Here is a 57671-nt window from a genome sequence, read left to right as displayed (position 1 = left end):
TTATTTTTTTCTTTTCGCCTGCCTTTCTATATCCTGATTCTAGGCGGAGTTATATACCTTGCCTCAAATTTATACTTTATTCCTAAAGCAGATTTTCAAAAAAGAGAATGGGCTTATTATCAAATTGCGACCTCTTTAAAACTACTCATTGCCGTCATCTTGCTGCTTAAATTTCTATCTTAATCACAGATCCAGCTAACAACAAAACCCCCAAGCAAATTCGTAAATTTTGCTTGGGGGTTCTTCTTATTCTTCTTCGGTTCCTTCTGTTTGTTCTGCTTCTTCGATTGTTTCGATTTCTTCCTCTTCTTCTGGATCGACGGTTGCCATCGTCACAACTTTGGCATCATCTTCCATCTTCATCAAACGTACGCCCAAAGTAGCACGTCCGGTTTGAGAAATCGTATCGACACTAAAGCGAATGATGACCCCTTTATTGGTGATCAGCATGATATCTTCTTCACCAGTAACAGTGGTCAAACCTGCCAATGGACCATTTTTCTCGGTAATATTAGCTGTCTTGATTCCTTTACCACCACGGCCTTTGACTGGATAATCAGAACCTTTTGTTCGTTTCCCATAGCCGTTTTCCGTAATGACTAGGACTTCATCGTCTTCTCTAATGACTGAAGCACCGACAACATAGTCTTCTTCTCTTAGACGAATACCTCGTACACCGGCCGCCGTTCTTCCCATGAAACGAACCGCTTCTTCTTTAAAGGTCACGGAGTAACCTTTATGGGTCCCGATGATAATGATATCGTCGCCTTTCGTTGACAAGACATTGACCAGCTCATCGCCGTCTTTTAGACCAATCGCAATTAATCCGTTGCTGCGAATATTTGAAAAAGCAGTGACTGAAGTCCGTTTCACGACACCTAGTTTGGTCGTAAAGAACAAATAGTCGCCTTCGACTGGTTTTTCAGAAATAGAGATGATCGTTTGGATCCGTTCATTGGAATCGATCCCCAATAGATTGATCACCGGAATCCCTTTGGCTGTCCGTCCATATTCAGGAATCTCATAGCCTTTGGCACGGTAAACCTTGCCGGCATTCGTAAAGAACAACAGGGTATCATGGGTGGAGCAAGAAACCAGTGTTTTCACGAAGTCTTCATCGTGAACCCCCATCCCTTGAACACCACGACCACCACGACGCTGCGTGCGGAATTCATTGTTCGCCAAGCGTTTGATGTAGCCATTGTTAGTCAGCGTGATCACGATCTCTTCTTCTTCTATCAAATCTTCGTCTTCCAAACTCAAGACTTCCCCAACCAGCAATTCTGTCCGACGTTTGTCGCCAAAACGTTGGCCAACTTCATGTAATTCAGTTTGAATGATCTCAGTCACACGTTCTGGACGTGCCAAGATATCAGTCAAATCAGCAATCAGTTTTAAGAGTTCTTGGTATTCATTTTCGATCTTGTCGCGTTCCAAGCCGGTCAAACGACGCAAACGCATGTCTAGAATCGCCTGAGCCTGACGATCAGACAATTCAAAACGTTCGATCATTGTTGCTTTCGCTTCTGCATCAGTACTTGAACCACGGATGATCGCAATGATCTCATCAATGTGATCCAAAGCAATTCGCAAGCCTTCCAAAATATGGGCACGAGCTTCGGCTTTTTCTTTTTCAAAGACCGTTCGGCGAGTGATGACTTCTTTTTGATGTTCAATATAATTTTCTAGGATTCGTTTCAGGCTTAGGATCTTCGGAACGCCTTTTTCGATCGCTAGCATATTGAAACCAAAGGAAGACTGCAAGGCGGTCATTTTATAAAGATTATTCAAAATCACTGAAGCACTGACATCACGGCGCACATCGATCACGATCCGCATTCCTTCACGAGAAGATTCGTCTCGCAGATCGGTGATTCCTTCGATTCGTTTGTCCCGATGTAGTTCAGAAATACGCTCGATCAGTTTGGCTTTGTTGACCATGTATGGCAGTTCGGTCACTAAAATACGTTCTTTCCCATTCGGCATCTCAGTGATCTCAACTTTTCCGCGAACAGTGATTGAACCTTTACCAGTCTCATAAGCGCGACGAATTCCTGATTTCCCCATAACCAGACCACCTGTTGGGAAATCCGGTCCAGGAAGAACCTCCATCAATTCATTCGTCGTAACTTCTGCATTATCCATCAAAAGATCAATGGCTGCTATCACTTCATTCAAGTTATGCGGTGGGATATTCGTTGCCATCCCGACTGCGATCCCGGTCGTTCCATTCACTAACAGGTTAGGAAAACGAGCCGGCAATACTTGTGGTTCACGTTCGGTATCGTCGTAGTTGCTGACGAAATCGACGGTGTTCTTATTAATGTCACGTAGCATCTCAACAGCCAATTTGCTCATTCGTGCTTCGGTATAACGCATCGCTGCGGCGCCGTCACCATCGACTGAACCAAAGTTTCCGTGACCATCGACTAGCATATAACGATAGCTGAAGGGTTGTGCCATCCGAACCATCGATTCATAGATCGCACTGTCACCGTGGGGATGGTATTTACCCATTACATCCCCAACGATACGCGCGGATTTCTTGTGGGGCTTATCAGGTGTCACACCTAGTTCGTTCATTCCATAAAGAATTCGACGGTGAACGGGCTTCAATCCATCGCGAACATCTGGCAATGCTCTTGCAACAATAACACTCATGGCATAATCAATAAATGACTCACGCATTTCACTGGACAGATTGACGTCATGAATATTTTTCTTTTGATCTTCCAAAGTTTTTCCTCCTTGTTCATATTAAGGAATTCATTTTTTGTTAAAAATGAGTTCTATCTTCACGCCGTATATCATTCCACTAGTTTAAAGTTCCTAGTGCTACTTCGATTGAAGGTACTCAACTTTTCAAAAAACGAAAAGTTGAGGTTGATTCTCTCTACGCATACCTTTCCGCTAGCTTAGAGTTCCTAGTAAGCGGAACTGGTAAAGTGGAACTGACATCCTTGTTCATATTAAGGAATTCATTTTTTTACTAAAAATGAATTTTATTTTCAAGCGATTAGTTAAATATCAAGATTTTTCACGTAATGAGCATTTTCTTCGATGAAGGCACGTCTTGGTTCTACGCGATCGCCCATCAGCATCTCAAAGATTTGATCGGCTTCGATCGCATCATCGACACTAACTCGCAGCATCATCCGATTGTCCGGATCCATCGTGGTTTCCCACAGTTGATGATCATCCATTTCCCCTAGACCTTTGTAACGCTGAACAGTTGGTTTTGGCGTCGCTGGAAGAGAAGCCACGACACGGTTCAATTCATCCTCTGCATTTTTACCCGGTTGGATATAGTGAATGTTTTTCCCTTGTTTCACACCATACAATGGCGGCTGTGCGATATAGACATAGCCAGCTTCCACGATCGGACGCATGTAGCGATAGAACAAGGTCAGCAGTAAGGTTCGAATGTGGGCTCCATCGACATCGGCATCGGTCATGATCACCAATTTGTGGTAACGAGCCTTAGATACATCAAAATCAGCACCAAAGCCTGTCCCCATTGCTGTAAACAATGAACGAATCTCTTCATTGGCCAAAATTTTATCCATGCTAGCTTTTTCCACGTTCAGGATTTTCCCACGGATCGGTAGAATCGCCTGAAATTCACGGCTACGACCTTGCTTGGCTGAACCGCCGGCAGAATCCCCTTCGACGATGAACAATTCGCATTTTTCGGGATCGTTACTTGAACAGTCTGCCAATTTCCCTGGTAGATTACTGATCTCTAAGGCTCCTTTACGACGGGTAACTTCCCGTGCGCGTTTGGCAGCCATACGTGCTTTCGAAGCCAGTAAGCCTTTTTCAATGATTTGACGACCGACGGATGGATTCTCCATCAGGAATTTAGAAAAGTGCTCCGAGAACAAACGATCAGTAACTGTTCGGACTTCGGAGTTTCCTAGTTTGGTTTTTGTTTGCCCTTCAAATTGTGGATCGGGATGTTTGATAGAGATCACGGCGGTCAAGCCTTCACGCACGTCTTCCCCTGTCAAATTCTCGTCGCTGTCTTTCATCAGTTTTTGTTTGCGAGCATAATCATTGATCACACGTGTCAAAGCGGTTTTGAAACCAAATTCGTGTGTCCCACCTTCATAAGTGTGGATGTTGTTGGCAAAGCTCAAGATATTGGCATGATAACCATCTGTATACTGCATAGAAACTTCAACAACGATATCCTGCTGTTCCCCTTCAAGAAAGATCGGTTCTGGGAATAGGACCGCTTTGTTGGCATTTAAATGCTCGACATAGCTCTTGATCCCACCTTCATAATGGTATTCTCGGATGACTGATTCTTCCGGACGGCGGTCTTCGATCGAAATATGTAGACCTTTATTCAAGAAAGCTAATTCGCGAATACGTGTCGCCAATTTATCAAAATTAAATTCAACTGTTTCAGTAAAGATCTCTGGATCAGGAATAAAATGGACTTCGGTTCCGTGAATATCTGTTTCACCGATCACAGTCAAATCATCAACGACTTTTCCTCGTTGGTACTCTTGATAGTAGATTTTGCCGTTTTTATGGACTTTGACATCCAATGACGTTGACAAGGCATTAACTACCGAAGAACCTACCCCATGGAGTCCCCCGGAGACTTTGTAGCCGCCGCCGCCGAATTTTCCTCCGGCATGCAGGATCGTAAAGACGGTTTCTACTGCGGGGCGTCCAGTTTTGGCCTGGATATCGACAGGAATTCCCCGGCCATCATCAGTGACTGTCACACTGTTGTCTTTTTCAACGATGACTTGAATACTTGTAGCAAATCCAGCCAGCGCTTCATCGATCGAATTATCGACGATCTCCCATACTAAATGATGCAGACCTTCTGAGCTGGTCGAGCCAATATACATCCCTGGACGTTTTCTGACTGCTTCTAAACCTTCCAGCACCTGGATCTGGCTGGCATCATATTCTTTTGCGCGTTCGCTTAACATTTTTTCTTCTTCTGTCACTCCGCACTCTCTCCTTCTACTTGACCTTGTCGAACATAAAAGATTTGTGGTTCAACAGTCATTTTATCTTTGACGTGTTCCAACGTCGTCGTTGTTAGAAATGTTTGTACTTTTCCTTCGATTGTTTCCAGTAAATGCATTTGTCTGCCATCATCCAGTTCACTCATGACATCGTCTAAAAGCAGGACAGGATACTCACCGGTCTCTTCCTTTATCAGATCAATCTCTGCCAATTTGACACTCAACGCAGTGGTTCGCTGCTGTCCCTGTGAACCGAACGTCTGGACATTTTTTTGATTGATCAAAAAAATCAATTCGTCTCGGTGCGGTCCTGCTAGTGTTACTTGACGAAATCGCTCTTTTTGCTTCACTTTTTCTAAAGCAGCGGTGAAGGCTGTCTGTACAGCTGTCAGATCTGCCCATTCACCGTCAGGAACACTTGAATCGTATTCGATTGTTAAAAGCTCTTTGGATTGGCTGATTTTCTGATGCAACTGATTCGCCCAATATTCCAGACGCTTGATAAATGTTTGACGAGCCAGCAAGACTTTGCTGCCAAATTCGATCAGCTGTTCGGTCAAGATCGTCAAATACAATTCATCGGTCTGCTTTTTTTCAGCCAGCTGCTTCAAATACTGATTTCGTTGTTTGAGGATTTTTTGGTATTGGACCAAATCGTATAAATAGACCGGATTGATCTGACCGATCTCCATATCCAAAAATTTTCGCCGTAGCTGAGGACTGCCCTTGACTAGCGACAAATCTTCCGGAGCAAACAAAATGACATTCAATTGACCAATATAACTACTCAATTTCTTTTGCTCGATATGATTGACTTTGGTTTTGCGGCCTCTTTTGGTCAAAAAAAGCTCTAAAGGAACTGTCGCATGCTGCTTGATGACCGTTCCTCGAACCGAGGCTTGACTACTGTCCCACTGGATCAACTCTTGTTCATTGGTTGTCCGATGGCTGCGAGTCATCGCTAGAACAAAGATACTCTCTAATATATTCGTTTTTCCCTGGGCATTTTCGCCTAAGAAAATCACTAAATTTTTGTCAAAAGTCAACGAGAGCGTCTCATAATTGCGAAAATTTTGAAGCTGAAGATCATTCAGACGCATTTTTTGCGCCCTTCTTTGCCATAAAAAAAGTACCTGCTTCAGGTATCTCGATCATCATGCCTTCATAAAGCTTACGACCTCGGCGATTTTCCGGCTCTCCATCGACAAAAATCGTATGTTCAGCTAAGTACCATTTAGCCTGTCCGCCACTACTGATCACATTGACTTCTTTCAATACTTGACCAAGTGTCATATATTCCGTTTCTAAAACGATTTTCTCTTTCATTTTTTCCCTCAATTCTGCGTTCAGACATTTGTTTATATTATACTCCTTTTATAGGAATAAAACAAATTCCTCTTCATATTTTTGAGTCTCAGAAGTTTTGCTTCGTTTTGACGTTTTCCACCAAAAATAAAAAGAAGGGCTTAAAAATGATTTTAAGCCCTTCTTTGTTTAAATGTCTTTTCAGTTAAATCTTTCAATTGTTTTCATAAAGAATGAAAATCAAGATCAATTTGTACGAACAGGAGTGATCAGCTGAATGAAAGCAGCTTCTCCTTCTGTCGGCTCCAACGTAAAGGGACGAATTGCCGAAATAAAGCGAATATTGATCGTTGTATCTCCAAAGGCACGTAAAGCAGCCTTCATATAATCCGGATTAAAGGAAATATCTAATGGATCACCGGAAACCTTCTCGTAATTCAAGACTTCTTCAACTTTCCCGATCTCTGGCGAATTTCCGTACAAGACAACACCTTCTTCGGCAATATGCAAACGTACAATGTTGTTGCGTCCTTCATGAGAAAGCAAGGAAGCACGTTCGATCGCTGATAAAAAGGCTGGCACAGTAAATTCGATCTCAGTATTGAAGCTTGTCGGGATCAAACGGTTGGTGTCTGGGTAGGTCCCTTCTAGTAAACGAGAATAGAATTTCATTGTTTTGGTTTCAAATAAAACTTGATTGTCCATAATACTGATTTGAACGAGCTCTTCTTCGTCTGCTAGTGAACGAGACAATTCGGTCAAGCTTTTTCCAGGGATCACGATGTTGAATTTTTCATCGCCACTTTCCAAAGGGATCACGCGCTGACTCAAGCGGTGAGAGTCTGTCGCAACTGCCAGTAATTTTTCATTTTCTAAAATAAAATGAACTCCGGTCAGAATTGGGCGACTTTCATGCTGTGATACCGCAAAAACTGTTTCACTGATTAGTTTGTTCAAGACATGAACAGGAATTTTTATCTGATTTTGACTATCCACAATTGGTAAATGTGGATAACTATCGGCATCTAAACCGTTCACGGTAAAGTTCGCTTTTCCTGATGTGATAACTACTTGATTATTTTCAATCACTTCCATTGTGAAATAATCTTCAGGTAAACGACGGATGATTTCTCCGAAGAAACGTGCTTGTAAAACAACTGCTCCAGTTTTTTCGATTGTCATTTGAGCTTTTTCATTGTCGATACTCAAAAATGTTTCGATGGAGATATCGGCATTGCTCCCAGTCAGCATCAAACCATTGGTTGTTAGATTAATTTTGACACCTGTCAAAATAGGCATCGTCGTTTTTGAAGAGATCGCCCGTTGGACAGTCTGTAATTCTTGGGTAAAGGTTGAACGATTTAACGTTACTTTCATGATAAGAGCTCCTTTATAAATTAATTTTAAGAAAGAAAAGATAGTCGTAGTAGTAGGTCAGTGAATAATGTGGAAAACTAGAATAAAAGCTGATCGTAGTAAGTTATCCACCTGTGTATAAGTTGTGGATAACTTTTCGACTTTGTCCACATCAACTCAAAAGCAAACCTTTGATCTCAGAGATCTCGTTTTGAATAATGGCATCGTGCTTGAGTAGCTGCTGGATCTTTTCATGGGCATGGATGACGGTCGTGTGATCTTTGCCTCCAAATTCAGCCCCGATCTTCGGCAGAGAATTGTCGGTCATTTCTCTTGCTAGGTACATGGCGATTTGTCGAGGAACAACGATGCTTTTGACCCGTTTTTTTCCTTTAAGATCTTTTAGTTGAATATGATAGTACTTTGCGACTTCCTCTTGGATCTGCATGATCGATACTTGACTCAGAGGATGACTGGATTTCAGAGCTTTCAGAGCTTCTGCTGCCAAGCTAGTTGTGATATCAGAGCTTTGGATCGCTGCAAAAGCTTGGACCCGAACCAGTGCCCCTTCTAGCTCACGAATATTTGAATCGATCTGACCGGCGATATAGCTCAATGTATCATCAGGGATCTCAAGATTTTCCGCTTCGGCTTTCTTCCTAAGAATCGCGGTTCGTGTTTCCAGATCCGGTGGTGTGATGTCGACAGACAGTCCCCAGGCAAAGCGGGAAACTAGTCGTTGCGGCAAGGTCGGAATCTCGTTTGGCAAACGATCACTGGTCAAGACGATCTGTTTGTTGTTGCGGTAAAGCTCTTCAAAGGTATTAAAGAACTCTTCCTGTGTCCCTTCCTTATTGACTAAGAATTGGATGTCATCGACCAACAATAGGTCGACGGTTCGATACTCATTGCGGAATTCTTCCATTTTATTTTTCTGGATAGAATTGATGAAGTCGTTGGTGAAATTCTCACTGCTGACATATTTGATCTTGGCATGTGGCCGTTTGAGCAGCATTTGATGTCCGATCGCATGCATCAAGTGAGTCTTTCCTAAACCGACGCCTCCATAGAAGAACAGCGGATTGTAGATTGATCCGGGATCTTCAGCAACCACTAAAGCCGCGGCATGCGCCATTTGGTTGCCTTTCCCGATAACGAAGGTGTCAAAGGTATATTTTGAATTTAGCATCGATTTGTTTGCAACAGGTGCAGCAGGCTCATCGGTCTTCTTTTCGGTAGCCTTTTGTTTGTAGCTTTCGGCTTCTTCAGGCGTCACAAAAATGGGAAGAATTTCTTCGCCACTCATCATAAAGAAGGTTTCAAGAATTTTTCCCGCTAAATTTTTTTCCCAATAGTTTTTTTGAACAGTGGTTGGGACTTCGATCACTAATTGATTATCTTGAAAGGAAAGAGGTGTAGCCGGTTCGATCCATGTATTGTAGCTCACTGGATTCATTTCTTTTCTGTAACTCTCTTGCAGTTCTTTCCATATAGCATCCAGAGATGGCATAGCGAACCCTCCTATAAAAAATTGTAGATAAAAATAGATAGTACTAATTTATCACGGATCTTGCAAGTTTTCCACAGATATAAACGAAAATACGAAAAAAAAGTGGATTTTTCCACACTGTGTACAAAAACTAAAAAAGAAATCCACAGGAGGGAAAAAGGACTATCCACAGAAAACAAAAATCTGTGGAAAAGAAAAAAATAAAAAAGTTATTCACAAGTCGGTTCAGAATGTAAGTACTGGTACAAAAGGAAAGATAATTGTTTATCCACAGACTTTTTCTCGGGTGTGAATAACTTTTTCAGGGCCTGTTTAGATGTGTATAACTGAAAAACAAGTCGAAACTAAGTGGAAAACTAAAAAAGTCAGTTAACAGATCAATACCCAGCGGTTTTGCTAAATTGTGGATAAGCAATTAAACTTATTCTGCAGTGGAAAAGTTTGATTCTTTCCTATGGTATACTAAAATCAATGAAACAATGTTGAACTTCTTATGCAGCAATTTACGGGAAGGAGCAAACAAAATGGGAGATGTTGAAACAGGCGAAAAGTCGAAAAAAACCAAAAAGAAAAGGTTTTGGCCAAAAGTAGTTTTAGGGGGTCCTGCTGCTACTGATCGCAGCTATTGCCTTGGGAATTTGGAATGAAAAGTACAATACTGGTCCTTCAGGTCAGACAGCAACGCAGGGAGAAGCGCTTCGTGTCGGTCACATCACTTATAAAATCGATGCTATAGAGATAACGAAAACCGTTGAAATCAATGGCAACGAGCGAACGGTCAATGAAGGAGGCTCTTTTTTCATCATTGATCTGACCCTGCGCAATCATCGCTTTTTCCGGTCAGTGTTTTATCAGTCGGATTTTCAATTGTATGCCAATGGAAGCTATTATCAGTTGCCTGATGAAGAATTAGATTTTATGCAGCCTGAAAAAATCGTTGATGAACTTGCGTTACAAAAAGGGAGAGAGCCTATCAAATGGGGCAACGAGTTGGACAGACGTGAGACAAAAGCAATGACGACGGTACTCTTTTTGCCCGCGGAAGCCGTTGAGGGGGACGAGTTTGCGCTCTCTATCGCTAGAAGATTCAAACGCAAAGATCTAGAGGGGATGTTTCTGTTGGATGAAGTCGTATCACCACAGTAATCGAGTATGAAAAGCTGGCAAGAAGCAAATCTCTCGTAAGGTATTTTCACTTTTTTATTGACAAATGGCGTAACTACTGGTTATACTATCAAAGTATGTCGTAAAGTATCGATAACAGAACTCTTGTTGGAGGTGGAATAAATGAAAAGAACGTATCAACCAAATAAACGTAAACGCCAAAAAGTTCACGGATTCCGTAAACGTATGAGCACAAAAAATGGACGTCGTGTATTAGCTAGCCGTCGTCGTAAAGGCAGAAAGGTTCTTTCTGCATAAGCCACTGAACCTCAGTGGTTTTTTTTTGTCCATTTTTAGCAAAAAACAAAAAGATTCCACTCATTTTTCAGCTATTTTTACTTTAAAAGATGAATCCCCTTCATAAATTATGGTATTATTGTTGAGTGAGTATCTAAGTAGAAGGAAATGATGAAAAGGACATGAGAAAGGCGTATCGAGTCAAAAAAGAAAAAGAATTCCAAAAAGTTTTTCAAGAAGGACAATCGTTTGCTAACCGCAAGTTTGTCGTTTATTTACTACCAAACGACCAACCACATTTTAGGGTAGGGATCTCTGTTGGGAAAAAAATTGGCAATGCTGTGACCCGAAATGCTGTCAAACGAAAGATACGTGCAAGTATTTTCGCTATGAAGGATCAGATCGATCCGCAGCTGGACTTTATAGTTATCGCCAGACCATCCGTTTCAGATTTACCTTCCCAGGAAGTGTACTCGAACTTACTGCATGTATTCAAACTTGCAAAAATAATCAGCTAAGGGAAAGGAAATCGTTCAGTGAAAAAAAGAAAGCGTCTCCTATTAACACTAGGATTAGTTTCATTCGTGGTACTTTTGTCTGCCTGTGGGGCAACAGGAGAAGTATCAGCTAGCAGTACAGGTATCTGGGATCGATACATCGTCTATTATTTTGGAGAGGCCATTAAATGGTTGTCTGTCGGTGGTTCTCGAGGAATCGGGATTATTCTGTTTACCGTGATCACTCGGATCATTTTGTTCCCATTGATGAATTTCCAGACAAAAAGTATGCGTAAAACGCAGGAAATTCAACCAAAAATAAAAGAATTACAAGAAACCTATTCTTCAAGAGACACGGCTACTCAGCAAAAACTTCGTGAAGAACAACAAAAACTCTACGCAGAGCATGGGGTTAATCCTTATGCAGGATGTTTGCCATTAGTGGTACAAATGCCGATCCTGATGGCGATCTGGCAAGCGATCTCTCGTGTACCAGAACTAAGAGAAGGTAGCTTCTTATGGTTAGACGTTATAGGAAATCCAGATCCTTACTATATTTTACCGATTTTGGCAGCCGTATTCACTTTTGCCAGTACCTACTTATCAAGCATGAGCCAAGTCGAATCGAATGCTAGCTTGAAAATCATGAATTACGCGATGCCGTTGATGATTTTAGTCATGGGGATCAATTTACCAAGTGCCCTTTCTCTATACTGGGTGATCTCGAATGCGTTCCAAGTAGCACAAACGATGATCATCAACAATCCGTTCCAAATTCGTCGGGAACGTGAAGAAGCCGCTCGTAAAGTACGCGAACGCGAACGTGCGCTACGCAAAGTCAAACAACCTAAGAAAAAACGTAAAAAATAACGAAAGGAGTTTCTATGATGCCAATCTATGAAGGTCAAACAGTAGAAGAAGCATTGGCCGCTGGTCTGGCCGCCCTTGCTTTAACAAAAGAACAAGTAACGATCAATGTTTTAGAGGAAGGGAAGAAAGGTTTCTTCGGAATCGGGAAAAAGAATGCTCGTGTTTCTTTGGAACCGGTCGTTACAGAAGAAGTGATCATTGAAGAAGTCGTTGAAACAGCTCCTGTAGTCGAGATCGAAGAGGAGGTCGTTGCGGAAGTACCGGCTGAAGCAGTAGAAGAGACATCAACTGCCTTAGAAAATTTGGGGGATGAGGAGGCACTGACGCAGTTGGCGCTTTACCTAACCAATATTTCTAAAGAACTGAATGCTCCTGCGATGGTCAAAACCTCTCGTGAGCACGGAACGACAGTCTTTCAGCTAGAAACCCAAAAACAGGGGATCTTGATCGGAAAACATGGAAAAACCCTGAATGCTTTACAGTATTTAGCACAGGTCTTCATCCATCGCGCGGCCAAAAACAAATTGTCCGTTGTCGTCAATGTTGGTAATTACCGTGAGAAACGTCAGGCGATCTTGAAGCGTTTAGCAGAGCGCACCGCAGAGAAAGTCGATCGTACCGGTCGACCAGTATTTTTGGAACCAATGCCTGCCTTTGAGCGCAAGCAGATCCACTCTGCATTGAGTAAAAAAGACTATGTGAAGACACATTCTGAAGGCGACGAACCCTATCGTTACCTAGTAGTCGAACCAGCTAAAAAATATTTTTAAACACGTGAAAAACGAGTGAGATCAAGAGATCCCGCTCGTTTTTTTTCGAAATCAATTTGACTTCATACCCATTTAAACGTATAGTTTCTTGTAGATCATTCTTATCAAAGGTATTTCTTTGATATGAAAAGAGCCTGGCTTTTCGACAGGCTCTTTTTGTTTTATTCTTTTTAGGTTGTGGTTACTAACCGCCGATCGTAGATTGCGTGAACTGGACAACCGTTCCATAAGCAAAAATTTCAAAGGCATCTTTGCCATTTTTGTTTACGTGCTCGTGCTCAAAATGGCAGTTGATAACAGCCGTTGCACCATACTCATAGGCTTGAGCTTTTAAAAGAAAGGCAATATCTGCTAACAGAGAGTTAGGATCACCTTCTGTATCAAAGATATCCGTCTCTAGACGTTCGGCTACAAAAACAATGTCGCGCACGACATAAGGTTTATTGACATTTCCCGTTGATAGCATGATTTTGTGGATACGTTCAGTTTCTTCTGGTGTATAATTCTTTTTTTCATTCATCATAAGTCTTCCTTCTTTCTTTCAAGCTTTCTATAGTTATAGTTTAACTTTTTTCTGTAATTTGCGCAAAATTTAATGCATCATATGAAAAATAGTTTTGAAAACTTGTCACCTTGCCCAAAATATGCTACTCTATGACAAGAATTTAATCAGACAAGCAGTCAAAGTGCGAAGTCTATCCGTTTGTTTAACGGGTGGAGTGGGCACTTTTTTTGTGTCATCAAATAGAAGAAAGCAGGAGGGACTAGAACGTGGCAGAAATAACGCAGGAATTTGATACGATAGCAGCGATTTCAACTCCACCGGGAGAAGGGGCGATCAGCATTGTCCGCATGAGTGGGGATCAAGCAGTGATGATTGCAGACAAGCTCTTTAAAGCAAAGAACAAGTTGGCAGATGCAGCCAGTCATACGATCAACTATGGACATCTTTTTGACCCGCAGGATGGCTCAATGGTGGACGAAGTGATGGTTTCTGTTTTGCGTGCACCGAAGACTTTTACCAGAGAAGATGTCGTGGAGATCAATTGTCATGGTGGGATCGTAGTCGTTAATCAAATATTGCAGCTTTTGCTACGTCAAGGCGCTCGTTTAGCTGAGCCAGGAGAATTCACCAAGCGCGCCTTCTTGAATGGACGAATGGACTTGTCACAGGCCGAGGCAGTCATGGATTTGATCCGTGCGAAGACCGACAAGGCGATGAATGTCGCATTGAATCAACTGGACGGTAATTTGTCCAAGCTGATCCGTGCCTTGCGTCAAGAAATTTTGGAAACTCTGGCACAGGTGGAAGTCAATATCGACTATCCGGAATACGACGATGTGGAAGAAATGACGACTCGTTTACTACTGGAAAAAGCTGGTCAAGTCCAAGGTCAGATCCAAGCACTGCTGGCAACTGCCCAACAAGGAAAAATCTTGCGTGAAGGCTTGAATACAGCGATCATTGGCCGTCCTAACGTTGGAAAATCCAGTCTTTTGAATCATTTATTACGAGAAGAAAAAGCGATCGTAACCGATATTGCTGGAACGACGCGTGATGTCATTGAAGAATATGTCAATGTGCGGGGAGTACCATTGAAGCTGATCGACACAGCCGGTATTCGCGAGACAGAAGATATCGTGGAACGGATTGGCGTTGAGCGCAGCCGCAAAGCACTGTCTGAAGCGGATCTAATCTTACTAGTCTTGAATCAGAGTGAAGCCTTGACTATCGAGGATCGTCAGCTGATCGAAGCAACCAATGGGACCAAACGGATCCTCTTGTTGAACAAAACCGATTTACCGTCGCAGCTGGATCATCAGGAGCTGTCAGAATTGCTCGTTGGTGATGCGGTCTTTGAAGTATCTGTGTTGCAAAATGCCGGCTTGGATCAGCTGGAGCAAGCGATCGCCGACTTGTTCTTCGGCGGACAGACAACTGACAAGGATGCTTCTTATCTGTCGAATACGCGTCACATCTCTTTGCTAGAAAATGCTTCTCAGGCACTGACCGAAGTGATCGAGGGTATCGAACTGGGAATGCCAGTCGATCTGGTACAGATGGATATGACCCGTTGTTGGGACTATCTGGGAGAAGTCGTCGGTGATAGTGTGCAGGATGAATTGATTACACAATTGTTCAGTCAATTTTGTTTAGGGAAATAAGAAAGGACAGAGACAGATGCAAGAATACCAAGGTGGTTCTTATGATGTGATCGTTGTAGGCGCAGGACATGCCGGTTCGGAGGCAGCCTTAGCAGCTAGCCGCATGGGCAACAAAACGCTACTGGTCACGATCAATTTAGATATGGTGGCTTTTATGCCATGTAACCCTTCTGTGGGTGGCCCAGCCAAAGGCGTCGTTGTGCGGGAGATCGATGCACTCGGCGGTGAGATGGGTAAAAATATCGATAAAACCTACATCCAAATGCGGATGCTGAATACCGGAAAAGGACCGGCTGTGCGTGCTTTACGCGCACAGGCCGACAAACACGCCTATGCTTCGGAAATGAAGCATACGATCGAGCGGGAAGAGAATCTGACGTTGCGTCAGGGGATCGTTGAACGCTTGTTAGTCGAAGACGGTGTGTGCCGAGGCGTTGTTACGTCTACGGGTGCTCGTTATGAAGCCAAAGCAGTAATCATCACAGCAGGAACCGCTTTGCGGGGCGAGATCATCATTGGTGAGCTGAAATATTCATCGGGTCCCAACAATTCGCAGCCGTCGATCGGTCTGGCAAATAGCTTGAAGGAGCTGGGACTAGAGATCGAACGCTTTAAGACGGGGACTCCTCCACGGGTCAAATCTAGTACGATCGATTACAGTGTGACGGAGATCCAACCAGGGGACGAAGCACCGAATCATTTTAGCTTTAGCACACCGGACAGTGTCTATAAACAAGAGCAAATCCCTTGTTGGTTAACCTATACCAATCCAGGGACCCATCAAATCATCCAAGCCAACCTACATCGTGCCCCAATGTTTACAGGGATCGTTGAAGGAGTCGGCGCTCGTTATTGTCCATCGATCGAAGACAAGATCGTGCGTTTTGCTGACAAAGAGCGTCATCAGCTTTTCTTAGAACCAGAAGGATTGCATACAGAGGAAGTCTATGTCCAAGGTTTGTCTTCTTCTTTACCAGAAGATGTTCAGGAGGATGTGCTACATTCGATCGTTGGTTTGGAAAAAGCAGAAATGATGCGGACGGGTTATGCGATCGAATACGATGTGGTCGTGCCCCATCAATTGCGTCCAACCTTAGAAACGAAAATCATTGAAAATCTTTATACAGCAGGTCAGACAAACGGTACTAGTGGTTATGAAGAAGCTGCTGGACAAGGCTTGATCGCCGGTATCAATGCTGGTTTGAAGATCCAAGGGAAAGAGCCCTTTGTCTTGAAGCGTAGCGATGGTTATATCGGTGTAATGATCGACGACCTAGTAACCAAAGGAACCAATGAACCGTATCGCTTGTTGACGTCACGGGCGGAATATCGTTTGATCCTGCGTCATGACAATGCGGATCTTCGTTTAACTGAGACCGGTCATCAAATTGGTCTAGTGAAAGAGGATCAGTACCAAGCCTATCTATTGAAGAAGGCAGCAGTGGAAGACGAGATCAAACGCTTGAAAAAAATCCGGATCAAACCGACCAAGGAAGTACAAGCATTTCTGGAAGGAAACGGTTCTGCACCTTTGAAAGACGGCGTACTGGCAAATGAATTTCTACGTCGTCCAGAGATCAGCTATCAGGATCTTTTACGCTTTATTCCTGCCAATGAGGCTTTGACCGCTAAAGAAGTGGAGCAAGTTGAGATCCAGATCAAATACGAAGGCTACATCAAAAAAGCGATGGAAAAAGTCGAGAAGCTTAAACGAATGGAAGCCAAACGAATCCCTGAAAACATCGATTATGAAGCGATCAATGGCTTGGCTACAGAAGCCAAACAAAAACTGCAAAAGATCCAACCTGAAACGATTGCTCAAGCAAGCCGTATCAGTGGCGTGAATCCAGCAGACATTAGCATTTTGATGGTCTATATCGAACAAGGAAGAATCGCGAAAACCACCAGTACGAATCAATAACAAAAAAAGGCTTGGAAACAGGCCTTTTTTGTTTGAAAAAATGGAATGATGGGATCAAAACAGCGATTGCTTTCTCGTGACAATGATTCTCATTTGTATTTAGGTGTTTTGAGTGGGAGAATCATTAGATTCGATTCATACTAAGAGTAGATAAAACCAACAGACACAGGAGGAGATCATCATGGCTGAAACAAAACACAACGTCGCGGAAAAAACTTGTGCCAATTGTACTCATTGGGAAGGAAAAAGACTAGTTGACTAGGTATCAGGAATCTCTTTCATCAATCCAAAGGAAGTCGCACAATGCGGAAGCACAGAGAGTCCTGACTATCAGGAGCAAGTAACCCCTTCACACAGTTGCGCTGCTTGGAAAGAAGCACTGTAAAATTGCTCGTTTTGATTCAAGAATTTAGAATATCCAAACAATAGAAGACGTGCTTCGGTGGTCTCAAGGATCCTCGTCGCAAATTCACCTAGATTGGGTGACGTTCCTTCTCACTTGTTTGGATATTTTTGTCTTTTTTTACTGCTATTACGGTCTTTTTCGTGTTTCACGTGGAACATCGTCTATGCTAAAATAAAAGAAAACTTCAAGGAGCTGCTGTTATGAACTGGTTCACAGTCGAAAAAATCGATCCACAAACCTTTGCTTTGAGTGAATACGGACACTGGGAAAAAGTCCGTTCTTTTTTATTGCTGGGAGAGAAACAGGCACTCTTGATCGATACAGGATTGGGCATCGGGGATATTTATCAGGAAGTTCGTCGTTTGACAGCACTGCCGATTCAAACCGTATTTACTCATGTCCACTGGGATCACATTGGCGGAGGAAAGTCCTTTGAGAATATTGGTGTCCATCCGGATGATTTGGAATGGTTTGAAAAAGGAATTCCGGTCTGGGACACAGAAAGCGTCAAAAAAGAATTGATGAGAGATCTTTCACAAGAATTGCCTAGTGAATTTTCTTTGGATTCTTTTGAATTATTTACAGGAAAAACAACTTGGTTGCTGGAAGATGGTGAGCGTCTGGATTTAGGCGGACGCCAGATAGACGTTTTGCATACGCCCGGCCATTCACCGGGTCATGTTTCTTTTTTTGATCAAACAAAGGGCTATCTTTTCCGGGAGACATTCTCTATTCGCAGGAAACACCAGTCTACGCCCATTATCCTTCAACGAATCCGACAGCGTTACTCGATTCGCTGATCAAAATCAGTCAGTTAAAACAGGTCCATCGTCTCTTTGCTTCACACAATCAATTGGAGTTACCTATTTCTATTTTACAGTAAGCAAAGGCAGCCGCGATATTGCTTCAGGAACAAGGGCTGGATCATCACGGCAGTGGTCTACAGCTCTTTGAATCCTTTAAATTTCTTTTCTAACGGCTAGAATGTGGTAAAATAGTGAATAAAATCACATGGATGAAGGAGACAGTCGTATGAATAAAATTTTTGAAAGTCCACAACGGTATGTCCAAGGAAAAGGGGTGCTCAAAGAGAGCTATCAGTATTTAAGTCCTCTTGGCAACAAAGCGGTGATTCTGACAGATCCCCTTGTTTGGGAAATTGCAGGTAAAGACTTGGAAGCGCATCTCAACAACAAGGGGATGTCCGCGACCACTGAGCTTTTTCAAGGAGAATCCTCCATCAATGAAATTGAACGTCTCACGGCAGTAATTGAAAAAGAAAACTATCAGCTGGTAATCGGTCTCGGTGGAGGAAAGGCGATTGACACTGCTAAGGCTGTTAGCAGTCGTACCAACAGTACCTTGGCGATTTTACCAACAAGTGCGGCTACCGATGCGCCGACATCAGCGATTTCCGTGCTCTATACGGAGGAAGGTCTTTTTGAAAAGTACCTTTTTTATCCGAAGCATCCGGAGCTAGTTCTGCTTGATACAGCTGTGATCAGTCAAGCACCGGTCCGTTTGTTGAAATCAGGTATCGCTGATGCGATGGCGACGTGGATAGAAGCACGAGCAGTTTTTCAAGCAGGCGGTGAAAACTTGCTTGGCGGCATCCCTACGCTGGCAGCGGTCGCTATTGCGGAAAAATGTGAAGAGATCTTATTTAACTATAGTTTGCCGGCGATTGCTGCCAATGAAGCAAAAATTGTGACCAAAGCTTTGGATGCAGTCATTGAAGCCAATACCTTACTGAGTGGGATCGGTTTTGAAAGTGGTGGTCTAGGCGCAGCTCACGCGATCCACAATGGCTTTTCAGCTTTGAAAGGTGAGATCCATCAGTTGACCCATGGAGAAAAAGTCGCTTACGGAACATTGGTCCAGCTGTTTTTAGAGAATCGATCCACCGAAGAATTAGACAAATACCTTACATTTTATCAAAAAATTGGCTTACCTAGGACCTTAAAGGAGCTGCATTTAGAACATGCTTCCTATGACGAATTGTTAAAGGTCGGGAAGCTGACTGTAGCTCCAGGATCAACGATTCATCAATTGGCAGGGAACTACACAGCTGAAGAGATTACTGATGCGTTGATCGCAGTCGATGCTTATGTCAAATTGAGCTAATGATTGTTGTTTCACGTGAAACACATTCGATTAATGAGACGCAAATTATTTAATGAAACAATGATTCTAGAACCTGTGTAAACAAAAAGCAGGTTCTTTTTTATACATTTTTTTGAATAAATATGATTTAAGAAAATCGTTTTTTATAGCGTGTCGTTGAGTTTCTATCAAAGTTCTATATAATGAAAACAAATGTTAGAAAAAAGGGGATAAAAATGAAAAAGAAATGGATTGGACTGCTGGTAGCCAGTATGATCATGTCTCAATTGCCACTGGCGGTTTGGGCAAATGAAACGATCGATTCGACGACAGAAACGACTGTTCAAACAGAAGCGACAAGCGTGGAAACAGAAGAAACCACAGAGCAATCATCTGTGGAAGAGATTAGCGAAAGTTCTTCTTCGTTGGAGGTTTCGACGGAAGAAACCTCTTTAGAGGAAACCGTTGAAAGCTCCTTTGTGGAAACGAGTGAAAGCAGCACGATTGAATCAATCAGTGAGAGTCAGGAGCTTCCTGAGATCGCTCCTATGGCAGCAATGGTGAGCTTTTCTTATGCGACTGTTATAAAGGAAGTACCATTACGAAATGATCAGCTGATTGCCACGGAGAAAACAACGAAAAGCCATCTGAAACAGACGCTAAAAGTGAAAACCGTTGTCAGTGATGGACAAGGAAAAAACTATTATCAACTGGAGACCAACAAAAAACAACTCCTCGGTTATGTAGAGGAAGGGGCGTTGGAGCTGACCAATTCGCCAGGAGGCAAGTATTTTGGCGATAAAAAATATGTGATCCTGACTTCTAAAAACTACGATATTTGGCAGAATTTCACTTGGAAAAGACGCAATCACTCTTCCAATTATCACAATCAAGTATTGGAAGCACGAGGGTATTACGATCATTTTAACGGTTCCCGTTATTTGTCTTTGTACGATAGCAAAGGCACTTGGGTTGGTTATATCAATCAAACAGGAACGAAAACGACTAAAGATCCCCACAGCGGATATAAAAGTTATGGAAAATTTGTCACGATCAGTTCTAAAAATTACGATATTTGGCAAAAATTTTCATGGAAAAAACGGAATCACTCTTCCAGTTATCACGGACAAACGCTGGAAGCACGAGGATATTATGATCACTTTAATGGTTCTCGTTATTTGTCACTCTATGACAGTAAAGGATCTTGGGTTGGTTACATCAATCAGACAGGGACCAAACTGGCCAATGGACGTCAAGGAAGCTATCAAGCCTATGGTGAATCAGTGACGATCGAAAAGAATTATACGATCTGGCAGAATTTCAGTTGGAAAAAGAAAGCCGATGCGAACAAGTACAAAGGACATACCTTGATTGCCAAAGGCTTTTACAATCACCTGAATGGTTCGACCTATTTGAGTCTCTACAATCAAAAAGGGCAGTGGCTCGGTTATATCAATGCGGATGCTGTCAAGATCAAAGCGAAAAAAGCAGGCTGGGCTTATGCAACTGTTCAGCAAAACAATCTACCTGTCTGGCAAAATTTTCAATGGAAGCAAAGAACAACGACTCGTGCGTTGGTTGGTAAAACCTATCGCATCAATGTAGCCTATCAGCATTACAATGGCAAGCTGTATTATTCTCTGTTCAACAGTAAAAATCAATGGCAGGGCTATGTAGAAGCGAGTGGGGTCACTACTCTGCAACAACCGCAGGGCAACAGTCAAACAATCAAAGAATATGTCAAAGTGACGAAAAAGAATTACAATCTGCATGCCAATTTCAGTTGGCAGAAAAAACAAGCTTCAGATTCGCTGGTCAATCAAGTGTTTCAGGCTAGAGAACGATTCCAGCACTACAATGGCGCAAGCTATGTGTCCTTATACAATGAGCTAGGAACGTGGCAGGGCTATATCAATGAAGGAGCTCTTCAATCAGCCAGTGCCTCGCAATTTATTGATAAGGAACGTTTGAACACAGTCTATCAAACAACAGCGGTCTTCAAACAAGGAACCGCTACAACCACTAATTGGAATCAATTCCAAGCTGCTCTGAAAGAAGCGAACAACAAGTTAGCGAAGGCAAAAAAACAAAATGAGGTCAATCAAGCTGCCAATACCTTGGACACTCTTGCCAAACCGCAATTTATCGCTTTTCTAGCTGGCGATGCTCAAAAAATCGCTAAAGCCAATGATTTGTATCCTTCGGTGATGCTAGCACAAGCAATTTTAGAATCAGGATATGGCAGAAGTGAACTGGCCTATCAGGCGAAAAACATGTTTGGTATCAAGTTCAATGAAGGCAAAGACGAGGGCCAATATGGCTTTTATGAAGTTGCCTCTTTGGAATTCATCAATGGACAGTATGTTTCTGTCACTTCCAAATTTAGAAAGTATCCAGCACTGTCGGAGTCGTTGAAGGACAATGCACTGAAGCTTTCAAAGGGTGTTTCGTGGGATGCCAATTATTATAAAGGTGCGTGGCGTTCACAAGCCAAAACCTATCAGGAGGCTACCCGTGCATTGACCGGCAAGTATGCCACAGATCCAAATTATCACACGAAGTTAAACAAGGTCATTGAAGATTGGGCACTGTATCAGTACGATTAGTCAGCCACTGCCTATTTTCATTGATCAGCGACTGCTTAATAAGCGCTAAAGACTCAGTAACCGCTGAGTCTTTTTTCTGTTTAATAGCGATGAAAAAAAGAATGTTACACTTTTTTGAGTAAAACGTTGACATTTTGCTTTCTTTTTTCGTTAGTAAAGGTAAAGAGAAAGGAAGCTGGGGAAAAATGAAAAAACTGAAATTGATTTTTTTGACAAGTGAAGGAAAACGGCATATGTTTTATCCACATGTGGATAACGACAAGATCACACCAGAAGAGATTCGAAAAATCGTGGAGCAATTGATTTTTCTGGATCACCAAAATGCTGCGGGTGGTGTCCATTTGTTTGATCGATTGGAGAAAGCTGTGTGGGTCGAAAAAAAGGAAATTCCCTTATTTAAAAAATATGGAAACACGATCATTTTTCCTAAAAATTAAATGTATAATTATTCATTTGGAGGTATATCCACAACTATGTTTCACGTGAAACATTTAGATTGCTATTTGCTTCAAATAAACGTATGATAGTCAAGTAATGCATTTGATATATAAGGGGATGATAGAATGATACGTTTTGTATCTTCTGCAGAAAGACAAATTGCTGTCTGTTGATTCAGATGCTTTGTCAATATTCTTCAAAGCATCTATTTGTTTGAAGAAAGGAAATGAATATGAACCCAATAATCCAACCATACCAATACTTTGCCATTAAAAAGAAAGTCCTTTACTTGGTCAATACCTATCACTCTGTCAACGACAAAAGTACCATTGAGACTGTTCAGGCACTGATGTTAAAGGACATTGATGAGATCGTCGGAGAAAGCTACCCAGAAATTGAAGACTTGAAAAAATTCATCTTAGACCAGACGCTGACACGCGAAAAGACGGAGCATTATTTTGAGGAATTCAAGGACTGTGTGATTGCTTTTCAGCAACCGACAAGCAAACAAATCGAAAAGGTTTTTCGAAAGACCAAGAAGCTAAAGCATCCAGCGTGGGAAATCCTCGATCTACGGGAGCATTCTTATATTGGCTGGAATGATCCAGGATCACAAAAGAAATTTATTCTTTATTACAGTGAAGGAAAACTGCAGGGACTTTCTGGGCAGTTGAATCCTAGTATCATCAAAAACGTTTGTACGATTTGTCAAAAAGTATCGAATGTCTCCATGTTTTTAGCAACGACTAAAAGTAGTGGGGATGGTACCTATACAAAAAAAGGAAATTACATCTGTGCGGACAGTGAGCAGTGCAACCATCAGCTACATGATAGAGAAGCCTTTGACCGTTTTGTTGAGCAAATGAAATAAAGCGAACCTCGTATCCATTTCACTTTGGATACGGGGTTTTTTGTCGACAAAAGCGCAAAATTTGTTTTTCCAAGCGTGATGATTGTTTTTTAACACAAAGCTGATTAAAATAATAGCAATTGAGAAAGGTTCTCAATTAAAAGGAGGAGAGAAACATGGTTACAGTGAGTCAAGCGATCGTTGAACGTCGCACATCCAAAAAAAGTTTACAGAAGGAAGTTCCTTTAGAGCTGATTTATGAGCTACTGGAAAAGGCTCGTTTTGCTCCTTTTCATAAACGTGAGCCTTGGCAGGCGAAAATCATCACCACAGAGGCGGAAAAAGACTATTTGTATCAGGAAGTCATCAAACGCTATCAGGAGACGGGGGTGATTCATGATGAAGCCAGTCGCAGCAAGATGGAGAAGAAGATGTCCCGACTACTGAAGGAGGCACCAGCCACGTTGTTATTCGCCCGTGAGATCATTGCAGACAAACCTCGGTTGAATTCGGATGCGATCCAGGCAACCGCTGCCTTGATCCAAAATTTTTCGCTGCTGGCCTATGAAGCAGGACTGGTCGGTTTTTGGGCATCCAGTGCCTTTATCATGGATCAGGAATTGTCTCAACGTCTGGGTTTTCCTGAAAATTATGAGTTGATCGCCAACTATCGTTTAGGTTATCCAGATCCGACAATCGGTAAGAACAAAGCGAGACGGGAAGAGGTTCAAACCTGGGCACGCCCTTTGATTGAGAAGAAATAAAGAAAGCATAAGATCAGACAACAGAAGCAGTCGGCTGTTCTTTGCTGTGTTACAATAGGGGAGAATCTTAGTTTATTTCCTGAAGGAGGAGACAAAATGAAGTTTGGAAAAATCAATCGTTTTGTATTGGCAAGCTTGGCAGCACTTTCTCTGGGTTTAGCTGCATGTAGTAATAATGAAGGAGATTCGGACAGTCAAAATCAGACCAATGCTGTGGGCACGCCAGCCGAAGACAATTTATCTAAAGAAGAAGTCTTGGCGAAAGTTCAAACAGCTTCGGAAGAGATCAAGAGTGCGGAAGTGACGACAGATGTTACGATGGATCTTTTGATGAATGAACAGACTAACAAGGTAGAAACAACAGCGACTGTTCAATACACCACAGATCCTCTAGTCAGCAAAACAGAAACGATCTATTTCAATGCTGGAGAAGAAGAAACAATAACCACCTATATGGATGAGACGGCACTCTATGTGCAGCTCCCTGGTTCAGATCAGTGGATCACGCAAACACTGAGTGAAATGGGGATCGATCCACAGAAACAAATGGCGGCGGCGACTTCAACCAACCTGTTGAGAGAGCTAGAAGGACTTATGGAACAAGTCACAGTCGATGAAAACGACGATGCCTATGTCCTATCTTTTGAAGGTAGTGGCGATGAATTAAAAGAATTAGTCGTATCGATTTTGGCTACAGAAAATACAGGTGCCGACGCAGCTAGTATGGCAGATGACCTAGAGATCAATGCCTTTTCTTACAAAGTTGAAGTGGATAAAGCGACATTCTATCCAATCTCTTTTGAGACCGACATGGATTATGAAGCAGACACAGAAAACTTTACAATGACTGCGACTCAGCAACAAAAAGGAAGCTACAGTCAAATCAATGAAATCGATACGATCGAACTTCCTGCTGATGTTCAATAAAAAAACAGCAAGGCTGTCCCAAACCAACTTTCTGGTTGAGGGGCAGCCTTTTTGAATTGTATGAACTATTAGTAAATAATCTCTGAAGGATCTGAATGAGCGAGGACGAATTCTTTGAAATTGATGACAGCTGGCGTCAAATAGGCTTCCTTATTGGTTGCTAAATAGAAGGAGCGTTCTGTCTCTGGGTTTTTTAAGCGGAGCGTTTTTAAAGGCAAGTGCTTCAAAATATACATGTTTGGGACAACAGCGATCCCAAAGTCTTGACTGACAAGTCCTGCGATCACCTGATCGACAGTTGTCTCATAAACTGTTTGATAGGTACAGTTATTTTTTTTGAATGCATTATCGATGACACTGCGCAAGCCGCTGTTTTTACTAAAACCGATTTGTGGATAGGGCTGTGTTTGTTCCAAATAAATCTCATCAAACTGCGCCAAAGGATGATTTAGCGGAACGATGACAACCAGCTCTTGGCTGGCGATCGGTAAAAATTCAATGGAGGGTTCATTTGGTAAATAGGAACAGAAACCGATGTCGTAGTTCATGTTTTTGATTCCATCAATGATTTCATTGGTCACTCCGGTAGAGGTATGGAAATCAAAAGAGATCTCTTTGTCAGGATTGGCTTGATGAAAGGCATGAACGAGCTTAGGAACATAGGTTGTACCTAAAACAGGGAGAAAGGCAAAACTGATAAAACCACTTCCGCGACTGATCTTAGTGACAGTCTCGATTCCTTCATCAAGAATCCCCAAGGTTCGTGTGACATAATCATGGAAAATGACGCCTGGTTTGGTTAGTACGACGTTTCGTCCCTTCTTTTCAAACAAAGGAACACCCAACTCTTCTTCCAAAGTTGAGATGGCATTGCTCAAACTAGGCTGAGTAACATTTAATAACTTACTGGATCTTGTATAGTGCTGTTCTCTAGCAAGGACATCAAAGTATTTTAAATGTTGTAAATTCATTTGAACGTCTCCTAATAAATGGTTTTAATCAATTATAGCAAAAACTATATCTTTTACCTATAGATTATTCGATAAAAACCAATTAGAAATTTCAAAAGCTATCCGTTAGAATAAAGACAAGATTTGATTGTGAAATTAGAAACATGGGGATTGAAGAAGAGAAACCCTAGCAATCAAAAAGCTATTCATATCTGAAAGTTAAACTGCAGTCTTTCATGTGAAAAAAATAACTTTGATGGATGAGACAAAACAAGGAGGAAATGAAATGAGTAAAGTACCATTGACAATTAGTTCTTACACACTGGGTGTTGACATTGATTTTGAAGAGCGTGTAAAAATCGCCAAAGAAGCAGGCTTCGACGGAATCGGCTTACGTGCAGAAACTTACATGTTAGCCATCAAGCAAGGCTACTCTGATGAAAGAATGTTGGAGATCCTAGAAGAAAATGAGATGAAGGTAACTGAAGTTGAATACATTACTTTATGGGCGGATCCAAACAAAACAGTGGAAACACCAGAAACATTGTTGCAACAGTTCAAAGAACAAACGGTTTACCACATGGCGCGCTTGTTCGGTGTGGGACATATCAACTGTGGCTTAATGGAAAAATATCCAGCAGAAGTCCACATCAAAGCTTTCAAAGAATTATGTGAACGTGCGAAAGAATTAGTGATCGGTTTGGAATTCATGCCTTACAGTGGTGTGCCAGACTTGGCAAGTGCTTGGAACATCGTTAAAGAAGCAGACTGCGACAACGGCATGTTGATCTTGGATACATGGCATTGGGCGCGTGCAGAAACTTTGGCAGAAGACCTAAAAGAAGTACCTGCTGAAAAAGTAGTCTCTATCCAAATCTGTGATGTACTAGAACGTCGCTATCCAGACACGATCCTGCGTGATGAATCAATGCATGATCGCCTGTGTCCAGGAACAGGTTGGGGCGATACAGTTGGCTTCCTGAAAGCCTTGAAAGCCCACGGGATCAACCCTCGCGTGGTAGGAACAGAAGTCATCTCTGATCCAATTTTAAGTTTAGGCTATGAAAAAGCAGCGAAGATGAATTATGACACGAGTATCGATGTGATCAAACAAGCTTGGCCAGAATTATTAGACTAATTAGGAAAGAGGATGTAGTGGAATGTTAGAAGGAATCTCTGGAAGAACTCAGTTGTATGGATTGATCGGCAGCCCTGTTGGACACTCAGGATCACCAGCAATGTACAATTATGCGTTTGAGCAGTTGGATATCAATGCGGTCTACTTGGCATTTGATGTCAAACTGGAAGAAACACAACAGGCAATCGAAGCGATTCGCACGTTTAATTTAGTCGGCGGGAATGTGACGATGCCTTGTAAAGGGGCAGCAGCCCAATATATGGACGAATTGTCACCAGCGGCTCAAATGGTCAATGCAGTGAATGTTTTCCATAATGTAGACGGTAAATTAGTCGGTCATGTAACAGATGGTTTAGGCTTTGCCAATAATTTAAAAAACAATGGTGTAGATCCTAAAGGCAAGAAATTCGTGGTGATTGGAACAGGTGGTGCTGCTACAGCGATCCAGGTTCAATTGGTACTTGAAGGTGCGGCATCGATCGCAATCTTCAACATCAAGGATGATTTTTATGTGAAGGGTGAAGAAACAATCGCCCGTATCAAAAAACTGCATCCAGATTTTGATATCACGATGAATGATTTGTTTGATGCAGAATTATTGAAACAAACAGTTGCAGAAGCGGATGTTCTGGTCAATGGAACGACACTTGGTATGGGAGTTGGCTCTACCAAAACACCGATCAGCGACACGAGTATTTTCCATGAAGATCTGATCGTAGCGGATGCGATTTACAATCCACCAGTTACTCAGCTAATCAAGGATGCGGAAGCGAAGGGTTGTCAAACAGTTACTGGTGAAGGGATGCTGTTGGCACAAGGAAAAGCAGCTTTTGAGATCTTCACTGGGAAAGAAATGCCTGTTCGACCAAAATAAATGCATGTGCTGCTGTCAAAGCAGCACCGCTTTATGGATACGTAAGTTCAATTGTTAACAAATGAAAAAACAAGGAGAATTAAGATGAAAGCAAAACGTTATATTATGTCCTTAGTCACGGTTTATTTATGCTATTTTACCCACGGGATGCAAGCACTTATTCTAAGCCAAAATGCCGCTTATTTCATAGATAAATGGGGATATACGGACGTAACAGCTGGTTCAGCAGCTGTCTCCATGGCGATTACTGCCACTGGATTTGGTAAATTTATTTCTGTCTGGATCGGTGGAGAAATCTCCGACAAGATTGGTCGTAAGAAAATGGCCATCGGTGGCGCATTGCTTTATGTTATCTGCTTTTCAGGTTTGCTTTTAAGCAACAGTATGGTGATCGCAAGTATTTGTGCTTTCATGGCCGGTGTGGCAACATCTGGCTTCTGGGATGCGGCGCTTTATCCAGCTGCACAGGAAGCTGCACCTAAATATGCTGCGTCTGCTTTGTTGGGGATCAAATTGTTCGTTTCAACAGCGGGTATAATCTACCCATTGTTGGTCGTGAACTTTGCTAGCATGGGTCGTCCAGAGCTTAGCGTAATGATTCCATTAGTATTATCTGTAGTTTGTTTGATTCTAGCGGTGATCTCACCTTTCGTCTATGACGATCAAATGGCAGAAACCAAAGGAGAAGATCCTGCGATCCGTAAGCAAGCCATGCAAGCAGAGATTGATGCAGAAAAAGCGAAAATGCTGGTACAACCCAATGTTTTGGTTAATTTCTTTACAATGTTCTATGCTTTCCTTTGCATGTTCATCATGTATGGTGCGCAACAGTACATCAAAGCTTTTGGTATGGGGAATGCCGGGCTGACAGAAGCACAATCTGCTGGTCTGACATCGATTTACACGGTTGGTTCACTGGTAGCCGTTGTTTTCTGGGCCTTCATGATGGCTAAATTGCGTTGGAACCCTGTAAAAGTGCTATTGATCGACTCTGTCTTCACAGCGGTCGCACTGGCATTGGTATTGTTGATCCGTCATCCAGCAGTGATCTATATCAGTATCACTGCGATCGGTTTCTTTGCTGCCGGTGGTGCTTTACAGGCAGGTTTGAGTGTACGCCAAATGTTCTGTCCAGGACCTAAAGGCCGTAATACTGGGATCTACTATACTTGGATGGGCTTGGCAAGTACTTTCCTTCCATTTATCGTATCCGCGATGACCAGAAGTTTGGGTGAAGCAAGAGCCGTTTACTTGATGATGGGCTTGTTGCTAGTGGCGGCTGTAGTGGCAACACTGATGATGTTTTATCTGGTTGGACAACACAAGAAAATCTTTGGCTATAGTGCATTATCTAAAATGAAAGACTAATTTTTAGGTAAGGTGATCCTGTCAATCTACAGATCACAATGCCTCAATAGATACACGTACTGGGGCAAATATCACTAGGATATTTGTCCCTGTCGTGCTGTTTTCTGATAAATGGTTACGAAAGTTGAGGAGGTAACTCATGGATATTTTAATTGGGATACTGTTGATCCTTTCCTTCTTGGGAATGGTTTACTACTGTATCAAAGGCTATAACTTGATGGTCGGTTTTATTATCATGGCAACACTTTGGACGATTTTACCGATCATTGGTCACCTGATTTCTCCCCAAGCGGCATTTGAAGGAATGTCGATCACGGATATCTTGGGTGTTGTTTATCAGCGCGCGCCTGAAAAATGGGGTCCGTCACTGATCAATATTTTTCTAGGTGCTTTTTTTGGACGTATTTTATTGAATACCGGGATTGCTGCCACGATCATTCGTAAAAGTGTAGAGTTAGGCGGAGACCGTCCAGGAATCATTTTGGCGATCGTCAATTTGATCACAGGCTTCATTTTTACTTCGATGACGGGTGCCGGATCGGTAATCGCGATCGCCGTGATTATTTTGCCGATCTTGTTTTCGATTGGTATTCCTAAAGTAGTGGCGTTCTTCTCCTTCACCGGTTCCGTGGCTGCGGGGATCTTTTTGAACCCGATCAATTTTGCTCAGTACGTGGCATTTTTTGCGAATTCCAATGGTGGGACCGAGTATACATATACCACGTATTTCCCCTTTGGTCTCCTAGCATTCTTTGTCATGATCACGATTGTTTCGCTTTTTGCGACCTTCTATCTACGAGTAGAAAGTTTAACGTATTCGTGGGCAGCGACTAAATCGAGTGAGGTGACGGAGGCTCCAGGGATTTCTTTGATCTCACCGTTTCTGCCAGTGCTGGGCGTGATCGTCTTCAAACTGCCGGTGATTCTTTGCTTTATCCTAGCCAGCCTGTTCGCTCTAGGTGTTTGTGGAGAGATAACCGGCGGCTTCCGAGCTGTTTGCCGCAAGATCTCACGGATCTTTACCGATGGGGTCAAGGATACAGCGTCATTGGTCGCTTTTTGGCTGACCTTGGCGATGTTCAATGATTCGGCAGTCTTTGCAGCGCCTTATTTTGAACAGGTCATTGGCGGGATCATCCCGACATCACCGATCGTTTTGTGTCTATTATTTGGTATTTTAGCACCGTTGACTTGGTTTAGAGGACCGATGTCCTTGATCGGATCAGGAGCCGCTTTGCTGGCGGTAGTCAGCGCGACGACGAACTACCCAACAACCTTTTTATATCCATTGTTTGCTACGATCTTGATCGGGATGGGGCATTTTGATATTACGATCTCGTGGAATGCTTGGGGAATCGGCTTTAACCGATTGAATACTAGAGAGTATATGAAAGTTGCCTTGGTTCCAGGGATATGTATCGCATTGGTTTTAGAAATTGCCAATTTCTTGATCAATAACCCGCTATAAAATGATGTAAGGAGACGTTTACTATGAAACGACAAGTTAGAATAGGTATCGACGTTGGCGGTACGCATACAAAAGCTGTCGCCATCGATAATGATACGCAAGAGATCATTGGAAAATCATCGGTAAAAACAACTCATGATAGCGAACAAGGTGTTGCACAAGGAGTTGTCGATTCATTTTTGATCTGTTTAGAAGAATACGCGATCGCACCAGAAGAGGTTGTTTTCGTTGCCCACAGTACGACACAGGCAACCAATGCTTTGCTGGAGGGCGACGTTGCAAAAATCGGGATCATCAGTACTGCGAAAGCAGGAGTGGAAGGCTGGCTGGCAAAAGCTCAGACGCGTTTGAAAGATATCGATCTGGGGACTGGACGCAGTATTTCGATCGTTCCACGTTTTCTTTCTCAAAAAGAACTGAATGAAGAATCGATCAGCAAAATGATCGATGAGCTGCTACAAGAAGGGATCGATGTTCTGGTTGCTTCGGCTGCTTTTGGCGTCGATAATCTGCAGCTAGAGGAAAAGATCGCTGCGGTTGCCCGCAACAAGGGAGTTCAGGTGACCCTGGCTTCAGAGATGACGAAATTGTATGGTTTGTCTCGTCGAACCCGTACGGCCACGATCAATGCTTCGATCCTGCCTAAGATGCTGGAAACAGCCAATTCAACAGAGGCCAGTGTCCGCTCTTCAGGCGTCGATGTGCCCCTGATGATCATGCGTGGTGATGGTGGTTTGATGGATGTAGTGGAAATGAAAAAACGGCCGGTATTGACGATGCTATCGGGGCCAGCTGCCAGTGTCATGGGTGCCTTGATGTATCTAAGGACCTCTAACGGTATCTACTTCGAAGTCGGAGGGACTTCAACGAATCTCGGCGTCATCAAAAATGGTCGTCCAGTCATTGATTATTCGGAGATTTCTGGGCATAAGACGTACGTCAATTCACTGGATGTACGAGTCCTAGGAGTTGCTGGCGGTAGTATGATCCGTGTCGACGGCAAAGGAGTCAAAGATGTGGGACCTCGTAGCGCGCATATCGCTGGACTAGAATATGCTGTCTTTACTCCAGAAGAAGAGATCGTTGATCCGCAACTGGAATTGTTTTCACCTAAAAAAGGCGATCCGGCAGACTATGTAGCGATCAAGCTAGCTAGTGGCAAACGGGTTACGATCACTAATTCCTGCGCCGCCAATGTTTTGGGCTATGTGACGGAAGAGGACTTTTCTTATGGTTATGTAGAATCAGCCAGAAAAGCAATGCAACCGCTGGCAGACTATTTGAAGTTGTCCGTGGAAGAAGTTGCCCATCAGATCTTGGACAAAGCTGTCTCAAAAATCGAGCCGGTCATTCATTCGTTGGCCCAAAAATACCAGCTGGAGAAAAATCAAATGACGTTGGTCGGTGTTGGAGGCGGTGTCGCGGCTTTGATTAAATACGCTGCCGAACGGATGAATCTGAGGTACAAAATTCCTGAGAATGCAGAAGTCATCTCTTCGATTGGTGTTGCCTTGGCGGCTGTTCAGGATGTGGTCGAACGGATCGTTCCGAATCCGACGAAAGCTGATATTCAGGCCATCAAACAGGAAGTTAGTAATATGGCGATCGAAAGCGGTGCGACCGAAGACAGTGTTGAGGTCCATATCGAGATCGATCCACAAACCCAAAAGATCACTGCCCGGGCATCTGGTTCAACGGCTGCTCAATCCACAGAGATCCAAAGTGCTGCCACCGAGGAAGAAGCTCGAGAGATCGCTGTTCAGGATTTCCGATTGCCAGCTGAAAAAGTTCAGCTACTAGATGAGACCGATTATTTCCATATTTATGGAGCGGACTCTAAAAAAGGCCATGGCATTCGTGTGATCGATAAAAAAGGTTTTATTCGTGTCCAAAGAGAAAATGCAGCTGTCGTCAAAACCTCGATCCAAAGCTATCTGGAACAGGTCGGTCGTTTGTGGGAAAGCATGGCAAACTATCAGAGTGATCTGATCATCCGACCAGATTTTTATTTCTGTGTCGGTCCGCGTTTGCTGGATTTTTCGAGTACAGACTACAGTCAGCTGACGATGCTGATCGATATTGAGATGAGTGAGATCGTTGGTACGGATGAGATCATCATCATTGCTGCCAATCGTTTAACGTAAGGTGGTCCAAACGATGGAAGAAAAAGAATTGATCAAAAGACTAGTCGATATTCGGACGATTCCGTTGGAACAACTGAGCCGTTATCTATTGGCACAAGACAACTTGTATCGGAAGATCCCCTTGGAACAGCAAGAAGAGCTGATCCAAGAGGCACTTCAATGCGGGAAAGCAGCAGCTGAGCTTCCTCAGAGTCTTTCCAAGTATGTCGAGACACAAGGGATTCAGATCGAAAGGTTTCAGGAAGAAGCCAAGAGCAATCAGTTCAATTTTGTTTTGGCTGAATTCCAGCTGCCGAATCAGATTCGCTTGAATCAACGGTTGATCCAGCAAGGTGAAGCACTGATTGAACGCTACCCGGAATTGTCTTTTTTCACGGATACTGCTTCATTGACGGAGATTCTGATCGCTCACGAAGTTTTTCACTATCTTGAGCATCAGCAGGGATTTTTTACGTTGCAACGACAACTTGAGTACAAAACAGGTCCTTTCAAGCGACAAGCAAGACTGTACTCTTTAAGTGAGATCGCAGCTGGATCATTCGTACAAAGCTTGTTACAGCTAGATTTCCACCCGTTGCTGCTCAATCCGCTGGTGATCTATCCGGTAGATCACGAGTTTAGTCAAAAAATTACGCAAGACTTTTTGATTTTGTGATTCATTTAATAAATCTATAGATTTATTAAAAAAAAGAATTTGTACCTATCGATAGATTCAAGTATATTTTAATTAAGAAAACAATTATGAAGGAGCTTATAAACATGGAAAACAATTGGTTAGATTTAGCAAATGACGTTGTGGTCATCACTGGTGCATTAGGTGGAATGGGCCGAAAAATCGCAAATGATTTTGCTGAACAAAAAGCGAATCTAGCATTAGTCGATCTAAACGAAGAAGCAACGGAAAGCTATGCAAAAGAATTAGCAAGCACTTACGGAATCAAAGCAAAAGGCTATTCTTGCAACTCAACAGTTGAAGACCAAGTAGATGCATTGGTTGAAAAAGTTGTTGCTGACTTTGGACGTATCGATGTGTTAGTCAATACTGCAGCCATTTTAAAATTCTCTTTACTAGAAGAATTACCATTGGATGAATGGAAACAAGTTGTTGAAGTCAATCTGACAGGATATTTCCTAATGTCACAACGTATCGGTCGTCGTATGATCGAACAACAATCAGGCCGCATGGTCCATATCTCTACGATCGCTTCAATCAGCCCAGAAACTTATTCAGGTGCTTACAGCCCAAGTAAAGCCGGCGTCAACATGATGTCTAAACAAATTGCGGCTGAATGGGGCCAATACGGTGTACGCAGTAACTGTGTCTTGCCTTGCTTCGTTAAAACACCTCTTTCTACAAAATTCTATGAAGACGAAGAAGTAGAAGAAGGCAGAAGAAGAATGACTGCTAACCGCCGAATCGGTGAAGTACAGGACATCGCCAATGCTGTCTTGTTCTTGGCTAGCAAACGCGCAAGCTATACTAACGGCGAAGAACTACGTGTGGAAGGTGGCTTCGGTATCATGCTTGGTGATCTTGTACCAAAACCAGGCGGACGTCGTCAATACGCAATCGATTCAAAAAAACCTAAAGCATAAAGATAACTAAACATTGCTCTCTCCTAACCCCGATGTAACGGTCAAAGCCTTTGCATTGGGGTTTTTAATCTTTTTGAAGTAAATGTGCTACAATTCTTATAGAGGAGATTCTTATTCGTGTGAAGGAGGGCTTCAAAATGAAAAAATTTACGTTCAAAAAACGGTCAAAATCTCAGAAACAGCAAGTGGAAGAGCTTGAAAACAAAGAGTTACAGGAAGAGATCGAGGAAGAAGAACAAGAGGAGCAGGAATTCAGATCCTTTTTCTCTGAGACCTTGAAAAGGCTCCCAGAAAAAACAGCATCGATTATTGCAAGCAGCTATGAAAAGACGCGAGGACAGGCAGAAAAGATTCTTGCCAAAAGCAAGGAGTCGTTTGACGGCGTATTCGATGAATTTTTGGAGGGTGTTGAGGAAGAGACCCGCAAGAAATGCCACAATACGATACATGCCGCTTCTCTGACGGCGGCAATCATTGGCTGTTCGCCGATTCCTTTTTCAGATGCTTTTCTGCTGGTTCCGGTACAGTTGATCATGATGTCGCGTTTGCATAAGCTTTTTGGTCAATCTTGGTCGGAGAGTCTGGGCAAGAGCTTGTCTAAGGAATTGGTCGTTGTTGGCTTGGGAAGAAGTGCTGTGGGGAATATTTTGAAGCTGATTCCTGCAGTTGGGACCGTCGCAGGAGCTGCTGTCAATGCAACTGTCGCCAGTGGTATTACGGAGGCTCTGGGGTGGGTCACTGTCAAAATGCTCAATGATGGCGAGGATATCTTTGAGCAGGTGGCGTCTTTCAAAGGGCAGTTCAAGATGCTGACCAAACTGCTCTTTGGTTCAAATAATTCGAGCAAATGATGTCATAACGCTTGCGATGCACTCTAAAAATATCCATGTTTAAAATAAGATAGAAACTGTGAAGCTTCCGGGAAAACTCTTCGGAAATTCTTCTCGTAGTGCTGGACAGCCAGGAGCCTTTTACAAAGTCTCATGGCTGTTGGCGTTCAAACACGGAGTTAGTGGGGCACCACTTACTCCGTGTAATTCATCCAAACTCCTTAAAGGCACGACGAGAGATTTCCTACGGATTTTTCCTCCAGCTTCTAATTTATATTGTATTTTGTGGTATAAAAAGCAATATTTTTTATGTAGTCAAACTATTATTAGTGACCGTCAAAATTGTTACAAAACAAGGATCGGAAGCTGGAAGAACTTCTGGTAGGAAAAAACCTCATCGTGCACTAAAGATGAGGATGAATTAGCCAGTGTTGCAGCAGATTTTTCTGCTGTATACACTGGCTTTGAATGCCGAAAGCTGCGAGACTCTGAAAGAGGCTCAAAGCGGTCTTGCACCATGAGGAATTTTTTCCGGACAGACGGTCTGGAAGTTTCCCTGGAGGTTTCCCTGCAGAGTTAGCGACGGTTTCAATTAAAAAAAATAAGAAAAAACAGGAAAAATCATTTGCGATTTTTCCTGTTTTTATGGAGAGAGCTGTGGCTAGTCTCTTGCTCTGTTTGTTAGGCTTCGATTTGTGATTGGACGTTCTCTGCAGCTAATTTACCGGAAGTCAGTGCCCAGGCATTGTTGGCACCAGAAGGGGAATCCGATCCCATGACCCCACCAACCAGTTCACCAGCAGCATACAAGCCGCTGATCACTTGGTTTTCTTCATTCAGGACATGCAGCTGTGTGTCTGCGACCAATCCACCCATTGTCGTTGCAAAACGTGGTTTTTGTTCGATCAGCACATAAGGCCCTTCTCCAACTTTTTCCTGAAGGAAGCGCACTTGTCGACCAAAGTCTTCGTCTTTTTGCTGTTCGACCCAGCCATTGTAACGAGCCACAGTATCAACCAAGCTGTTGAGTGTCATGCCGGCTTTTGCTGCCAGCTCTTCCAGTGTATCTGCCCGGAAAGCCTTTGGAGGTGTCGGTGCGGTATTGTTGATCCAGCGTTCCAGATCCTCAGGTGCGATCCCACCTTCAACGACTCCTTCTTTGAAGAGTTCAAAATTCTTGGCATCCATCAACAAATACAGCATTTTCGAATCCTGCTGTAGCAAGACTTCAAGAATCTTTTTGTTACTTGCCCGTTCATTGACGACCCGTTGTCCGTCTGTGTTGACCAGCAAGGCATTGCGTTTTAACACGACTAGATTGCCATCGATTGTAGATTTGGCATAGTCTTGAGAAACCTCCACCCCATTTGGATAGACTTTTCCATATTCCATCAAACGAGTCGCTGCTCTTAATTCAGGTGTTTGAGACATTAGGATGCCGTCACCTGTTGATGATTTTGTTCCATAGAACAGAATTTTGTTTAGATCGCCTGTTAAAAGGTTCGGGTTGTTCCCATAGCCGCCGGTGGTCAAAATGACTGCTTTTGCCGTGATGTTGTGTTTTTTACCAGTATCTTCCACGGCATTCAGACCGATGACATTTCCCTGACCATCTGTTTTCAAGCTTTCAGCTTTTGTTTGCAAATAAACTTTTACGTGGCTTTCATCTAGCTTTTTACGGGCACTTGCAGAAAAACCATGGCCACCGTCTTTGTAAGCCAGTTCGCGGTCTTTACGATATTCCGCCAGAATGTGCAGACCATCTTCCATGTCGTATTCGACACCCATATATTCATTGACCCAGTCGGTAGCTGAACCGATATTTTCCGCCAACAGAGTCAAGAGGTCTTTGACATTTAGACCGTTGCCGTTGGCTAGGAAGTCTTCAATCATGTATTCCGGCTTATCGTCAGTGACGCCCCCTGCAGCTTGTAGCTTGGAACCCATCACGACCTGATTCCCACCACTGATCGAGATCGCTCCACCGACAAAACTCAATTTTTCTAAGAGGATCGTTTTCAATCCCAGCTCATCAGCACGCAAGGCAGCAGCAATTCCTGCAGCACCTGAGCCAACCACGACCACATCGACTTCTTCGTCGACAATTTCTTTGGACCATTGGATCGTTGGTTTTGGACGAGCTCTCAAGACTTCTGAGCTGGCACCGGCCATTTCAGCAGCTTCGGCAACTCCGTCGATCAGTCCTTGACTGGAAGCTGAGGCACCGGAGATCACATCGACATTCAATGTTTGACCTTCAATGATTTGTTGTGGCAAACGCAAGAATACTTGATCGGACAAGCCTTCTGACTCATTGCTCTGATCAACGGCGATGTCTTCGATGCGTTCTTCAGAGAAAGTGACAGCCATTTCCAGATCACTGTTGTGTCCTTTGGCTTCTACCGTATAGGTTCCTGGTTTAAAGGTCAATTTGACTTTTTGCAATTCTTTCAGACGTTCGTGTTTGCGTTTTTCTTCTTCCGGATCAAGAACCATGTATTCCATGAAGTCCCAAAGAGGATTAGGGATCACCAATTGCTGTTGTGCATTGACGTGAGCGTAGTCGACGACTTCCTTGTTTTCTTTGATCATTGCGACCCAGTTGGGCTCAATCAAGAAGCCTTTTCCGACAGCCAATAGGTCATAGCCTAATTGTACGGCATCCTCGGCATCCTGACGCTGCAGGATCGAACCAACTCCCATGATCGGGATTTTTGATAATTCAGGTGAACGCTGTGCCAGATATTTGGTGATTAGTGGTTCAGTATTCTTTGTGTCCACGATCGAAGGCCGTGTGTAAGCCCCCATGGAGAAGTGGAAATAGTCGGGCTGTTCTTTTGCCAGAGTATTCAACAAATACATGGTATCGTCAAAACGAATCCCAGGTTCTTCTAGTTCTTCAGGTGAGAAACGGTAGCCGACAATAAAATTTTCGGCGTGTTGTTCTTTGGCGACACGTTGCACTTCTCTCATGACCTCAACAGGGAATTTCGCTCGTTTCTCACGACTACCACCCCATTGATCATGGCGGCGATTAGAGTGGGGAGAGAAAAACTGTTGCAGCAAGAAGGTATTGGCACCATGGATCTCTACGCCGTCATAGCCGGCTTCGATCGCCCGACGAGTAGCTTCACCAAAGAAATGGATCATTTCCAAAATCTGCTCCTGAGTCATTTCACGTGGAACGGGTGCATTGGGACGTAAGGCAGCGATTGGACTTGCGGAGATCGGTGTAGCACCACCGTTGATCTCTGGCCAAGCCATTCTTCCTGCATGATAGATCTGCAAGATCGCTTTTGAGCCCCGATCTTTGATAACTTTTGCCAAATCTGCTAGACCTGCGACCTTTTTGTCTGTATCAACACCTAGAGCACCGGGAAAGCCGCGCCCCTTGTCTTCGATAAAGCAGCTTTCGACGATCACTGCTGCTGCATCCCCAGAACGTACCTCATAGTAATCAATGATTTGTTGTGTGATTTCTCCGTTGTAAAAAGCGGACTGAGTGGTCATTGGAGACATAAATAAACGATTTTTGAAGCTTGCTCCAGAATGTAACTCAATTGAATCAAATAGACTTTTTGACATGTAATCGATCTCCTTTAATAAAATCTTTTTCAGTCCTCTAATGTAATTTTTTTCACATGATAGAAGACAAATGAGTTTGACAAAAAATAATAAATGGATGGTTCTTAATACAACACTTACAAATAATGAGGTCGTTCTCAAAAAACAGCTGTGACAGACAAAAAATACACTTTTCTGACATATTGATAAAAAATGAACAATCCTACATATCTATTGTATGAGATTTCATTGATAAATTCCAATAGTTAATTTAAGGTGAATCTATAGATTTTATTTATTGTTTATTGAGAAGAAAACGAATCCTCGAAAAGAAGACTCGTCAATTTTTTTACGTCTCGTTCGTTTGTTTATTCACAAGAGAAGTCATGAAAACGTGGGTGCAGCCTTCTCTTTGGGAAACAGATAGTCATAGCGTGAGGTGATCACAAAGGCAGCGATCAATCCCAGAATTAGCAAGAATAGGTTGAACCAAAAAATCATTGCGACCCCATACTGGCTCAAAACACCAGTGATGTAAGGCGTGACCATAATCGCAACCGAAGTTGCCAGGGAATAATAGCTGGTATATTTTCCTTTGTAGGTAGGAAATAATTCCAGCATCAAGGCCAGACCTAATTGCCAGATGCCACCGGCTGCAAAGATCCCAATACAGATCGCTGCAATGATCAGAGTGGCAAAAGATGGAACCAAAAGCATCAGTAGCAAGGCACTGCCGGAAGCAAGCAGACAGAAAACGATAAAGCGCGGAATATGCACGCCACGTTTGACGATTCCTGAAGTCAAAAAGACTGACAGGAAGGAGCCGATACTATAGATGCTGACCAAAGTTAGACTGTCTTCATGAGAGACGACTTGCATCTCTTCGGCAAACTGTGGGACCCATAAAATAAAAATATTAAAGATCGAAACCGAAACAAAGGAGAAGACCAACAGCGCGATGCCGTCTATTTTGAATGTTCCGTGATTGCTTAGTCGAGCGGTCTTTGTTTCTTTGATCACTTTGACGGTTTTCTTGGTGCTTAATTCAGGGAACTGTGCAAAAAGCAAGTAGCCCATGTTGATCAAGAGACAGACTGTACATAAGACGAAGGTCCAGCCAAAGAACAGTTCTCTTTGGATCAGGAAGCGTGTCAGAAAAGGCAGAAGAAACTGTCCGGTTGAAATAAAGGCTTTGTTCAAAACACTGAGTGAGCTGTTGGTCTTTTCATCGGGAAAGGCTTCGATCAGTGTCGGATAGGTGCTGGTATCTAAGAAAGCATTGCTGAAACCACCAAACAGAGCGAAAAAGAAAGCAGAGAGATAACTGTGACTCAACAATAAACCGAGAAAGAAAATCGTATAAGAGAGGATGCCGATAATGACTGTCTTCTTGCGCCCAAAATTATCTGAGAAGTAACCGGAAAAATACAATGCCAGGATACGACCAAGCCCGATTGCACTCATGACTAGCGTGATCTGAGTTGTTGTGGCCCCCCAGTGGATTTTCAGCTGGTTCATGTTTTGCGACAGAATAATGGCAGCCATTCCTTGAAAAATGTAGTTGAAATACAGGCTGGCGATCAACGGTTTATAATTTCTTTCCTTCATAAAAATTCCCGCTCCTATTTTTGTGAATTATTTCACTAATCTTTTCTTTTATATTAACCGATTTTCTTTCACAAGACTAATGCTTTTTTTTGTAACTATTGATAAAATAAATTTATGAAAGGACGTGCTTTGATGAACTTAAGACAATTGGAGTACTTTAGAGCGTTGGTGCAAACCCAGCATATGACTCAAGCAGCAAAAAAATTGAATACTTCCCAACCAAATATCAGTCATGCGATTTCCAGTTTGGAACAGGAATTAGGCGTTCCTTTGATCGAGAAAAAAGGTCGAAACATTGGATTGACGCGGTATGGCTTTACTTTTTATGAGTATGTGTCGGATTCTTTAAACAGTATTTACGAAGGTCAGGAAAGATTGGCTAAAATGATTGATCCAAATTCAGGTGAGCTGGAGCTGGGTTTTATTTTTACGCTAGGTTCAGTGATCGTTCCTCAGCTGATTCAAAAATTTCGTGAATTACCCAACAATGAAAACATTCATTTTATTTTTCATCAGCGGAATTCACATAAGATTACAGAGCTGGTCTTAAACAGCCAACTGGATCTAGGGATCTGTTCAAAGGTCTCTGACCATCCAGAGTTGCAATATGATGTTTTTGCCAAGGAAGAGCTGGTTGTAGTGGTACCTGAAAATCACGAGCTGGCTCAACACGATACGCTTTCTATAGAAGAAACGGCGGCTTATGGACATGTCTATTACAGTCAGAAAAGTGGGTTGCGCTCGTATTTGGATCAGGTTCTTGAGGATCTAGATCTGGAATTGCAAATCGACTGGGAGCTGGAAGAAGACCACAGTGTACTAGGATTTGTCAGTCATGGCTTTGGGATCGCGATCATGCCGAACATTTCTTCGATCTCCTCGTATCCAGTCAAGAAAATCACGATTGAAAATAAACTACCAGACCGGAATATTTATTTGGTTAGCAAAAAGAACCACAAGAAGCCGATGATTCTACAAAAATTTTATGACTTTTGTCTGGCAGAAGCGATCACAAAGAATTAAAACATTCTTATTTATATTGGAAATAACTGTCGTAACTATTGCGTGTGTTCTTGTTTTGCGTTAAAGTAATAAATAGTCTGTGAAACATTTTTTTGTTTCACGAAAAAGAAAGGAAAAGACTATGTTACCTGAAGAATTTCAACAAACATTACGTTCACAAGGCATTGAACTGAGTCCACAACAAATGAAGCAGTTTGAGCGTTACTACGAACTTTTGGTAGAATGGAATGAGAAAATGAATCTGACCGCCATCACCGAAAAAAAGGACGTATACTTGAAGCATTTCTATGATTCGATCACTTTAGCGCTGTCGGTTTCTTTGAAGGAAGATGCGGCTTTGTGCGATGTCGGTTCTGGCGCAGGCTTTCCTAGTCTGCCTTTGAAAATCGTCTTTCCGCAATTGAAGATCACGATTGTCGATTCCTTGAACAAGCGCATCACATTTTTACAAACATTGGTCAAAGAGCTGGGACTGGAGGAAGTCTCTTTGTTCCACGACCGTGCAGAAACATTTGGTCAGCAGCCCGAACATCGGGCTAGCTACGACTATGTCACTGCCCGTGCCGTTGCCCGTTTGAATGTGTTAGCAGAACTCTGCCTGCCCTTAGTCAAAAAAGACGGGTTTTTCTATGCTCTGAAAGCAGCAAAAAGTGAAGAAGAGCTAACAGAAGCCAAACCAGCGATCGCTCTTCTAGGTGGGAAATTCATCGAGGACAAAGAAGTCCAGTTGCCAGTCACAGGAGACGAACGTCATACACTAGTGATCGCTAAGAAAAAGGAAACGCCGAAAAAATATCCAAGAAAACCAGGAATGCCAAACAAGCAGCCAATAAAATAGAAGAACCTAAATTTTTAGACAAAAAATTTAATTCCTAAAAAGAGCTAGGATGTCAGTTCCACTTAACCCAAGTGTGTAACTAGTGGAATGATATACGTAGCGAAGAACAGACTAAATTTTCAAGCAAAAATTTAATTCCTAAAAAAGAGCTAGGAGGAAGATCCATGGCACGAATTATCTCTGTTGCAAATCAAAAAGGTGGCGTTGGTAAAACGACTACCACCGTGAATCTGGGCGCAAGTTTAGCCTACAGTGGGAAAAAAGTCTTGCTGGTGGATATTGACGCACAGGGCAATGCAACCAGCGGAATGGGGATCCGCAAACCAGATGTGGCACAAGACATTTACGATGTCTTAGTCAACGAAACACCTATCCAAGAAACGATTTTACCGAGCTCGCGCGAAAATTTGGATATTGTTCCAGCAACTTTGCAGCTGGCGGGAGCTGAGATCGAGCTAACATCGATGATGGCGCGGGAATCCCGTTTGAAAACAGCTTTGAATGAAATCAAAGATCAATATGATTTTATCTTTATCGACTGTCCACCATCTTTGGGACATTTGACGATCAATGCTTTTACAGCCAGTGATTCGATCCTGATCCCTGTCCAGTGTGAATACTATGCACTGGAGGGCTTGAGCCAGCTGTTGAACACGGTACGCTTGGTCCAAAAACATTTTAATCCTGAACTGGAGATCGAAGGCGTATTGCTGACGATGTACGACGCTCGGACCAATCTCGGCGCAGAAGTCGTCGAAGAAGTTCGTCGTTACTTCCAAGAAAAAGTTTACGAAACGATCATCCCTAGAAACATTCGTCTGTCTGAGGCACCAAGTCATGGTCTGTCGATCGTCGATTATGATCTACGTTCTAAAGGGGCAGAAGTCTATCAAGCATTAGCAAAGGAAGTGTTAGCGCGTGAAGAATAAAGGGAAGAGCTTGGGCAAAGGCATCGATGCCCTATTTCAAGACATTGCTGGCTTGGAAGACGTCGATGTCAAAAAAGAACAAGTCGTGGAGCTGTCGCTGAACGAATTGCGTCCCAATCCGTACCAGCCTCGGAAAACCTTTGATGAAAAGTCTCTGCAGGAGCTAGCCAATTCGATTGAGCAATCTGGTGTGTTCCAGCCGATCATCGTTCGTAAATCAGCCGTTAAGGGCTATGAGATCATTGCTGGTGAACGTCGTTTTCGGGCCTCTAAATTAGCGCAAAAGGAAACGATTCCGGCTATCATTCGCGATTTTAATGAAGAAGCAATGATGCAGGTCGCGGTTCTGGAAAACCTGCAACGGGAAGACCTGAATCCGCTGGAAGAAGCCGAAGCCTACGACATGCTGATGAAAAACCTGAAGCTGACACAGGCTGAAGTTGCAGAACGCTTAGGTAAGAGTCGTCCATACATTGCCAATTATTTGCGTCTGTTGGCTTTACCAAAGCTAGTCAAAGAAATGATGCAGGATGAACGCTTGTCGATGGGACAGGCAAGAACACTGCTGGGCTTGAAAAACAAGGAACAGATCCTGAAGCTAGCGAATCGTTGCGTCAAGGAAAATCTGACTGTACGTCAGCTAGAACAGCTTGTTTCACTGATGAATGAATCCAAGGATAAGAAGAAAGTTCCTCGTATGATCAAAGAAAAACCGTACTATCTTCGCGAAAGTGAAGATCGTCTGATGGATAAATTCGGCACGAGTGTCGAAATCCGTGAAAAAGAAGGCAAGGGAAAAATCGAGATCGAATATCTGTCTCAAAGTGATCTGACACGAATCTTAGATATTCTGGACATCCATTTTGATGAAGCCTGAGAATGCAAGACGGTCAAAGGAGAAAAAACGATGTATGATTTGAACGATATAGTAGAAATGAAAAAGCCTCATGCCTGTCAAACCAATCGTTGGCAAATCATTCGCATGGGTGCTGATATCAAGATCAAATGCGAAAAATGCGGCCACATCGTCATGATGCCCCGCCGTGAATTTACCAAAAAACTAAAAAAAGTTTTAGAAAAAGCAGAGAAAGAGTGAAGAAGACATGGCATTAACTGCTGGAATCGTTGGTTTACCGAACGTAGGAAAATCAACTTTATTTAACGCAATTACTAAAGCTGGTGCAGAAGCAGCGAACTATCCTTTTGCAACGATCGATCCAAACGTTGGGATGGTGGAAGTTCCTGACTGGCGTCTACAACGTTTGACAGATTTAGTCAATCCAAAGAAAACTGTCCCAACAACCTTTGAATTCACGGATATTGCCGGAATCGTGAAGGGAGCCAGTAAAGGGGAAGGACTGGGTAACCAATTCTTGAGCCATATCCGTCAAGTAGATGCGATCTGTCACGTGGTTCGTTGTTTTGATGATGAAAATATCATGCGTGAACAAAACCGTGAAGCAGATTTCGTTGATCCTTTGGCAGATATCGATACGATCAATCTGGAGTTGATCTTAGCGGATCTCGAGTCTGTGAGCAAACGCTATACTCGTGTAGCTAAGGTAGCCAAGACCAAAGACAAGGACGCCTTGGCCGAAATGGCAATTCTAGATAAAATCAAACCAGTTTTAGAAGCAGGCTTGTCAGCTAGAACCATCGAATTCACAGCGGAAGAAGAAAAATTCGTTCGCTCTCTGTTTCTACTGACGACTAAACCAGTCTTGTATGTGGCGAATGTCTCTGAAGACGAAGTTGCCGATGCGGATGACAATGAATATGTCAAACAAGTCCGTGAATTTGCGCAAAGCGAAAATGCGGAAGTAATCATTGTCAGTGCTCGTGCAGAAGAAGAGATCGCAGAATTGGACGAAGAAGATAAAGCAGAATTTCTTGAAGCATTAGGCATCGAAGAGTCTGGCTTGGATCAGCTGATCCGTGCGGCTTATGATCTATTGGGCTTAGCGACCTATTTCACTGCGGGTGAACAAGAAGTTCGTGCCTGGACTTTCCGTAAAGGAATCAAAGCACCACAGGCAGCAGGCATTATCCACTCTGATTTTGAACGTGGCTTTATCCGTGCCGAAACAGTTTCCTTTGAAGACTTGGATAAATACGGCAATATGCAAGCAGCTAAAGAGGCGGGACGCGTCCGTCTAGAAGGAAAAGAGTACATTGTAAAAGACGGCGATGTCATGTTGTTCCGTTTTAACGTATAAAACAAGGTTTTTTCCATTAAAGGGCTATCATAAAAGCAAATGCTTGTGTTAAAATAGCCTGTGGAATGTTATTAGTGAAAGCGGAGAAGGGAGAAACGAGAATCATGGAACCAGAAACTCTGCGTGAATATGTTTCAGAAAATCGTGAATTAGAGAAACAACTAACAAAAAGAAACCAGCAATACATCTTCGATTTGAAAAAATCATTGAATGCTGCCAATCTATCAGAAGAAGAAAAAACAAAGGTTTTACATGAAATGCTACCTGTGCTAGTCAAAGAACAAAAAGGCGGACGCACGGCTCGTCAGCTGTTTGGAACGGTCTCTGAACGAACAGAAGCAATTTTGAGTACACCAGAAACACCTACTGAGAGTTCCTCACCACTACTGATGTGGTTGGACAATACCTTGCTGATCTTGGGAATCTTTGGCTTGATCATGGGTGTAATGGGAATCTTTGTCGAGGACAGTACTCAGGTCTATGGTTTGATCACACTGATCGTGATGGCGATGGCCGGTGGTTGGGTCTTCTACTTGATGTATAAATATATGTATCAGTACGAACATCCAGGTGCCGACAAAAGCAAGCGACCAAAAATGTGGAAATCTATTTTGATCATGATGGGAGCCTTCTTTGTCTGGGTTGGTTCGATCGCCTTGTCTTCAATGTTGATCCCAACATCAATCAATGTGATTCTGGATCCGGTCTACTTGGTGATCATCGGTGCCGCAGCGGTAGGCGTGCGCTTCTATTTGAAAAAAAGATACAATATCATCGGCAGCTTGTCTGCTCCGAGAAGATAGACAGTACGACAGCTTTTTGGCTGTCGTATTTTTTCATTGTTGATAGACTATAAGGAAGCCGACTGCCTTTCGATTAAAAATAACTGTGAATTGTAAGCATTATTTCCTTACTTTTTCTCAGTTTCTATTTGCAACAGTTGACTTATGGCACAAATTTTGCTATTTTCATTAAAATATAAAAAATTTAAGGAGTGGTTACGAAAATGTCCAACTGGGAAACAAAGTTCGTAAAAAAAGGATTGACTTTTGATGATGTGCTGCTAGTGCCTGCTGAAAGTCATGTATTGCCAAATGATGTTGATATGAGTGTTCAATTAGCAAAGAACCTTAAGCTGAATGTTCCAATAATGAGCGCCAGTATGGATACCGTAACAGATAGCAAAATGGCGATCGCCATGGCCCGCCAAGGTGGTCTAGGTGTGGTCCACAAAAACATGAGTGTGGCTGACCAAGCTGATGAAGTAAGAAAAGTCAAACGCTCAGAAAGTGGCGTTATCATTGATCCATTCTTCCTGACACCAGGGCACTTGGTTCAAGATGCTGAAGAACTAATGAGTCGTTACCGTATTAGCGGTGTGCCTGTTGTTGAAACGATGGAAAACCGCAAATTGGTAGGGATCATGACTAACCGTGACTTACGCTTTGTTACAGATTATCAAATTCCGATCGAAGACGTCATGACGAAGGATGATCTAGTGACAGCGCCTGTTGGCACATCATTAAAAGACGCCGAACAGATCCTACAGCGCTACAAGATCGAAAAATTACCGATCGTGGATGAAGAAGGTCGCTTGAGCGGTCTGATCACGATCAAAGACATTGAAAAAGTCATCGAGTTTCCTAATGCAGCCAAAGACGAGCATGGTCGTTTGTTAGTTGCCGCAGCGGTAGGTGTAACCAGTGATACGTTTGAACGTGCCGGTGCGCTACTGGATGCTGGTGCCGATGCGATCGTTATCGATACAGCCCACGGACACAGTGCCGGAGTATTGCGCAAGATCAAAGAAATCCGTGACACCTTCCCTGAAGCAACCTTGATTGCTGGAAATGTTGCAACTGGAGAAGGAACGAAGGCTTTGTATGATGCCGGTGTGGACGTTGTAAAAGTAGGAATCGGTCCGGGCTCAATTTGTACGACACGTGTAGTTGCCGGTGTAGGGGTGCCACAGCTAACGGCGATTTATGATGCGGCTTCTGTCGCTCGTCAATATGGCAAAGCAATCATCGCCGATGGAGGAATCAAGTATTCAGGTGATATCGTCAAAGCGTTGGCTGCTGGTGGACATGCCGTGATGTTAGGAAGCATGCTGGCAGGAACCGACGAATCGCCAGGTGAATTCGAAATCTATCAAGGACGACGTTTCAAAACTTACCGAGGCATGGGTTCTCTAGGTGCCATGGAAAAAGGCTCAAGCGATCGCTACTTCCAAGGTGGCGTGAATGAAGCCAATAAATTAGTACCAGAGGGCATCGAAGGTCGTGTTGCTTACAAAGGAAGTGCCGCTGACATCTTGTTCCAAATGCTGGGTGGTCTAAAATCCGGTATGGGCTATGTGGGTGCTGCCAACTTGAAAGAGTTGCGTGACAATGCTCAGTTTATTCAAATGAGTGGCAATGGCTTGAAAGAATCTCATCCGCATGATGTTCAGATCACTAAAGAAGCACCAAACTATTCCATCGAATCTTAAAGGTAAAGCCCGTTGATCAGTCAGAATCTGATCAACGGGCTTTTTTTGACTGGAGGAAACACAGCCATCGGGTTATCTGTTATAATGTGGGAAAATACAGGCTTATATTTGGAGAGAGATCATGGATAATGAAAGAAGACTATTAGTAGAGATCAGCGATGCGTATTATTATGAAGGTCAGACGCAACAACAGATCGCCAATCAGCTTGGAATCTCTAGAATGAAGGTCTCCAGATTGCTGCAAAAGGCGAAGGATCAAGGAGTCGTGAAAATATCGATTGATTACGGCGGTGTTCATCTGGCCCTCGAAAAGAAAATCAAAGAAACATACGGATTGCAGCAGGTGATCATCGTTCCTGGAAAATCCCACAGTCTCAAACGCGAATTGGCGAATGCCGCTGCTCATTACCTCAACAATACCTTGAAAAAAGGCGATCTGGTCGCTGTGGGTTGGGGATCAACACTGCATGAGATGGTCGCCTATTGCGAGGGAGACTTCAAAGGAGAGCTTGAGTTGTCACCGATCATTGGCGGACACGGTAAAAGCCATTTAAATCTGCATGCAACCACGATCTGTTCGGATCTAGCTGCGGCTTGGAATGGCGAACCGCATTCACTTTTAGCACCGGCTTATGTAGATTCCAAAGAAGACAAGGCAACCTTGATGAGAGACACTTCGATCGCCAGCGTGATCGCTAGGACTCAGCAGGCAAGCAAAGCTATTTTTGGTGTTGGTGCACCAAATTACGAATGGAGCACAGTGCACAAGACCGGCTATTTTACTGATGAAGAGATGGAGCAGATCAAACAAAGTGGAACGATCTGTGAGCTAGTTTCGATCGCCTTTTTAGATCAAAGTGGTCAACCGATACTGGAAGAGATCACAGACCGCAGTGTCGGCATCAGCAGGGAAGCATTAAAAGCCATCCCTGAAAAAATCTGTATTGCTGGGGGCTTTGAAAAGCACGATCCGATCAAGATCGCTGCCGAAGCAGGCTATGTCGATGTTTTGATCACCGACCACGAGACAGGAACGTATCTGTTGGACTAACAATCAGAGTCAACAAAGCATCATGATGCTTTGTTGGCTTTTTTATTTTGTCTAAAAACAGGAGAGATTTACCAAGGGATCATTACCTCACGCAGTCGGTTTCATTTCGCAAAGTATAGCGATTTTCACTGCATTCGTCTGCAAAGTTACTCATGATCGGAATGCTTGTAGTGAAGCGATTCTACGAAAGAAAAACTATAAATGACAGAAAAACAGTTGCAAGTTTTTTATGAAACCGTTATGATGGAAATGAACAAATGAATGTACAGTGTTCATATGAACAAAAACAAGGAGGTTTCGAGATGGAATACGTCCAGTTAACAGAAGAGCTACAGTTTTCTCGCATTGTTTTAGGATTTTGGCGTTATCTTGACTGGAAGCTAAGTAAAAAAGAGTTTCTTTCTTTTATAGAATCTGTGATGGATCTGGGAGTCACTACGATGGATCATGCAGACATCTACGGCAACTACACGGTGGAAGAGATCGTTGGTAACCATTTGGCTGGGAGAAATGACTTGAAAAAGAAGATGCAGATCGTCACCAAATGTGGCATTGTCTATCCGTCTGACACAGCCAGAGTCAAGTATTACAACACGTCAAAGGACTATATTATCCAACAGGCGGAAAAATCCTTGCGTAAGCTGCAGATCGAGACGATCGATCTATTTCTGATCCATCGACCGGACTGGTTCGGACATCCAGAAGAGATTGCTGCAGCCTTTCATGAACTGAAGAAAGCTGGCAAGGTGCGAGCCTTTGGTGTGTCCAATTACCTGCCCCATCAATTTCAGACACTGCAGAGCTTTTGTGAAGAAAAACTGGTGACCAACCAGATCGAAGTGTCGCCGCTGTGCATGGATCATTTTGAAAACGGGATGATCGATCTATGTATGGAACAAAAAAGCCATCCAATGGTATGGTCCCCCTTAGCCGGCGGACGGATCTTTACCAGTGAAGAAGCACCTGTCAGAAGACTACGAGAAGTCTTACAAGTGATTCAAGAAGAAGTCGGAGCCGAGAGCATTGACGAGATTGTATTTGCTTGGCTGTTGTCTCATCCGGCAGATATGCTGCCGATCACCGGTTCAGGCGACATCGCCTTTGTCAAAAAACCAGTCGCTGCATTAGCCTACCAGCTAACACCTGAACAGTGGTATATGATCTGGACAGCAGTGAAGGGTGTAAAAGTACCATAAAATAAAACAAACAAAAGGAGAAAAACGCTATGACAATCACAAAAGAAGAATTTGTAAAATGTGTGGACCACTCATTGTTGAAACCTTTTTTGACCCAGCAGGAAGTAATCGATGGGATCGCCTATGCAAGAGAACTAGGCTGTGCCTCGGTCTGTTTAAGTCCCCATAATGTTCGCTTGGCACAAGAAATGCTGGCGGGAACAGCGGTGAAGGTTTGTACGGTGATCGGTTTCCCTTCTGGTGCACACACGACCTTCACGAAGGTCACAGAAGCCAAAGATGCCTATGCGAACGGTGCAGAAGAACTTGATATGGTGATCAATGTTGGCGCTTTGAAAGCTGGCGAGTATCAAAAAGTTCAGCAAGAGATTGAAGCTGTCGTTCAGGCAACACCAGCGATCGTCAAAGTGATTTTGGAGGATGCCTATTTGACGAAAGAGGAAATCAAAAAAGGGTCCGAGCTGGTGGAAGCCGCGGGTGCTGCCTTTGTCAAAACATCGACAGGCTTTGCGCCAACTGGTTCTACGGTTGAAGATCTGCAGATCATGCGTGCGGCAGTTTCGGACAAAGTAAAGGTCAAAGCTGCCGGAGGATTGAACAGTTTACAGGATTGCTTGGATTCGATCGCCGCGGGTGCCGAGCGGATCGGTATCAGTAAAACCAAAGAAATTTTAAGCGAGTTTTGATCGGAGCTAATCAATACGTCAAAAGGAGTGTCATTATGAAGTCACTAAAATTGTACGGGATAGAGGATCTACGTTTTGAACAAGCAGAGAAACCTGAGATCAAAAAAGAGCGCGATGTTCTAATCAAGATCAAAGCTGCCGGAATCTGCGGTTCAGACTTATCGCGTTACAAAAAACAAGGACCCTATGTGCCAGGTACAGTCTGGGGACATGAATTTTCAGGCGAAGTCGTTGCGGTAGGAGCAGGGGTCCAAAAGGTTCGTGTCGGTGATCGGATCGCCGGTGTACCGACCTTGACCTGTCAGGATCAGGAGGATCTTGAGCAGGAATGTGTGTATTGCAAAAAAGGAGAATATGCCCGTTGCGAGAAACTTTCGGTCGTCGGTGCCTATGTACCCGGCGGTTTTGCCGAATATATCGTACTGCCAGAAAAGAATTGTGTCGTCGTTCCCGAAGCAATCAGCTATGAGACTGCCGCCTTGTTGGAACCATCCGCGGTCGTTTTGCACGGCCTGTACCGAACCCGTTTGACAGCAGGAAGTAGTGTCGTGATCGTAGGTTGTGGGAATATTGGTCTGCTGGCGGTCACCTTTGCTAAGATTTTTGGGGCAAGTAATATCATTGCTGTTGATATTTCTGAAGCTGCTTTGAGAAAAGCGCAGGAAATGGGAGCAACCCATGTTGTGAATCCTCTACATGAGGAGCCTGTGCATCAGATCCAGGCTCTGACCAAGGGATTGGGTGGAGATGTAGTCGTAGAGGCGGCTGGTTCTCCCATCACATCTGCACAGGTTTTTGCCTATGCTAAAAAAGGGGGAGAAGTTGTCTTCCTAGGCATTCCTTACAGCGACATCCATATTGAACGTTACTTTTTTGAAAAAATCGTTCGCAGTGAGCTAGCAATCTGGGGTTCCTGGAATTCCGTTTCCGCACCTTTTCCAGGTAAAGAGTGGACGACTGTCGTAGACTTGTTGGAAAACAAGCAAATAGAACTGTCTTCGATCATCACCCATCGTCAAAACATGGAGGAAGGTCCAGCAATGTTTGAGCGGTTGACCAACAGCAGGAAAGAAGAGTATTACGGAAAAGTCATACTCTTTCCAGAAAGCTAATTAGAACAAAAAAAGGATTCGCTTGGCAATCAAGCGAATCCTTTTTTTTGGTTTAGATCTCTCGGGCATCGTCTTGCCCAAAGTATTGATACAAGGGTTTTTCTTTATGAGCTAATAAGTCTTCTATCGTAACGATCTCGTAGCCTTGTTCATGAAGGTTGTCGATCACATCAGCAACAGCAGCAATCGTGGATGGATGGATGTCATGCATCAAAATGATCCCACCAGGTACGACAGTATCATTGATTCGTTGTATCGTGGCATCCTTGTCCTTTGATTGCCAGTCGTAGGAATCGATGTCCCATTGAATGATCGGTTTGCCAATGATCTTGGCTGATTCTGGACCGATCGCGCCATATGGAGGACGCAATGTTTTAGGCAGGATACCGGATGCATCAAAGATTGCTTTGTCTGTTTTGCGGATCTCCTCCTTCAATTCATCCTCTCCGATAGCATTTAACTGAGGATGCGAGTAAGAATGACTAGCGAGGACGTGGCCTCCGTCATGGATGTCTTTGACGATTTCTGGATAGTTCTCGACATTTTGTCCCAGCATAAAGAAGGTTGCATGAACCTCTTTTTGTTCCAAAATCGTCAGTAATTCAGGAGTCGTTGCTGGATTAGGACCATCATCGAAGGTCAGTGCAACGTATTTTTTGTCTTCTTCCAATGGTGAAGAGGCTTCCTCCAGATATCGAGGATCCACCAAATCTTTTTGGATAAAGGGACGAATATCCTCATATGGTAAAAGAAGTTCAGTAGTTCCTGTTTCGTTCTCCGGTAACTCGACCTTCAGCTGATCCGGCATATAAGTCATGGTGGTGTCCAGACTGATTCGAGGTAGATCAAGAACGGAATCGATAATTTTGTCTGGTTCCTCTGACTGATCCAGGATTTTTTGCTGAATCACTTGTTGGATCCCCAGCAAATCTGCTTCTGAACCAATCAGGTCCTGTGCAGTGACTGAATCGCCGGTCTCCGTTAGATAATAAGTGGCTTGATCCAATGTTTCTCGTTCTTTCTCAAAGTCTTCTTTTTCAGATTGCCAAAGATAGGTATCTACTTTTAAGGTATAGGCACCTAAATGTTCAGACAAGGATTCATTCGCTACCTGACCGATCAGGATCGCTTTTCTGGGATGATCCAGCTTCTTCTTTTCTTCTTTCAGCAAATCATTGAATGTTTCATGTGAAACATCAAAAGGGATTTCTTGTCCTTGTTCTGGAAAATATAAGATAGAGGTAATCCTGCCGGTAGATTGTTCTTGCTTTTCACTGGACAGGTCACTGTTTTGTTGTTCGTTTTCTATTTGTTGGATCAATTGGTCGGCTGCTTCGTCAATTTTTTCCTGTAGTTTTTTTTCTTCGATCAATCCGTAAATCGAATAGGAACCGCCTCCGACTAGTAAAAGAATAAATAATATCGTGACAGTCCAAACGAGATAATTAGGCGACTTTCGATGATGTCTTTGACTACGCTTTGCATAAGTTGTCATGAGCTCTCTTCTTTCTATTTAACTGATTAGGAATAATGTAACACGATTGTAACATTCAATCAATCGTTAACTAAGAAAACCAGCAAAGATTTCCGAAGAAATAATCGCTGGTTTTGTTTATTTTTCAATTTTCGTTAAACCACCCATATATGGAACAAGTACTTCTGGGATCGTGACACTACCATCTGCGTTTTGATAATTTTCCAACACGGCTGCGACCGTACGACCAACAGCTAAACCAGAACCGTTCAAGGTATGCGCGTATTGGATCTTATTGTTGGTGTCACGGTAGCGGATCATGGCACGACGCGCTTGGAAGTCTTCACAGTTTGAACATGAACTGATTTCACGGTAGGTATCCTGTGCTGGAATCCATACTTCCAAATCATAGGTTTTCGCCGCAGAGAAGCCCATATCTCCAGTTGAAAGTGCCATGACACGATAAGGCAATTCCAGTTTCTGTAAGATTGCTTCTGCATCAGCTGTCATTTTTTCTAATTCTTCATAAGAATGCTCCGCGTCGCTGAATTTGACCATTTCGACTTTGTTGAATTGATGCAAACGAATCAATCCGCGAGTATCCCTTCCGGCACTACCAGCTTCTGAACGAAAAGCCGGGCTTAACGCAGTGAAGTAGATTGGCAGCTCTTCCTGATTCAGGATCTCTTGGCTATAGTAATTCGTCAGCGGAACTTCCGCAGTTGGGATCAAAGTCAAATCAGAATCCTCAAGCTGGAAGACATCCTCTTTGAATTTAGGGAATTGACCTGTTCCAAACATCGCTTGACTGTTGACGGCATAAGGTGTGATCATTTCTGTATAGCCATGCTCGTAGATATGTTGATCCAGCATAAAGTTGTACAAGGCACGCTCCAGACGAGCACCTAGACCTGTGTAGTAGACAAAGCGACTGCCAGAAACCTTGGCGCCCCGTTCGAAATCCAGGATCCCTAAATTTTCAGCGATCTCCCAATGTGGCTTAGCTTCAAAATCCAAAGCTTTTGGTTCGCTCCAGCGACGGATCTCTACATTGTCGTCCTCATCTTTACCGACAGGCACACTTTCGTGAGGCAAGTTTGGCAAAGTCGTAGAGATCTCTTTTAATTTTTCATCGATCTCGGCAATCTCTATATCTAGCGCTTTGATCTTGCCACCAACCTCTTTCATTTCAGCGATCTTGTCTGCAGCATCTTCTTTGTTGCGCTTCAATTTTGCAATTTCACCAGAGACATCGTTGCGGTATTTTTTCAATTCTTCTACTTGAACCAGCAAATTACGGCGGTTTTCATCTAACTGCAAAAATTCAGCAAGGACTTCTTCAGCAATGCCTCGTGATTTCAATTTGGCTTGAACAGAATCAAAATTTTGACGAATCATTTTAATGTCTAACATCTTTTTTCCTCCTATAGTAATAAAAATAAAAAAACTATTCCTTCCCAGCAAATAGCTTGGGACGAAATAGTTTGCTCGCGGTGCCACCCAAGTTCGGCTTACGCCGCACTTGACCTCGTAACCAGAGGGAAGGTTCTTTCTTTCAAAAGACGCATCATAAGAACTGGATTCCAGAATGACCTTTACTGATTTTCACCGACCATCAGCTCTCTAAAAAAGATCTAACCTGTACTAGGTTCTTTGCTTGTTAAGTGTTTGATTGGTTTTAGCATAGCGGAATTTCTGCCGTTCGTCAACTGTTGTTCGCACAAGTTGACGACTAATTCCGATTCAAGGGCAAATGGATGATAAACGATGTCCATTCAGGCGCTGATTTGGCATAGATGTAGCCACCATGTAAGGCAACGATGCTTTGAGCAATCGCTAAACCTAAGCCGGTTCCACCAGTTTCCTGTGAACGGGATTCCTCGACTCGATAGAAACGGTCAAACAAGGAATCTAGGGCTTTTTTCGGGATCATTTTGCCATTATTCTTCACGGTGACTACCACTTCTGTCCCGACTTTTTCAGCTTCAATAATGATTTTTGTCGCACCTTTACCGTATTTTAGAGCATTGGTCAGTAAGTTGTTGAAAACTCGTACCAGTTTTTCTGTGTCGCCTTCCATCATGATCTGAGCCGGATGAGCCACCGTCAGCACTTCGATTCCTTTTTTGCTGGACTCCAGTTCAAAATCGGCTGCCAGCTGCTCCACAAGTTGGACCATGTCGAAGGTAATCGAGTGGATCGGAACACTAGGTTGTCGCACCTTGGTATACTCAAACAAGTCATCTACCAGAGACTTCATTTGCTTGGCTTTGACGTAAGCCGTGTGAGTATATTTCAGCAAGTCTTCCTCCGAGCGATATTGTCGGTCTTCAATCAGGCCTAGATAACCGATGATCGAAGTCAAAGGCGTGCGGATGTCATGACTGACGTTAGTGATCAGCTCATCCTTTGATTTTTCGATCCGGCGTTCTTCCTCGATGGCAGTCACCGTACTGTCAACCAGACCGTTGATACTGCTGACCACACGATTCAAATCTCCCCGCAGTTCAAAGGGGATTCGGTGATCGTAGTTTCCTTCTGCAATATAATGTAGCTCACTGATGATATGACGCAACTGCATTTGTCGATAACGACGAATCAGACGCCAATACAAGAAAGCGACATCCATGACTAGAAAGAGAGGGACCAAGATATTTTTACCACTTGAAAAGAGAGTAGAATTGAAATTTTCTACAAAGCTCGTTCGAGAAGCAAAGATCACTTCACTCAACGCAGAATTTTCTCTTACTATAGAAGAAAGAATCACCAAAATAGCAATATTGACTATGATCAAGAGGATGATCGTGATGATCGCTTCGGCGAATAGCTCACTGATTTCTTTGGAAGTGAGTGTGATTCGTCTTTTTTTCTCTACACTATTATTTCGCATCTATTTTGTATCCAACTCCCCATACGGTTTGAATGATTTTTTCGCCGCCAGTCGCTTCCTCGATCTTGTCACGTAAATGGCTGACATGGACCATAACGGTTTTGGCAGAAACGACGCTTTCCTGTTTCCATACCCGTTCAAAGATTTCATCGGCACTGAAGACACGATTCGGATGCGAAGCAAGCAGATACAGGATCCCAAATTCCAAAGCAGTCAGCTGAATTTCCTTACCGTTGATCGTTTTTACTTCGTGAGAATCGCGGTTGATGACTAGAGAACTGACCTCCAGCACATCCGGCTGATTAGAGGCTACCTGCATTTTTGTACGACGCATCAATGATTTGACCCGCGCCATGACTTCCAGTGGATTAAAGGGTTTGGTAACATAATCATCAGCTCCAGCAACTAACCCTTTGATCTTATCCATATCCGTTGTTTTGGCAGTCAGCATAATGATCGGGATCTGTGATTCCTTTCGTAGGATCTTGACGACCTGCATGCCGTCTACTTCAGGCATCATGATATCTAAGATCAGTAATTCAATGTCAGGATTTGTTCGGACCTTCGACAAGGCTTCCTTGCCATCATAAGCCTTCACAGGTTCGTATCCTTCATTATGTAAATAGATACTGATCAGTTCCACGATCTCTTTATCGTCATCTGCTACTAATATTTTCATGTTGTGTCCTCCTAAGACAGTAGTATTTAGCTGTATTTTATCAAAAAAAGCGAAAAATTGATAAATTTCTACTTAATCTTTAGAGAATATAAGGAATTGCCAGAGATAGCGAAAGACAATGACGAACATTCATGACAAAAAAACCAAATATAAGGAGAAAACAAAAGGAAAGGCGAACAAAAATACAGCTCTAGATCAGAGAAAGGGATGTAACTAGAAACGTTGGTCTATCAATGGTTTTTCTGTTGACGAAAGGGGTAAAAGTTGGTATATTATTACTTGTCTTAATTGAGGAGGGAAAGTTTTTCTTTTTCGAGAAAAAAAGATTGACCTTCGACAAAATAGATGATAGTATAACAAAGTTGCTAAATTACTGATTGGATGTTTTCGCTGATTTAACAGCAAAAACATTTCAAAAAAGTAGTTGACAGATAACAAGTCATTTGTTAAGATGATCAAGTCGCTGAAAACAGCACATCAGAAAGTTGAAATGTTTCTGAAAAAACTTTTATAAAGTGGTTGACATTCATTGTTCAATCTGATATGATATAAAAGTTGCTAACACAGCACGACGTAGACCTTTGAAAACTGAACAAAGCAAGCAAACGAACCAATGTGTAGGATGCTTCTATTAGATAGAAGCAAACACAACAAAGCAAGCAGTA

The 57671-nt window shown here is 43.0% G+C and carries 50 protein-coding genes and 1 other annotated feature (1 of these 51 running past the window's edge); of the genes, 36 read left to right on the top strand and 14 right to left on the bottom strand.

Going from position 1 to position 57671, the window contains the following annotated elements; translation table 11 throughout:
* Positions 1 to 183, top strand: the 3' portion of a protein-coding gene (locus ACWODM_RS11805) for a hypothetical protein (RefSeq protein WP_455321576.1). 81 nt of this gene lie to the left of the window's left edge; 183 of the gene's 264 nt are visible here — the last part of the coding sequence; the start codon falls outside the window, past its left edge; the stop codon is at positions 181 to 183.
* Between the two features lie 63 nt (positions 184 to 246).
* On the opposite strand, the gene gyrA is transcribed toward ACWODM_RS11805, so the two are convergent.
* From gyrA to dnaA, 6 genes are all read right to left on the bottom strand, one after another.
* Entirely contained in the window at positions 247 to 2736 is a 2490-nt protein-coding gene (gyrA, locus tag ACWODM_RS11800) for a DNA gyrase subunit A (protein WP_455321575.1), read from the bottom strand.
* 284 nt (positions 2737 to 3020) lie between these two features.
* Complete coding sequence (gyrB, locus tag ACWODM_RS11795) at positions 3021 to 4970, bottom strand: DNA topoisomerase (ATP-hydrolyzing) subunit B (protein ID WP_455321574.1); 1950 nt, start codon at positions 4968 to 4970, stop codon at positions 3021 to 3023.
* A complete protein-coding gene (recF, locus tag ACWODM_RS11790) occupies positions 4967 to 6091 on the bottom strand; it encodes a DNA replication/repair protein RecF (RefSeq protein ID WP_455321573.1) in 1125 nt (374 codons plus the stop codon). The genes gyrB and recF overlap by 4 nt, the downstream gene beginning before the upstream one ends.
* Positions 6078 to 6317 (bottom strand): S4 domain-containing protein YaaA, encoded by a 240-nt coding sequence (gene yaaA, locus ACWODM_RS11785; RefSeq protein ID WP_455321572.1) that lies wholly within the window; start codon positions 6315 to 6317, stop codon positions 6078 to 6080. Before yaaA ends, recF begins: the two co-directional genes overlap by 14 nt.
* Positions 6318 to 6542: 225 nt before the next feature.
* Entirely contained in the window at positions 6543 to 7673 is a 1131-nt protein-coding gene (gene dnaN, locus ACWODM_RS11780) for a DNA polymerase III subunit beta (protein WP_455321571.1), read from the bottom strand.
* Positions 7674 to 7824: 151 nt separating this feature from the next.
* On the bottom strand, positions 7825 to 9162 hold the full coding sequence (dnaA, locus tag ACWODM_RS11775; RefSeq protein ID WP_455321570.1) for a chromosomal replication initiator protein DnaA: 1338 nt from the start codon (positions 9160 to 9162) through the stop codon (positions 7825 to 7827).
* Between the two features lie 524 nt (positions 9163 to 9686).
* Between dnaA and ACWODM_RS11770 the strand changes: the two genes are divergently transcribed.
* The 6 genes from ACWODM_RS11770 (at position 9687) to jag (ending at position 12700) form a co-directional block, all read left to right on the top strand.
* A complete protein-coding gene (locus tag ACWODM_RS11770) occupies positions 9687 to 9809 on the top strand; it encodes a hypothetical protein (protein WP_455321569.1) in 123 nt (40 codons plus the stop codon).
* On the top strand, positions 9793 to 10308 hold the full coding sequence (locus tag ACWODM_RS11765; RefSeq protein WP_455321568.1) for a hypothetical protein: 516 nt from the start codon (positions 9793 to 9795) through the stop codon (positions 10306 to 10308). Before ACWODM_RS11770 ends, ACWODM_RS11765 begins: the two co-directional genes overlap by 17 nt.
* Positions 10309 to 10449: 141 nt before the next feature.
* Positions 10450 to 10584, top strand: a complete 135-nt coding sequence (rpmH, locus tag ACWODM_RS11760; protein WP_002293121.1) for a 50S ribosomal protein L34 — start codon at positions 10450 to 10452, stop codon at positions 10582 to 10584.
* A gap of 161 nt (positions 10585 to 10745) precedes the next feature.
* Positions 10746 to 11081: a ribonuclease P protein component gene (gene rnpA, locus ACWODM_RS11755; RefSeq protein WP_455321567.1), complete on the top strand. Its 336-nt coding sequence runs from the start codon at positions 10746 to 10748 to the stop codon at positions 11079 to 11081.
* 18 nt (positions 11082 to 11099) lie between these two features.
* Positions 11100 to 11930 (top strand): YidC/Oxa1 family membrane protein insertase, encoded by an 831-nt coding sequence (locus ACWODM_RS11750; RefSeq protein ID WP_455321566.1) that lies wholly within the window; start codon positions 11100 to 11102, stop codon positions 11928 to 11930.
* Positions 11931 to 11947: 17 nt separating this feature from the next.
* Positions 11948 to 12700: an RNA-binding cell elongation regulator Jag/EloR gene (jag, locus tag ACWODM_RS11745; protein WP_455321565.1), complete on the top strand. Its 753-nt coding sequence runs from the start codon at positions 11948 to 11950 to the stop codon at positions 12698 to 12700.
* A gap of 184 nt (positions 12701 to 12884) precedes the next feature.
* On the opposite strand, the gene ACWODM_RS11740 is transcribed toward jag, so the two are convergent.
* The gene (locus ACWODM_RS11740) at positions 12885 to 13223 is read right to left on the bottom strand and encodes a heavy metal-binding domain-containing protein (RefSeq protein ID WP_455321564.1); all 339 of its coding nucleotides are present in this window, start codon (positions 13221 to 13223) and stop codon (positions 12885 to 12887) included.
* A 248-nt stretch (positions 13224 to 13471) separates the two neighbouring features.
* Between ACWODM_RS11740 and mnmE the strand changes: the two genes are divergently transcribed.
* The 9 genes from mnmE to ACWODM_RS11695 all read left to right on the top strand — a co-directional run bounded on the left by mnmE (position 13472) and on the right by ACWODM_RS11695 (position 24881).
* Complete coding sequence (gene mnmE / locus ACWODM_RS11735) at positions 13472 to 14866, top strand: tRNA uridine-5-carboxymethylaminomethyl(34) synthesis GTPase MnmE (RefSeq protein WP_455321563.1); 1395 nt, start codon at positions 13472 to 13474, stop codon at positions 14864 to 14866.
* 16 nt (positions 14867 to 14882) lie between these two features.
* Positions 14883 to 16787: a tRNA uridine-5-carboxymethylaminomethyl(34) synthesis enzyme MnmG gene (gene mnmG / locus ACWODM_RS11730; RefSeq protein ID WP_455321562.1), complete on the top strand. Its 1905-nt coding sequence runs from the start codon at positions 14883 to 14885 to the stop codon at positions 16785 to 16787.
* A gap of 606 nt (positions 16788 to 17393) precedes the next feature.
* Positions 17394 to 17993, top strand: a complete 600-nt coding sequence (locus tag ACWODM_RS11725; RefSeq protein WP_455321561.1) for an MBL fold metallo-hydrolase — start codon at positions 17394 to 17396, stop codon at positions 17991 to 17993.
* Positions 17994 to 18225: 232 nt separating this feature from the next.
* On the top strand, positions 18226 to 19317 hold the full coding sequence (locus ACWODM_RS11720; protein ID WP_455321560.1) for a glycerol dehydrogenase: 1092 nt from the start codon (positions 18226 to 18228) through the stop codon (positions 19315 to 19317).
* Between the two features lie 215 nt (positions 19318 to 19532).
* Entirely contained in the window at positions 19533 to 21902 is a 2370-nt protein-coding gene (locus tag ACWODM_RS11715; RefSeq protein ID WP_455321559.1) for a glycoside hydrolase family 73 protein, read from the top strand.
* Between the two features lie 185 nt (positions 21903 to 22087).
* Positions 22088 to 22339, top strand: a complete 252-nt coding sequence (locus ACWODM_RS11710) for a DUF2922 family protein (RefSeq protein ID WP_455321558.1) — start codon at positions 22088 to 22090, stop codon at positions 22337 to 22339.
* 233 nt (positions 22340 to 22572) lie between these two features.
* Positions 22573 to 23211: a FusB/FusC family EF-G-binding protein gene (locus ACWODM_RS11705; RefSeq protein WP_455321557.1), complete on the top strand. Its 639-nt coding sequence runs from the start codon at positions 22573 to 22575 to the stop codon at positions 23209 to 23211.
* A 155-nt stretch (positions 23212 to 23366) separates the two neighbouring features.
* Positions 23367 to 23954, top strand: coding sequence for a nitroreductase family protein (locus tag ACWODM_RS11700; RefSeq protein WP_455321556.1), 588 nt, complete (start codon positions 23367 to 23369; stop codon positions 23952 to 23954).
* Between the two features lie 96 nt (positions 23955 to 24050).
* Entirely contained in the window at positions 24051 to 24881 is an 831-nt protein-coding gene (locus ACWODM_RS11695; protein WP_455321555.1) for a DUF6612 family protein, read from the top strand.
* Between the two features lie 68 nt (positions 24882 to 24949).
* On the opposite strand, the gene ACWODM_RS11690 is transcribed toward ACWODM_RS11695, so the two are convergent.
* Positions 24950 to 25852: a LysR family transcriptional regulator gene (locus ACWODM_RS11690; protein WP_455321554.1), complete on the bottom strand. Its 903-nt coding sequence runs from the start codon at positions 25850 to 25852 to the stop codon at positions 24950 to 24952.
* A 265-nt stretch (positions 25853 to 26117) separates the two neighbouring features.
* Here ACWODM_RS11690 and ACWODM_RS11685 point away from each other — a divergent pair, with 265 nt between their 5' ends.
* From ACWODM_RS11685 to ACWODM_RS11650, 8 genes are all read left to right on the top strand, one after another.
* Complete coding sequence (locus ACWODM_RS11685) at positions 26118 to 26969, top strand: sugar phosphate isomerase/epimerase family protein (protein ID WP_455321553.1); 852 nt, start codon at positions 26118 to 26120, stop codon at positions 26967 to 26969.
* A gap of 22 nt (positions 26970 to 26991) precedes the next feature.
* Positions 26992 to 27843, top strand: a complete 852-nt coding sequence (locus ACWODM_RS11680) for a shikimate dehydrogenase (protein ID WP_455321552.1) — start codon at positions 26992 to 26994, stop codon at positions 27841 to 27843.
* Positions 27844 to 27927: 84 nt separating this feature from the next.
* The gene (locus tag ACWODM_RS11675; RefSeq protein ID WP_455321551.1) at positions 27928 to 29211 is read left to right on the top strand and encodes an MFS transporter; all 1284 of its coding nucleotides are present in this window, start codon (positions 27928 to 27930) and stop codon (positions 29209 to 29211) included.
* 139 nt (positions 29212 to 29350) lie between these two features.
* Positions 29351 to 30679: a citrate transporter gene (locus tag ACWODM_RS11670; protein WP_455321550.1), complete on the top strand. Its 1329-nt coding sequence runs from the start codon at positions 29351 to 29353 to the stop codon at positions 30677 to 30679.
* Positions 30680 to 30702: 23 nt separating this feature from the next.
* Positions 30703 to 32823 (top strand): hydantoinase/oxoprolinase family protein, encoded by a 2121-nt coding sequence (locus ACWODM_RS11665; RefSeq protein ID WP_455321549.1) that lies wholly within the window; start codon positions 30703 to 30705, stop codon positions 32821 to 32823.
* Between the two features lie 13 nt (positions 32824 to 32836).
* The gene (locus ACWODM_RS11660) at positions 32837 to 33478 is read left to right on the top strand and encodes a hypothetical protein (RefSeq protein WP_455321548.1); all 642 of its coding nucleotides are present in this window, start codon (positions 32837 to 32839) and stop codon (positions 33476 to 33478) included.
* A gap of 104 nt (positions 33479 to 33582) precedes the next feature.
* Positions 33583 to 34419, top strand: coding sequence for an SDR family NAD(P)-dependent oxidoreductase (locus ACWODM_RS11655; protein ID WP_455321547.1), 837 nt, complete (start codon positions 33583 to 33585; stop codon positions 34417 to 34419).
* Positions 34420 to 34556: 137 nt separating this feature from the next.
* Complete coding sequence (locus tag ACWODM_RS11650) at positions 34557 to 35270, top strand: YcjF family protein (RefSeq protein ID WP_455321546.1); 714 nt, start codon at positions 34557 to 34559, stop codon at positions 35268 to 35270.
* A gap of 660 nt (positions 35271 to 35930) precedes the next feature.
* On the opposite strand, the gene ACWODM_RS11645 is transcribed toward ACWODM_RS11650, so the two are convergent.
* A complete protein-coding gene (locus ACWODM_RS11645) occupies positions 35931 to 38834 on the bottom strand; it encodes an FAD-dependent oxidoreductase (protein ID WP_455321545.1) in 2904 nt (967 codons plus the stop codon).
* A 363-nt stretch (positions 38835 to 39197) separates the two neighbouring features.
* On the bottom strand, positions 39198 to 40421 hold the full coding sequence (locus ACWODM_RS11640; RefSeq protein WP_455321544.1) for an MFS transporter: 1224 nt from the start codon (positions 40419 to 40421) through the stop codon (positions 39198 to 39200).
* 132 nt (positions 40422 to 40553) lie between these two features.
* On the opposite strand from ACWODM_RS11640, the gene ACWODM_RS11635 reads away from it, so the two are divergent.
* From ACWODM_RS11635 to ACWODM_RS11580, 12 genes are all read left to right on the top strand, one after another.
* Entirely contained in the window at positions 40554 to 41444 is an 891-nt protein-coding gene (locus ACWODM_RS11635; protein WP_455321543.1) for a LysR family transcriptional regulator, read from the top strand.
* A gap of 121 nt (positions 41445 to 41565) precedes the next feature.
* A complete protein-coding gene (gene rsmG, locus ACWODM_RS11630) occupies positions 41566 to 42282 on the top strand; it encodes a 16S rRNA (guanine(527)-N(7))-methyltransferase RsmG (RefSeq protein WP_455321542.1) in 717 nt (238 codons plus the stop codon).
* Positions 42283 to 42446: 164 nt separating this feature from the next.
* A complete protein-coding gene (locus tag ACWODM_RS11625; protein ID WP_455321541.1) occupies positions 42447 to 43211 on the top strand; it encodes a ParA family protein in 765 nt (254 codons plus the stop codon).
* Positions 43201 to 44088 (top strand): ParB/RepB/Spo0J family partition protein, encoded by an 888-nt coding sequence (locus tag ACWODM_RS11620; RefSeq protein ID WP_455321540.1) that lies wholly within the window; start codon positions 43201 to 43203, stop codon positions 44086 to 44088. The genes ACWODM_RS11625 and ACWODM_RS11620 overlap by 11 nt, the downstream gene beginning before the upstream one ends.
* 30 nt (positions 44089 to 44118) lie before the next feature.
* Positions 44119 to 44307, top strand: coding sequence for a DUF951 domain-containing protein (locus ACWODM_RS11615; RefSeq protein WP_455321539.1), 189 nt, complete (start codon positions 44119 to 44121; stop codon positions 44305 to 44307).
* 7 nt (positions 44308 to 44314) lie between these two features.
* Positions 44315 to 45427, top strand: coding sequence for a redox-regulated ATPase YchF (gene ychF, locus ACWODM_RS11610; RefSeq protein WP_455321538.1), 1113 nt, complete (start codon positions 44315 to 44317; stop codon positions 45425 to 45427).
* 104 nt (positions 45428 to 45531) lie between these two features.
* The gene (locus tag ACWODM_RS11605; RefSeq protein ID WP_455321537.1) at positions 45532 to 46230 is read left to right on the top strand and encodes a DUF1129 domain-containing protein; all 699 of its coding nucleotides are present in this window, start codon (positions 45532 to 45534) and stop codon (positions 46228 to 46230) included.
* Between the two features lie 203 nt (positions 46231 to 46433).
* A complete protein-coding gene (gene guaB / locus ACWODM_RS11600) occupies positions 46434 to 47918 on the top strand; it encodes an IMP dehydrogenase (RefSeq protein WP_455321536.1) in 1485 nt (494 codons plus the stop codon).
* 121 nt (positions 47919 to 48039) lie between these two features.
* Positions 48040 to 48969 (top strand): sugar-binding transcriptional regulator, encoded by a 930-nt coding sequence (locus ACWODM_RS11595; RefSeq protein ID WP_455321535.1) that lies wholly within the window; start codon positions 48040 to 48042, stop codon positions 48967 to 48969.
* Between the two features lie 302 nt (positions 48970 to 49271).
* Positions 49272 to 50165: an aldo/keto reductase gene (locus ACWODM_RS11590; protein WP_455321534.1), complete on the top strand. Its 894-nt coding sequence runs from the start codon at positions 49272 to 49274 to the stop codon at positions 50163 to 50165.
* Between the two features lie 29 nt (positions 50166 to 50194).
* Positions 50195 to 50851, top strand: coding sequence for a deoxyribose-phosphate aldolase (deoC, locus tag ACWODM_RS11585; RefSeq protein WP_455321533.1), 657 nt, complete (start codon positions 50195 to 50197; stop codon positions 50849 to 50851).
* Positions 50852 to 50886: 35 nt separating this feature from the next.
* Positions 50887 to 51963: a galactitol-1-phosphate 5-dehydrogenase gene (locus ACWODM_RS11580; RefSeq protein WP_455321532.1), complete on the top strand. Its 1077-nt coding sequence runs from the start codon at positions 50887 to 50889 to the stop codon at positions 51961 to 51963.
* Positions 51964 to 52015: 52 nt separating this feature from the next.
* Here the strand turns inward: ACWODM_RS11580 and ACWODM_RS11575 are convergent, their stop codons facing one another.
* From ACWODM_RS11575 to ACWODM_RS11560, 4 genes are all read right to left on the bottom strand, one after another.
* On the bottom strand, positions 52016 to 53458 hold the full coding sequence (locus ACWODM_RS11575) for a polysaccharide deacetylase family protein (RefSeq protein ID WP_455321531.1): 1443 nt from the start codon (positions 53456 to 53458) through the stop codon (positions 52016 to 52018).
* 117 nt (positions 53459 to 53575) lie between these two features.
* Positions 53576 to 54850, bottom strand: coding sequence for a serine--tRNA ligase (gene serS, locus ACWODM_RS11570; RefSeq protein WP_455321530.1), 1275 nt, complete (start codon positions 54848 to 54850; stop codon positions 53576 to 53578).
* Between the two features lie 54 nt (positions 54851 to 54904).
* Positions 54905 to 55103: a binding site (T-box leader), on the bottom strand.
* A gap of 66 nt (positions 55104 to 55169) precedes the next feature.
* The gene (locus ACWODM_RS11565) at positions 55170 to 56327 is read right to left on the bottom strand and encodes a sensor histidine kinase (RefSeq protein WP_455321529.1); all 1158 of its coding nucleotides are present in this window, start codon (positions 56325 to 56327) and stop codon (positions 55170 to 55172) included.
* Positions 56317 to 57006 (bottom strand): response regulator, encoded by a 690-nt coding sequence (locus tag ACWODM_RS11560; protein WP_455321528.1) that lies wholly within the window; start codon positions 57004 to 57006, stop codon positions 56317 to 56319. The genes ACWODM_RS11565 and ACWODM_RS11560 overlap by 11 nt, the downstream gene beginning before the upstream one ends.
* Positions 57007 to 57671: the final 665 nt, after the last annotated feature.

The sequence above is a fragment of the Enterococcus olivae genome (assembly GCF_053760925.1).
This window is presented reverse-complemented; position numbering and strand designations above follow the sequence as displayed.

What these genes read in the sequence shown, in the direction of transcription:
- recF (WP_455321573.1), bottom strand. Translation starts at nt 6,091, where the DNA reads ATGCGTCTGAATGATCTTCAGCTTCAAAATTTTCGCAATTATGAGACG.
- yaaA (WP_455321572.1), bottom strand. Translation starts at nt 6,317, where the DNA reads ATGAAAGAGAAAATCGTTTTAGAAACGGAATATATGACACTTGGTCAA.
- dnaN (WP_455321571.1), bottom strand. Translation starts at nt 7,673, where the DNA reads ATGAAAGTAACGTTAAATCGTTCAACCTTTACCCAAGAATTACAGACT.
- dnaA (WP_455321570.1), bottom strand. Translation starts at nt 9,162, where the DNA reads ATGCCATCTCTGGATGCTATATGGAAAGAACTGCAAGAGAGTTACAGA.
- ACWODM_RS11770 (WP_455321569.1), top strand. Translation starts at nt 9,687, where the DNA reads ATGGGAGATGTTGAAACAGGCGAAAAGTCGAAAAAAACCAAAAAGAAA.
- rpmH (WP_002293121.1), top strand. Translation starts at nt 10,450, where the DNA reads ATGAAAAGAACGTATCAACCAAATAAACGTAAACGCCAAAAAGTTCAC.
- rnpA (WP_455321567.1), top strand. Translation starts at nt 10,746, where the DNA reads ATGAGAAAGGCGTATCGAGTCAAAAAAGAAAAAGAATTCCAAAAAGTT.
- jag (WP_455321565.1), top strand. Translation starts at nt 11,948, where the DNA reads ATGCCAATCTATGAAGGTCAAACAGTAGAAGAAGCATTGGCCGCTGGT.
- ACWODM_RS11740 (WP_455321564.1), bottom strand. Translation starts at nt 13,223, where the DNA reads ATGATGAATGAAAAAAAGAATTATACACCAGAAGAAACTGAACGTATC.
- mnmG (WP_455321562.1), top strand. Translation starts at nt 14,883, where the DNA reads ATGCAAGAATACCAAGGTGGTTCTTATGATGTGATCGTTGTAGGCGCA.
- ACWODM_RS11725 (WP_455321561.1), top strand. Translation starts at nt 17,394, where the DNA reads ATGAACTGGTTCACAGTCGAAAAAATCGATCCACAAACCTTTGCTTTG.
- ACWODM_RS11720 (WP_455321560.1), top strand. Translation starts at nt 18,226, where the DNA reads ATGAATAAAATTTTTGAAAGTCCACAACGGTATGTCCAAGGAAAAGGG.
- ACWODM_RS11715 (WP_455321559.1), top strand. Translation starts at nt 19,533, where the DNA reads ATGAAAAAGAAATGGATTGGACTGCTGGTAGCCAGTATGATCATGTCT.
- ACWODM_RS11710 (WP_455321558.1), top strand. Translation starts at nt 22,088, where the DNA reads ATGAAAAAACTGAAATTGATTTTTTTGACAAGTGAAGGAAAACGGCAT.
- ACWODM_RS11705 (WP_455321557.1), top strand. Translation starts at nt 22,573, where the DNA reads ATGAACCCAATAATCCAACCATACCAATACTTTGCCATTAAAAAGAAA.
- ACWODM_RS11700 (WP_455321556.1), top strand. Translation starts at nt 23,367, where the DNA reads ATGGTTACAGTGAGTCAAGCGATCGTTGAACGTCGCACATCCAAAAAA.
- ACWODM_RS11695 (WP_455321555.1), top strand. Translation starts at nt 24,051, where the DNA reads ATGAAGTTTGGAAAAATCAATCGTTTTGTATTGGCAAGCTTGGCAGCA.
- ACWODM_RS11690 (WP_455321554.1), bottom strand. Translation starts at nt 25,852, where the DNA reads ATGAATTTACAACATTTAAAATACTTTGATGTCCTTGCTAGAGAACAG.
- ACWODM_RS11685 (WP_455321553.1), top strand. Translation starts at nt 26,118, where the DNA reads ATGAGTAAAGTACCATTGACAATTAGTTCTTACACACTGGGTGTTGAC.
- ACWODM_RS11680 (WP_455321552.1), top strand. Translation starts at nt 26,992, where the DNA reads ATGTTAGAAGGAATCTCTGGAAGAACTCAGTTGTATGGATTGATCGGC.
- ACWODM_RS11675 (WP_455321551.1), top strand. Translation starts at nt 27,928, where the DNA reads ATGAAAGCAAAACGTTATATTATGTCCTTAGTCACGGTTTATTTATGC.
- ACWODM_RS11670 (WP_455321550.1), top strand. Translation starts at nt 29,351, where the DNA reads ATGGATATTTTAATTGGGATACTGTTGATCCTTTCCTTCTTGGGAATG.
- ACWODM_RS11665 (WP_455321549.1), top strand. Translation starts at nt 30,703, where the DNA reads ATGAAACGACAAGTTAGAATAGGTATCGACGTTGGCGGTACGCATACA.
- ACWODM_RS11660 (WP_455321548.1), top strand. Translation starts at nt 32,837, where the DNA reads ATGGAAGAAAAAGAATTGATCAAAAGACTAGTCGATATTCGGACGATT.
- ACWODM_RS11655 (WP_455321547.1), top strand. Translation starts at nt 33,583, where the DNA reads ATGGAAAACAATTGGTTAGATTTAGCAAATGACGTTGTGGTCATCACT.
- ACWODM_RS11650 (WP_455321546.1), top strand. Translation starts at nt 34,557, where the DNA reads ATGAAAAAATTTACGTTCAAAAAACGGTCAAAATCTCAGAAACAGCAA.
- ACWODM_RS11645 (WP_455321545.1), bottom strand. Translation starts at nt 38,834, where the DNA reads ATGTCAAAAAGTCTATTTGATTCAATTGAGTTACATTCTGGAGCAAGC.
- ACWODM_RS11640 (WP_455321544.1), bottom strand. Translation starts at nt 40,421, where the DNA reads ATGAAGGAAAGAAATTATAAACCGTTGATCGCCAGCCTGTATTTCAAC.
- ACWODM_RS11635 (WP_455321543.1), top strand. Translation starts at nt 40,554, where the DNA reads ATGAACTTAAGACAATTGGAGTACTTTAGAGCGTTGGTGCAAACCCAG.
- rsmG (WP_455321542.1), top strand. Translation starts at nt 41,566, where the DNA reads ATGTTACCTGAAGAATTTCAACAAACATTACGTTCACAAGGCATTGAA.
- ACWODM_RS11625 (WP_455321541.1), top strand. Translation starts at nt 42,447, where the DNA reads ATGGCACGAATTATCTCTGTTGCAAATCAAAAAGGTGGCGTTGGTAAA.
- ACWODM_RS11615 (WP_455321539.1), top strand. Translation starts at nt 44,119, where the DNA reads ATGTATGATTTGAACGATATAGTAGAAATGAAAAAGCCTCATGCCTGT.
- ychF (WP_455321538.1), top strand. Translation starts at nt 44,315, where the DNA reads ATGGCATTAACTGCTGGAATCGTTGGTTTACCGAACGTAGGAAAATCA.
- ACWODM_RS11605 (WP_455321537.1), top strand. Translation starts at nt 45,532, where the DNA reads ATGGAACCAGAAACTCTGCGTGAATATGTTTCAGAAAATCGTGAATTA.
- guaB (WP_455321536.1), top strand. Translation starts at nt 46,434, where the DNA reads ATGTCCAACTGGGAAACAAAGTTCGTAAAAAAAGGATTGACTTTTGAT.
- ACWODM_RS11595 (WP_455321535.1), top strand. Translation starts at nt 48,040, where the DNA reads ATGGATAATGAAAGAAGACTATTAGTAGAGATCAGCGATGCGTATTAT.
- ACWODM_RS11590 (WP_455321534.1), top strand. Translation starts at nt 49,272, where the DNA reads ATGGAATACGTCCAGTTAACAGAAGAGCTACAGTTTTCTCGCATTGTT.
- deoC (WP_455321533.1), top strand. Translation starts at nt 50,195, where the DNA reads ATGACAATCACAAAAGAAGAATTTGTAAAATGTGTGGACCACTCATTG.
- ACWODM_RS11580 (WP_455321532.1), top strand. Translation starts at nt 50,887, where the DNA reads ATGAAGTCACTAAAATTGTACGGGATAGAGGATCTACGTTTTGAACAA.
- ACWODM_RS11575 (WP_455321531.1), bottom strand. Translation starts at nt 53,458, where the DNA reads ATGACAACTTATGCAAAGCGTAGTCAAAGACATCATCGAAAGTCGCCT.
- serS (WP_455321530.1), bottom strand. Translation starts at nt 54,850, where the DNA reads ATGTTAGACATTAAAATGATTCGTCAAAATTTTGATTCTGTTCAAGCC.
- ACWODM_RS11565 (WP_455321529.1), bottom strand. Translation starts at nt 56,327, where the DNA reads ATGCGAAATAATAGTGTAGAGAAAAAAAGACGAATCACACTCACTTCC.
- ACWODM_RS11560 (WP_455321528.1), bottom strand. Translation starts at nt 57,006, where the DNA reads ATGAAAATATTAGTAGCAGATGACGATAAAGAGATCGTGGAACTGATC.